The sequence below is a fragment of the Pseudoalteromonas sp. DSM 26666 genome (assembly GCF_900116475.1).
GTDB classification, from domain to species: domain Bacteria; phylum Pseudomonadota; class Gammaproteobacteria; order Enterobacterales; family Alteromonadaceae; genus Pseudoalteromonas; species Pseudoalteromonas tetraodonis.
Map to the genome: position 1 here is coordinate 819413 of NZ_FPAR01000001.1, position 57671 is coordinate 877083.

The following is a 57671-nucleotide window of genomic DNA, read 5'->3' on the forward strand; positions in this document are numbered from 1 at the left end:
AGAATGGTGGGTCATGATGGACTTGAACCATCGACCAATGGATTAAAAGTCCACTGCTCTACCAACTGAGCTAATGACCCGCTCTTTTTGTCACATTTCGAGTGGGGTTACCATTCGTTTGCTGCGGGCGCTTATAATACTTATTTATAAAATGAGTGCAACCGAAATTGTCTCTTTTTTTAAGTTTTTATGTCTAGTTGAGCAATTTTAGACCGCTTATGACAAAAAGCAGTCTAATCAAGCATCAACATTTATTTTGATAAACGATCTGTGGCTAATTTAGCAGCAGTTGTACTTGGGTACTGATTGATAAGCTCATTCAGTATTTTTTGTGCTTCTGCCTTCAAACCTTGCTCTTGTAAAAGTGTACCAAGCTTTAACATCGCATCTGGGCGTTTATTTGAATTTGGAAATTCGTTAACAACTACTTTAAAGTGCTCGGCTGCTTTTACACCGTCATTTTTAATCGTTAATAGTTGTCCCAGCCAATAATGTGCGTTTGAGGTGTACACTGAATTTGGATACGTTGTTAAGAACGCTTGAAATTCTGGAATAGCTTGGTCGTAGCGTTTATCTTTCATTATAAGCGCAACAGCACGTTCGTACGCTTCGTTTTCAGATAAATCGCTGCTGTAGCTCTGCTCATTACTAGGCTGTGTGTAGTCTGTTGTAGGCGCTGGAGCGGTCGGCTTTGCATACGCTTGGCTAACACGGTTCTCAATTTCTTGATAAAGCTCGCGTTGACGCTGGAGTACTTTTTCAAGCTTATAGCTTTGCTCTTCAGTTACTCCGCGTATTTGACTAACTTCATCTTGCAGTAAATTGAGCTGTTGCTGTAACTCTACTTGTAAAAAATTACGCTGTTGCATCATACTTTCAAGTGTTGCTAAACGCTTTTCAATGCTTGACTGTGAACTTGCAGCTTCTGAAACAGGAGCGGGAGCAGCCATTAACTGGGTGCTCCCGCTCAATATCATGGCTGCCAAAATAATTTTCGGCTTCATAATATCTCTTATCTTAGTAAACTAGTACCGCACGGCGGTTTTTAGCGAAAGCTGCTTCTGTGCGAGTCTTAACCATTGGCTTTTCTTCGCCGTAGCTAACTACTGACATTTGGCTTGCAGAAACACCTAAGCTTTGTAGGTATTTTTCAACTGCTTGTCCACGGTGCTCACCAAGTGCAATGTTGTACTCTGGCGTACCGCGCTCATCTGCGTGGCCTTCAATTAATACTTTAACAGAAGGATTTTTAACTAAAAACTCAGCGTGTGCACGAAGTAAGTCTGCATATTTGCTTTCTACTGTCGCTTTATCAAAGTCAAAGTAGATAATTTGCTCTTGACGAAGCGCTTCGTACTTTTGACGAAGTTGCTCTTCTGCTTGTTGCTCTGGCGTCATTGTGGCTACTTCAACTGTGTCCGTTGTTGTTTGCTCAACAGTTGCTTGGTTTGACTGGTTAGCTGCATTTTCGTCGATATCTGAAGATGAGCTACAAGCTGCTAGTGTCATTACTGGCACAGCAATTAGCAGGCCTTTAAGTATTTTGTTAAGTTGCATTGAGTAGATTCCTATTTTGAGTAAACCAGCAATTATTACTGTAAATATGGCGACCAAGCCGGTGCCTTTACTTGTCCATCAAGCACAGGTAAACGTGCTTTAAAACGGCCGTCCATCGATACTAGCGCAAGTACCTGTTTATTATTGTGGAGCGTGCTGTATATAATCATCGAGCCATTCGGCGCTATGCTCGGTGATTCGTCAAGGCGAGTTCGTGTTAAAACTTGAAACGCACCTGTAGCCAACTCTTTCTTAGCAAGATGATACTGTCCGTTAGTACGGTTTACCATCACTAATTCTTTTCCGTCTGGCGAAATAGAACCCGCTAGGTTCATGTCACCGTCAAAGGTTAATCTTTGCGTTCTGCCAGTTTTTAAATTTAACTTATAAATCTGAGCATTACCACCCCTTTCCGACGTAAATACTATATCTTCACCATTTGGGTACCACGAAGGTTCGGTATCTATACTACGATGGCGTGTTAATCGCGTCTCTTTACGTGTTAGTAAGTCTAATAAGTAAACCTCAGTTGCACCAGTTTTATCTTTTGACAGCACTAGCAGTAACTTTTTACCATCTGGCGAGAATTGCGGCGCGCCGTTAATTCCCTTGTAGCTGGTGATCAATTCGCGTTTACCCGTATAAATGTCTTGAATATAAATTTGGCTCTGGCGATTTTCAAAAGTTACATACGCTAACTTAGTACCGTCAGGTGACCAAACCGGTGACATTAATGGCTCTTTTGAACGCAATAATACTTGTTCATTAAAACCATCGTAATCAGCAACCACTAACTGATAAGGCTTTTCTTCGGTATCACGTACAATAACATAGGCTATTTTTGTTAAAAACGCGCCTTTTTCGCCAGTTAGCTTTTCATAAATAACATCACTAATGCGGTGCGAGTATCGACGAAATCCAGTTTCACCAATTACGCTTTGACGTGCTTCTAAAATATGGTCTTGGCTTTGAACAAGCTTACCGTTGCTCATCATTTGTGTTTCACCGCCAGTAATTTGGCCGCGAATAACATCAACAAGCTCATAACGTACTAAGTAACGTCCGTTGGTTTGCTGTTCTACTTCACCCACTAAAACCGCTTCAACGCCTTTATTAACCCAAGCGCCGTAATCAATATCGCCGTCTTTATGTGGTTGTTGAGGCATTTGTGAAACGCTAACTGGCTTAAATTTACCACTGCGCATTAAATCAGCAGCAATAACATCGCTAAGCTGCTCTGGAATAGGGCCAATACCTTGGTATTTAAAAGGCACAATCGCAATCGGTCTTGCACCGTCTATACCTTCAGTAATAACAATTTCAAGTGCCGCGTGTGCAACACCCTGAAACCCTAATATTAAAACTAAACAGGCTATTTTAATTTTGTTAAACATGTCATCCCTTAAAACTCTGGCGCGATGGTTATATTAATATTCTTTAATTGTTCGAATACGTCTTTATCTTTCGATACCGGTAATGTGTCGGCCATGCGAACCGCTCTTAAAGCAGCTTCACACACTAACTTATCACCACCTAACGACTTAACCTGCGTAACCAAGCCATTAAACCCAAGACGGAGATTAATGCGGCATTGCTGGTTTTTCATTTTTTCATCAATTAATAAGTTTTGCTGAATACGCGCCATAATTAATGCACGGTATTTATCAACTTCACTCACTACTTGCTGTTGACGTATTTTATTACGAGCAGCCTGCTCTTTGGCAAGTTGCTCTTGCAGTATTTGTTCTTGCAATGCTTGCTGACGTTTACGCTCGGCTTCTTCAGCACGTTTTTTACGCTCTTCTTCCGCTTTTTTAAGCGCGGCTTCTTCGGCTTTGCGTTTGTCGGCAGCCGCTTTAGCAGCATCTTCAGCTTCTTGCTTTTGCTTTTGCGCTTGTTTGGCTTTTGCTCGCTCACGCTGCTCTATTTCGCGGGCTTTTTTAGCTTGAGCTTCGGCTTCGGCTCTTTCTTTCTCTTTAGCTTTGCGCTGCTGCTCTAGCTTTTTAATGCGTCTTGCTTCAGATTCACTTTGCTTACGTGCGTCTGCTGCGCGGCGTTCTAAATCACGAATGCGTTTATCTTCAGCGCGCTTTTTATCTTCTTCTTTTTTGCGTAACTCAGCAATTTTTTGCTCAACCTGCTGTTGATCCACGGTCACAGCAGACACCGCATTTTCTGGCTCAGGAATGGCGGCATTAAGCGTCACTTCCATTACTTTAGGTTTAGGTGGATGAATGTTTGCTGATGCATACAAAAATCCCCCTAATGCTAAATGCAGTATTACTGATTTGATTAACGACGTATTCATATGACTACTTGGTCCCCTCAAAGGATTCGGTCATTAAGCCTACCGATGGTACACCTGCATTTTTCAAAAAATCCATGAGCAGTAACACTTCTTGATACGACACTTTACCTGAGCCTTTAATCATTACTGGGGTATCAGGGTTTTTCATTAGTTGTAGTTTAATTACAGCGGCTACATCTAATGCTTCCATTGGCTCTTCCGGATCAGTACCTATGCTTACATAGTATTTACCTTGCGAATCAATAGAGGCAATAATGGGCGGCGTATCTTTGGTATCAACCAAGTCTGACTCTTCCATTTTTGGTAGGTCTACTTTTACGCCATGGGTTATTAATGGCGCAGTGGCCATAAATATAATAAGCAACACCAACATTACATCAATGTATGGTACTACATTAATTTCTGCGACTGGGCGACGCTTTTTACGCTGGTACATTCGCTTGAGCCTCTATTTGGGTAGCTGCTTGACGGTGTAAAATATTGGCAAATTCTTCCATAAAGTTAATATAATGAGATTCTAACTTTTCAACTTTATTAGCAAATCGGTTATAGGCAATAACGGCAGGAATAGCCGCAAATAAACCCATTGCTGTTGCAATCAAAGCTTCTGCTATACCTGGTGCAACCATTTGTAAGGTTGCTTGTTTTACTTCACCTAAAGCAATAAAGGCATTCATAATACCCCATACTGTACCAAACAAACCTATGTAGGGGCTAATTGACCCAACGGTTGCTAAAAACGATAAGCTTGATTCTAGTTTTTCTATTTCACGAGAAAGCGCAACCCGCATTGAACGGTGCGTGCCTTCCATAACAATGCCTGCACTTTGAAAGGTATTTTTTTTGTGGCGTGCAAACTCTTTAAAACCTGAGGTGAATAACGCTTCAATACCCGTTGATTGACCACCGCGTGATGAAATTTCGTTATATAACTTACTTAGGTCAACACCAGACCAAAAACGTTGCTCAAATTTTTTGGCATTTGCTAAGGCGTCAGAGATGGCTTTTTTACGTTGAAAAATAATAGCCCACGACATAACCGACATAGCAACCAACGCTAGCATTACTAATTGCACAAGCAAACTGGCTTCTAGAATTAGATCTAAAAAATTAAGCCCTGATCCCACGTTAAACTCCTAAATAATTAAAAACATCAAATTGATTTATTTGAGTAAGGTAACTTTGTAACACATTAGCCACCATTAAAGTTCAGCTAGTGTATCTAGTGTATTTCCTGCTGACAACGATATTGCTGTGAATAGCCAACAAAAAACGTTAAAAAAATAGTTTTACTACTTAACTCTTGTTTTACTGTATAAATAAATAACAATAAAGCTATCTGTAAGCCCGCTTAATTTCACTAAAGAGTCACAAAAATACGCTGTTTATTCAAAATTAATGCATAAGCACTCATAAACACTACACGCTTACCTTAACGTAATAGTAAAACTAATACCGAACGTTTATATGTTAGTATACATAAACAAAGCATTTCATTAACTTATAGAATTAATGGTTAATTAACATGCAACATTAAGTAAAAACAGAAAACCCCTGCTATTAGTTTTTTTAATCTGAAAATATAAATTTTCTAGTTTGAACAAATTCTGCCGCTTCGGTATTATTCTCCCATACCGAGCTAGCGCATTAAATGAAAGCTATTTCATTGAATCCAGTTCTTCGTAATATGATTTATTTCGTATTACTTTTTTACTTCTTGGGGTATGACCTCAATAAGTAAAACGTAGTTCCCTAGATTACTTCCTTAAACTTGTTGTTTGCCCGCATTATTTGCGGGCTTTTTTTTGCCCGCAATTTGTCAAATCAGCTACACTCGGCCTCAGTAACGTTACAGCAGGCGCACAATAGCCTGATATGTCTTAACGCTCAGTGAATTATTGGCAAAGTAAAATACGTCTAAATTTAGCCTTTGCTCATACTAAAAAGCCACTGTCGTTAAAATGACAGTGGCTTTAGAAAGAGTCTAGTTATTCTGGTTATTTAATCTTTTTTAGGTAACAAGCCAAAATGGTGGTACGCATTATCAGAGACAATTCGCCCTCGCGGCGTACGCTGAATAAATCCTTGTTGAATTAAAAATGGTTCAATCACATCTTCTATGGTTTCTTTCTCTTCGCCTATTGCCGCGGCTAAGTTGTCAAGGCCAACAGGGCCACCCATAAACTTTTCGATGATGGCGAGTAAATATTTACGATCCATGTAATCAAAACCGCTTTTATCAACGTCAATCATGTCGAGGGCTTGTTGGGCCACCTCAGCATTAACCGTACCGTCTGACTTTACTTGGGTGTAATCGCGCACACGGCGCAATAAACGATTTGCAATACGTGGCGTACCGCGCGAACGTTTGGCTATTTCGGCCGCGCCATCGTCACACATTTCTAAACTAAGATAATGCGCTGAGCGCCCCACAATATGTGATAAGTCTTCCACAGAGTAAAACTCTAAGCGTTGAACAATACCAAAACGGTCACGCAGTGGAGAAGTTAATGATCCCGCACGGGTAGTTGCACCAATGAGTGTAAACGCGGGTAAATCAAGCTTAATAGAACGCGCTGCAGGGCCTTCACCTATCATAATATCGAGCTGGTAATCTTCCATTGCGGGGTAGAGTATTTCTTCAACTTGCGGGCTCAAACGGTGAATTTCATCAATAAACAGTACATCACCTTCTTCAAGGTTAGTGAGCAATGCGGCTAAATCGCCCGCTTTTTCAAGCACAGGCCCAGACGTGGTTTTAATATTTACGTTTAATTCGTTCGCCACAATATTAGCAAGCGTGGTTTTACCTAAGCCTGGTGGGCCAAATATCAATAAGTGATCCAACGCTTCGCTACGACTGCGCGCAGCTTCAATAAATATTTCCATTTGTTGCTTAACATGCGGCTGACCACGATAGTCGGCCAGTAACTTAGGCCTAATAGCACGGTCTATGGTGTCTTCGTTGGTTTTTTCAGCAGCATCTATTAAGCGATCAGCTTCGATCATAATTTACTCACAGCATTGATTTCAAAGATTCTTTAATTAGAACCTCAGTCGAAATATCGGGTTTGCTTACTGATTTTACTGCTTTTTGCGCTTGTGGCAATTTATAACCGAGCGCCACTAACGCCGAAACCGCATCATCGGCCGCATTATTGGCTATAGTTGCATCGCTCGCAGGCTCTATTACGGCGCTATCGCTAAATGGGGTAAATAAGTCATTACCCCAATTTTTTAATCTGTCTTTCATTTCGAGCACTAAGCGCTCTGCGGTCTTTTTGCCCACCCCTGGCAGTTTAACCAAGGCAGTGGCATCTTCATTATTTACACAACTTACAAACTGCTGCGCCGACATGCCCGACAAAATGGCTAAGCCTAATTTAGGCCCTACTCCATTGGCTTTTAACAGCTCTCTAAATAACGCACGTTCGGTTTTATTATTAAAGCCAAACAATAACTGTGCGTCTTCGCGTACTACAAAATGAGTGTACACAATGGCGTTGTCGCCTACTTTAGGCAAATCGTAAAAACAGGTCATTGGCATTTGTACTTCGTAGCCAACGCCGCTCACTTCTAATAGTATTTCTGGGGGCTGTTTTTCAACTAACACGCCGTTTAAGCGACCTATCATTGTTATTTCCTTAGACGTCCTCTAACGGTTTTGCTTGCGCTACCCGCTAGTTTTATTAAATTTTGTTCAGAGTGGGCATGGCAAATTGCAATTGCAAGCGCATCCGCCGCATCGGCTTGCGGCGTACCTGGCAGTTTAAGTATGTTTTTAACCATATGTTGAACTTGCGATTTATCTGCCCCACCGTTACCCACAACGGCTTGCTTTATTTGCCGTGCTGAGTATTCAAAAACCGGTAAGTCGGCCATAGAGGCACCGACAATCGCAGCACCACGGGCTTGACCTAGCTTTAAAGCAGAATCAGGGTTATGCGCCATAAATACTTTTTCTATAGCAAATGTTTCAGGCGAAAATTGCTCTATAAGTTGCGTAATGCCCTGGTAAATCATTTTAAGTCGGGTGGGAAAGTCATGATCGGCTAATTTAATACAGCCACTGCCTAAGTATGTAAACTTGGCACCTTGATGCGCAACCACACCGTAACCCGTTAAACGCGAGCCCGGATCGATCCCTAAAATTATGGCCAAACAGCACTCTCATTATTGTTATTTATTAATAGTGCTAATAATGCCAGAGCACTGTATAAATTACCAGTACAAAGCAAAAACAAAAATGCCTACTTAAAAAGTAGGCATTTAAACGCTATTTGGCTGGAAAGTTTACGCCAATGCGCGTACTAAGCCTTGGGTATTTTGTTTAAGCGTACGGGCAATCATAAAATAGCCTAATCCTGCTACAAACACGCCGCCAGCAACGGGGCCTATAATCCATATGTTAGGATGCAGCTTACCCGCTAAATCAAACATTTGCTGCTGCACTATTAACAGTGCTATATCACTGAAAAATGCAGCCACCAGTCCGGCTAAACCGCCCAGTAATAAAAACTCATACAAGGTGGCATTTTTGATTAATCGGCTTTTAGCACCTAACGTACGCAGTATCACAATTTCTTGCATCCGCTCACCTAAGCTCGCTTGCACCTGCGATATAAGTACCAACGCGCCACACAACACCACTATAGCCAGTACAAAACCAATAGCTAACGACACTTGCTCAATAGTCGATTGAATTTGTTTAACAAAGTTGTCTACATCAATCGCTGTAATAGTGGGATATGCCCGCAATAGCTGGCTAAAGTCGCGCTTTTGCTCAGGCTCAATACGTACTGATGAAATATAGGTGGCCGGAAAGCTGCTCAACACATCAGGGCTTAAAATAATGAAAAAGTTAGGTTTAAGCGTGGCCCAATTAACTTTACGTACACTGGTAATTTTAGCGTCGAACGACTGCGCACCAATTAAAAACGTGAGGGTATCGCCCATTTTCACATCAAGGCGCTTCATCATCGACTCTTCAAGTGAGGCCTCAGCTACTGCGTCATCGCCAAACCACTGGCCATCTATAATGTCATTTTGTGAGGGGACTTCGTTAAGCCAAGTTAAGTTAAGCTCGCGGCCAATGCCTGAGCGGGCTTCTTCGTCTTTTTTCTCGTTGTCTTGCAATGACACTTCACGTGCTACTGCTTCGCCATTTACTGCATTCACGCGGCCACGAATCGTTGGGTAAAACTCCGACACTTGAATGCCTTTTTGCGCTAAGTATTCATTTACCGGATCCAGCTCATTTTGCGTAATATTAACCAAAAAGGCATTAGGTGCATCGCTTGGTAACTGAGACTGCCAATCCGAAATAATGTCGTTTTTTAGCACAATTAAAAACAACAGTAATTTAATCGCTAGCGAAAAACTAACTAGCTGCACCGCATTAACGTTGGCGCGCTTTTGAATAGACGCAATAGCCAACGACCAGCTGTTACCTGGCTTTAAACCAAGCTTTCGGCCCCCGCCAAATATTAATTTAGAAATTAAAAACAACACTAAAATAAGCGCAAGCGTTGAGGCAAATAAAATAAGGGTAATTTTAATATTGTTACTAAATAACCACATTAATAAAAATACCGTTAAGGCGCTAAGCCCTAAATGGATTTTACTTACCGCAAGGCGGTCGCCTAAATTACGGCGAAGCACTCTAAGTGGTGGAATATCAAATAAATCTAACAATGGCTTAATAGAAAACATAACCGCACAAATAACCCCGGTGCTAATAGCCACTAACCACGGTTTAAACCCTGCCATAGGCAATTCGGTTCCCATGCTTTTTGCAAGGTAACCAGTTGCAACTTCTTGTAAGCCGTAACCAATAGCAAGGCCAACGACTACCGCCATGGTACACACCATTAATAAGTGCATAAGGTAAATTTTGCGGATCATGTCGCGGCTGCCACCTAAAGTTTTCATCATTGCGACTGGGTCATATTGGCGCTCACAATAGCGCTTAGCCGATACTGCAATAGCAACCGCGGCTAATATAATGCCCAGCAAACCTGCTAACAATAAAAAGCTTTCGGCTCTGTTTAAGCTATTTGAAATAGGAGACTGGCGGTCTTTTACACCATACCAATTTTGGTTTTCTTTGAGTTGCGGCTTTAACCAATCGTAAAAACTATTGATGTCGTTTTCATCACCTGCATATAACTGGCGGTAAAATACACGACTGCCTGGCTGTATTACTTCGGTTTTTGCCACATCATCTATGTTTATGAGCACCCTACGGCTACTAGAGAACACATTAAATGGCGCATCGGGTTCTTCTACAATCACCTTTTCAACATTAAATAACGCGGCACCTAATTCAACTTGGTCGCCTACGTTTATGTTTAAGCTATAAAAAACTGACTCACTTAACCATACGTTACCAGGACTTGGCGCACCGGGTGCAACCTCAGTTTGAGCATTCAAACCCGACTTAACTTTCAATTGGCCTTTAAGCGGGTAACTGTTTGATGCAGCCTTTACCGAGCTAAACTGCATTTGATCGTTTGCAAACAGCATAGTGTCAAAGTACACCATTTGTGCAGTTTGTAAGTTTTGTTGTTCTGCTTTGGTTATAAAGGCGGTATCTATGGCGTGATTGCTGGCAAGAACACGATCTGCTGCTATAAATGCACTGCTTTTTTGCGCAATACTTTGTGCAATTCGCTCAGTTACCATAGATAAAGTAAGCACGGTTAATACTGCCAGTGCAATGGCTGCGCTTATTACGGTTAGTTCACCACGGCGAAACTCACGAGAAAATAGTTTAAGCGCTAATTTAGCCCACATTTGCCATTTCCTCTGTTGAATTTTGTACCAGCTCCCCCGCCTCTATTTGAATAATGCGTTCACATTTTTGTGCTAAGGCTTCATCGTGAGTGACTAAAATGAGGGTTGTACCGTTTTGCTTATTTAAATCAAATAATAACGACTCAATCATATGGCCATTTTTGCTATCTAAGTTAGCTGATGGCTCATCGGCAAACAATATTTTTGGTGAACCAACAAATGCACGGGCAATCGCAACACGTTGTTGCTCACCACCAGATAACTGCGACGGGTAATGATCAACCCGATGGCTTAAGCCTACTTTTTCAAGCAAAGCGAGCGCTTGTTCTTTGGCGTCTTCTTTACCTGCAAGCTCTGCCGGTAGCATCACGTTTTCAAGTGCAGTTAAACTTTGTACCAACATAAAAGACTGAAACACAAAGCCAACTTTTGCAGCTCTGAGTGCGGCCCGCGCTTCTTCGTCTAATTCGTGCAGCGGCTCCCCATCTAACATTACTTCGCCGCTGCTTGCCGTATCAAGCCCTGCTAATAAACTTAATAAAGTGGATTTACCTGAGCCCGACGTGCCAACAACAGCAACAGACTCACCGTGCTTGACATTAAAGCTGATGTCGCTGAGGATGGACAACTCACCTTCAAGGGTAGATACAACTTTAGACAAACCATTTACTTGAATTATATTTAATTGAGAAAGCGCTGACATATGACTCATTCAATCCTACGTTTTGTATTTATTTTATTTTTAGTTATTAACCCGCTTACTGCGGCAGCTAACAACACGATTTTAATACTTGGTGACAGTTTAAGCGCAGCCTATGGCTTAAAACAAGAACAAGGCTGGGTGCAATTGTTACAAGATAAATACGATGCCGAGCAACGCAATATCAACTTAGTTAATGCCAGTATTAGTGGTGAAACCACTGGTGGCGCCCTGCGCAGACTTGATGCATTGCTTGAGCAATATCAACCAACTCATGTGCTCATAGAGCTTGGCGCTAATGACGGTCTACGCGGTTTTCCAGTTACTAAAATGCAAGACAACTTGACCGCTCTAATTGAAAAAAGCCAAGCAATAGATGCACAAACCGCGCTAATGGAAATTTATATTCCACCTAACTATGGCCCACGTTACAGTAAAATGTTCACCGATAGTTTTGCCAGTGTTAGCAAAGCCACAGGCTCGTATTTAATGCCGTTTTTTGTACTTAAAGTAGCAGGCAAAAGCGAGCTAATGCAAAACGATAACTTACACCCTAACAAAACTGCGCAACCAATACTACGAGATGAAATGTATAACACGATCAACCAGTGGTTAAATAAAGAGTAAGGCCGTGTAAAACTTCTGGCGCAAGCGCTTAATATTAAACGCTTGCGCAATAAACATCCAAACAAACAAATGCTTATTGATTTTTTTAAAAATACACGTACTATTGCAGTCGAAGTCGGTATGTGGCGCAGCTTGGTAGCGCACTGTCATGGGGTGGCAGGGGTCGAGAGTTCGAATCTCTCCATACCGACCATTTAAATCCCTTCAAAACTTAGTTTTATTCAATAAAAACCATTTTCCTTTCGTTCTACCTAATTTAATACAAAAAAATATCGTACATTTATCGCACCAACCAATTTATTGACTTTTTTCTGCTTTTTGATTTCCATGGTATTTAGATTATGTGGCATCACACCTCGTTTAAATACTTTTCAAATAATAAAAAGCACGTATCTACTTTTAATTTTGATGTATTGGCTTGAGTCTATTGACATGCAGCTGTGGGCAAGCACTCAATAATTATGATGTCTGAAGTCAAGATTTGGCCCTTTTGGCTCTCTCTAAAAAGAACTCAAACCCAACCAGTGCATTGGTAAACCACATCACCCAAATAGTCAGCAAAAACATCAGCCGCGAATTTTCAAACGTACGCGACCAACTAGGCCTATACAACAACCTAAAACCAGAAGAACGCCCAACTTATCACGAAATACGCGGCCTATCAGCACGCCTAATAAAAGCCCAAAGCTGGGACCCACAAACCCGCATGGGTCACTCAGACAGCAAATCAACCAAAATCCACACCGAATTCGGCAAACAGATTGAATGGGTGCAAGTGCCTAACTTAACCGTAAACCTAAGTTAAACCGCAAATGAGATGGATTGCTTGAAAATCATACTGACTTCACTTTACGTTAAGTTTCTTGTGCTATAAATAATCAAATGTAAAAAGGATTTACTTCATCTATATATCATTTGCTATTCCAGTTATGTACAATATGCAAAAAAGAAGGGATTTTACAGTGACTACTACTGTTTACGATATTGATGGAAGGCAGGTATCAAGCGACACTCGCTGGTCTGCAAATTTAGTACTTTCCGATGGGAAAAAATACGTTGCATATGTTGACGACTGTGAATTTGAAAAAATAGCGGATCTGACCAACAGTGTACTTGTACTTGCTGGGAATGGTGTGTTAATAGCTCAGTGGAAAAAATGGTGGTACACATCAAGAGATCCAAAATCACTTCCACCGACCGATATTAATGGTCAAAACGTTATTAGTCTGTTAATAATAGATAAACTAAAAGATGAAATAATCTTTGACGCAGGTAATAAAAAAGCAATGTTTTGTTATGAAACAGAAAGGGTTATTTCTGTTTTTAGTGGTTCAGGCGATATCCACGCAGCAAGCTGTTGGGACCTCAATCGCTGTGCTAAAAAAGCTATAGAAACTGCATCAAATGCAGATATATATACTAGTAACATTGTTAGATTTGTCGACTTTAATAGTGGCGAAACTAACCTAGAACATACAGAATTTAATTATCAATGCATCGTAGATGCAATCATGGAAAGGGGGTTCGTAGTGAATATATCTACATCACCTGCAGCTAACGAAGTTGGTGTACCGTTAAGCCAGGATAAAGTAAGTAAGGAAATTAAAGAAATGCTCGCATCAGGAAAAGCCGTTGCTTCAGCACCAGTGCCAGGTATCGGGAAGTTTCAATGGAACCAAGAACAAAAAGATAAGCTTGCGAAAGCAATTGAGAGAGTAAATGAACTAGAGAGTATGTGAAACTCAGCTTCTCACTTAATAAAAAGCCTACATCCGTAGGCTTTTTTTATAATTACCAATTAGATTTACTATCGTGTCTTGCGCTCGTAACATAGCTCTCAATATTACTTACTATCTCTTTTACCTTTTGCTCAGCAGCAGCGCTGCGTTCATCAGTAACATAAGATGTTGCATAGGTACTTTTATTATCCGTATTGGTGTGCTCAACTATTTTAGTGATCGCACGAAACTTACCCTCTTTGGTATCAATACGAATATTGTATTTAAAGCTATAACGAATAATCCCCATCATATCAGTACCATTGTCAGCAATGCCATTACCAATAATAGTGCCAGTTTTTGGATCTTCGTAATCCACTACCGACTCACCAGATACAAAATACTGTGAAAACCATTGACGAGTTTTATTGTATATTTCATCTTGGCTTTGGTTTGGAACGTTTACAACATCTGTTACTTCTACAGGTGTATATTGTGTTGTTTGACAGCCAGCAGCTACAGTTAATACGCTGGCCAATAAAGCATTTTTTAAATTATTAAACTTTTTTCTGCTCGTCTGTGAAAATAAATATCAAATTAAAACTGAAGTTTCTTATTTGAATAATCCAGTATATAGGTTAAAAATTTTTCAACATCATCAATTGCTTGAAATATATACTCCTCTTTAACCATCAAAAGATGTTTTTCAATAAAATAAACATGCTTTTCTCTTTCAATATGTTTTATGAAATTGTCTTTACCATCATCATCAAGATCAACATCTCCTGTACTGTGCATTATAGAATTTCTAATTCTTCTTAATGTTTGAATACTTGACCAACTGTCATTAACTGGATCAAATGAAAAATCACAAACCTTTGTTAGATAATTGAAATACAATTGAATTCCAGTTCCTTTTAAGTCTTTTAACCTAATTTTGCCTTTATGTCTGTCGTCAATACCCCGACAAAAAATTTTTAACGTTTTATCTAAAACAGCATAAAGTGACAATACTGTTGAGTATCGATGCATCCGGATATGAATAAAATCAATTTCCTTAGCTACCATCCACAAATCAGAACCATTATATTCACCAAATTGATTTGCTTCCCCATCCATAAGCTCATCTTCATCTCTGGCTTCTTCACATAGCTCGTCAAATTCAGTACTAAATATCTGCTCTATTTTTTGATAGTGCTTACGTAAATATTTTGTAGTTTCTTTAATTGAACTGATACTCACTGGTTTTAGTTCAGGAGAAAAAGCTATAGAAGGCTTAAAAGCAGGTTTAGAAGATTTCATAAATATCCCTTTTTAAATTATAGTTATATATCAATAAGATTTTTCTGGAACGCCCAATATTCTTAATATTTCATTTTTAACGCTTCGTAATTCATGGGCTGGCAATGAGTTTGGCGCCTTATTAAATATACTATACCCTTTTGCATACCGCTCTCTATAATTATCATAAGCATCTGAGGTATAGCTATTCATTAGGTGCATATTAGGCTCACTCTTCAAGCTATTAAAAAGCTTCAACAACTCTTCTTGGGCTAATTGGTCTTTTTCTTGCTCTTCATAATAAAGCAAACGGGTCAAATCTTGACTTCAGACATCACAATCCATTAATGATCATTTATCGCTCTTAACTATCTTCCAAACGATAACAAAATAGCACTTAAAAAATCCTTTGATAATTTCACAGACTAAAACTTTGCTTGCATACGACACGCCGACAAAGCGGGTACCGTATGTGTTAAGACTTCAGGCAAAGTTTATTTTGGTAGCCAGTGATACACATAAATAGGCGTTTGGTAAAAATCTTTAAACTTGATCACTTTAGTTGGTTTATATCATGGCAAAGCGAAGGTGTTACTCACAATGGTGCTGTTTTTAAGCACGTTTTGTTTTAACTTTTCTTCAAGCGCTGCCATACCATCAGGTAACATACCAGAGAAGACGCTGTACTAAAATCAGCACTTTTAAAGTTGTTACATTAAAGTGTAGGTTATTTAAACCCAAGCTATATTTAATAAGCATTACAACCAACATTCCCCAAACCTAAATAAATCAATGCACCTTTTTCAACCATGATGACTCGCTAAAATATAAGAAAAAACTATTAAAATGAGCATTTAAATAACATGATCTTTCGCTAGATTTGCTGTTCATTACTTGTTCGACTATTACTATATTATGGGAACTAAATTTACTTGCGGGATGCTTGATGGACCTTAAAAAAGTAAATAAAAAATCTAACTCACCAAGTTTAACTGTAAATATGGATGAAGCATTTTTAACTCAACTAGTTAATTGTTTACCCATGGGGGCAATGGTAGTTAATACTGATGCTCAGATCCTTTTTGCCAATAATCAACTATCTGAAATACTAGGCTATGAGGATTCAGAACTCATAGGGATGAACATAGATAGTTTACTTCCAGCTCAATTTAAAGCCAATCATACCCACTTGATGAGTCAGTTTTTTGCTAACCCTCGAAAACGCTTAATGGGTGAAGGCCGTGAGTTATTTGCGAGTCAAAAAAGTGGTAAGCAAATCCCAATTGAAATAGGTTTAAACCCAATACACGGACAACAAGAATTAGTTTTAGCTACATTGGTTGATATATCGCAAAGGCTGCGCGCAAATAATATGTTTCAACGATCTATTCAGGCTGCGCCACATGGTGTGTTAATAGTTGACCAAGCAGGCATTATACAAGCGGTAAATCAATCGTTATGCAAATCTTTTGGCTACAGTGAAATAGAACTACTCGATAAAAAAATGGAAATGCTGTTGCCCCAGCGCTACCAAGGACATCACTCAGCACTTCGTCATTCATTTCATCGTGAACCCAGTGTAAGAAGTATGGGAGTAGGCAGAGATTTAACCGCGTTACACAAAGACGGTAAAGAATTCCCGGTTGAAGTAGGCTTGAGTCCTTTTATAAACACCAATGATGAAGACATGGTATTTGTTTCGTTGTTAGATATAACAGAACGAAAACGAATGGAAACTGAGCTAAAAGAAAATAACACTAGCCTGAAAGAATTTACCTATGTGGCCTCTCATGATTTACGCTCTCCATTGCGGGGCATTTCAAACTTAATTGAATGGATAAAAGAAGATTTGGGCACTACCACGCCTGAAGTAGAATACAACTTAACGCGTATTGATGATCGTATTCATAAAATGGAGACGTTAATTGATAATTTATTGGCCTATGCAAGGGCGGGGAAAGCTACCCTAGATACTCAAGTAATCGATATTCATAAATTAATCTCTAACGTCACCGAACTGTTAGATTTACCTGCTGGAATGAAGCTTCATAAAGACATTCAATTAAATACCATCGTCACTGCATGGACGCCGCTTGAAACCGTTGTTCGCAATTTGTTAAGTAATGCCATTAAACATCACGACAGTGAAGAAGGAAGTATAAAAATTCGTTGTGTAGCAGAAAATACGCTTTGCCATATAACCGTTTCTGATGATGGCCCCGGTATACCACCAGAAGCTTACGAACGTATTTTTAGTTTATTTCAAACAACCTCTGACGATAAGTCAGGCTCAGGTATTGGGCTGTCTATTAGTCGGCGTTTGGCACAAGCTCATGGTGGGCGCATTTCCGTTAGCTCAAATGAACCGCAAAAAGGGTCTACATTTCATGTTTGGTGGCCGCGCTTTGCAAGGAAAGAGAATTTATGATCAAAAATCTATCTATACTGCTTGTTGAAGACGATGATGTTGCCGCGGAAGCCGTAACAAGAAGCCTAAAAAAAGTGGATCCTAAAATTAAAATAATTTGGAAACAAAATGGAAAGCTGGCGTTAGATGCGTTACGAGAAAAAGCACAACAAAAAGAAATATCAGAGCCCTACTTAGTATTGCTAGACCTAAATATGCCAGTAATGAATGGGTTTGAATTTTTAGAGCATATTCGTAAAGATAAAAAATTAAACGATACCGTTGTATTTATACTCACGACCTCCAATGAGGATAACGACCGCACTCGCGCGTACCATAACAACGTAGCAGGTTATATGGTGAAACATGCAATTGGCCCGCAGTTTGCCAAATTAGCGACACTTATGGATGCTTATATACATGCCGTTGAGCTTGAATAAGCCATCTTAGCAAGAGATATGGATATGATAACTTCAATAGATAATTTTGAAACCTGCGACAGTATTAACCTACTCATTGTTGATGACGATGCGGTTGATAGAGAACAAATACGTCGTATGATATCTCGCTCTAATATACAGGCGAAAATTTCAGAGGCATCCTCTATTGAAAGCTCGATGTCTTATCTTGAACATGGTGAGTTTGATTGTGTCATTGTTGATTACCGATTAGGTATCGGATCGGGGCTTACCCTGCTAAATAATATTAGAAAGACTGAAAATAACCACTGTGCTGTGATTATGATCACGGGCTTAGGAGATGAAAAAATAGCAGCAGAAGCTATGCGGCTAGGAGCAAGCGATTATTTACTTAAAAATCAATTAAAAAGCGATCAGTTGATACACTCTATATCTAGCTCCATTCAACGCGCAAACTTAGAAAAAAAACTTCATGACATGGCACACTACGATAGCCTAACAGGCTTAGCAAGCCGCCCTATTTTAATTGATCAACTCCAACAAGCCATTACATCTGAGCAAAAGCTCGCCGTTGCCTATTTAGATTTAGATAATTTTAAACCCATTAATGACAAATACGGTCACGAAACCGGTGACTTCGTTTTGAAAACTATTGCCCAAAGACTAAAAAGCACATTACGCAAAGAAGATACACTCGCGCGTATTGGCGGAGATGAGTTTATCTTTTTATTAAGGGGGGCTGCGCATACGATACAAGAATATGAGACTCTGTTACAAGAGGTGCTGATTGAGGTAAACGACCCAATAAAATTAGCAGAGTTTTCGTGCTCCGTTCAAATTTCAGTCAGCATCGGCGTTGCACTTCCCAGTGGTGATGGCTTAACTTGTGATGACATTTTACGCAGAGCCGATCAAACAATGTACCAAGCAAAAAGATCAGGAACAAACCGAATTCTGTTTTTTGATCCAGAAGAAGAAAGCCTAAGGCATGCAAAACATGATTTATTATTGGCTGCTGAAAAAGGCATTGCTCGCAAAGAGTTTATTTTACATTATCAACCAAAGGTCAATTTGATGGATCACCAGTTGATTGGCGTTGAAGCCTTAATACGCTGGAATCACCCTATTTTGGGTTTACTTTATCCTGGTCACTTTTCAGAGGCATTAGAGCATCCACACATTGGTATTTTAATTGGTGAATGGGTACTTGCTGAGGCCTTAAAACAGCATAAAATTTGGACAAGAAATCATCTTTCTATGAGTGTAAACATCTCTCCAGCTCATTTGCTTAGTGAGGGCTTTGTTGAAAACCTCAGAGAGTTACTCATCAGCACTAATAATATAAAACCAAAAACCCTCGAATTAGAAATTTTAGAGAGCACTACAATTGGAAACGTTGAACAGGCAGTCGACGTTCTCAATGGCTGTAGGAATTTAGGTGTAAGTATTGCGTTAGACGACTTTGGTACAGGTTACGCTTCGTTGAGTTATTTAAAAAAATTACCTTTAGATACATTAAAAATAGATCAAAGCTTTGTTAAAAAGCTCCTATCAGACCATGAAGACAAGTCCATCGTTACGTGTATCGTGGCGCTAAGTAAAGCATTTGGGTATAACCTAGTTGCAGAGGGGATAGAGTCACAAGAGCTCGAAAAAGTACTTATAGGCATGGGTTGCTATCATGGGCAAGGCTATTATATTGCCAAACCAATGTCTGCAGAGAAGATGAACTTATGGATAAAAAATATGACATCAACTAAGCACTGACCCTAAATAATATTCCTCTATTTGGGTTGCCAGTGATACACATAAATTGGTGTTTGGTAAAAATCTTTAAGCTTGATCACTCTAGTTGGTTTATATGATGGCAAAGCGAAGGTGTTACTCACAATAGTGATTTTATTATTAACTACGTCATGTTTTAACTTTTCTTCAAGCGCTACCATACCACCTGGAAACAAGTAACACACCAAAGTAGACGCAGAACTGAGATCGGCATTTTTAAAGTCTTTACGATAGAGGGTAAGGTTATCTAAACCTAAACTATATTTAAAAAGCATTGAAATTAACCAAGGAAACCACGATAACTCATAGCCAATAACCTGTTTATTAGGATGCTTTTTGGCAACCGGTATAACAAGCGTTCCCCAACCTGAACCTAAATCAATTAATGCGCCTTTTTCATCCATGCTTATTGCAGCAAGCATAGTTTGGCGCGCTTTGCTTGAGCTCATCATCGGTGAAATTCCCGTTTTTAGCGTGCCCCAAACAATAGATAAAGCGATTAGAAGGACTAAAAAGAAAAATGCGGTAGCAATAAAGTCCATACTAACTAACACCTAATAACGGTTGAATCATCATAATCTCACCTTATCGATTATTTGTTTCTATATAGTAAAACCATTACAAAGAGCACCGTTAGTATAAATTTATTTTATATTTAACACCTGTTTAAAATAAACCACAAAAAAAGCGCCATTTGGCGCTTTTTAAATTAGTAGTAAGGTATTAGTGCTTACGCCCTACGCCGTTGCGCACCATATCTTGGCCGCTTTGAAAAATCTCTTCGGTAATTTCACGGGCTAATAAAAGTTGTTGCTTGTCATCAAACACCGCGACAAAACGGCTGCCGTCGGCATTATTAGTTGCCATGCCCACGCCTGCTACGCCAGTTAAACCTAAACCGCCGTTTTCCACTTGCAGTAAAAAGCTTTCAAGTTCAGCGAGAGTGTCGATTGCGGTTAGTTTATTTTCCATTGTGGTTGCTCTATGTGTTGCTCGCCATAGCGAGTCTGTAAAAAATATGCAGTTATTTTACAGCACACAGTAAAAACTTAAACCACCTTATAGCAAAACAATAACAACGCGCTATAAAGCATCGGCATCATAAACTAAAAACCCCGCAAATGCGGGGTTTATGTATTAGCTTTGCTTCATTGTGCCTTGTTGTTCAAGGCGGGTATGCCAGCTGAATGCTTCTTCTAAAATATGAGGCGTATGGCCGCCACGTACACAAGCACGCTCGTAGTAATCAAGCATAGCGTTGCGATAATCGGGGTGTACACAGTGTTTAATTACTTCAACAGCCCGTTCGCGTGGCGCTAATCCACGTAAATCAGCAAGGCCTTGCTCGGTCACTAAAATATCAACATCGTGCTCGGTATGATCGACGTGGCTTACCATAGGTACCACGCTTGAAATAGCGCCGCCTTTAGCAATTGATTTAGTTACAAACACCGATACATGCGCATTACGTGCAAAGTCGCCTGAACCACCAATACCGTTCATCATTTTAGTACCACACACATGAGTTGAGTTAACGTTGCCATATATATCAAACTCAAGTGCCGTGTTAATTGCAATAATACCTAAACGACGCACAATTTCAGGGTGATTCGACATTTCTTGTGGGCGAAGTACTAGCTTATCGCGGTACTTTTCAAGGTTATTAAATACTTGTGCGTTACAACGCTCTGATAAAATAATTGAACAGCCAGAGGCAAAATTAAGTTTACCCGCATCAATTAAGTCAAAGGTAGAATCTTGTAGTACCTCTGAGTACATAGTGAGGTCTTTAAAATCTGAGTCTAGTAAACCCATCATGACTGCGTTGGCTATGTTACCAATACCCGCTTGTAATGGGCCTAAGTTTGCAGGCATGCGCTGTTGTGCTACTTCTTCTTTAAAAAAGTTAACTAAATGGCGTGCAATAGAGGCGGTATCGGCATCTGGGTCGGTTACTGTTGAAAATGAGTCACTTTGATTGGTAAATACAATACCCACAATTTTAGCCGGATCTATTGGAATAGCAGTACTACCGATACGGTCATCTACTTTCACTAGTGGCACGGGTGTACGCGTTGGACGGTACGATGGAATATATATGTCGTGCAGCCCTTCAAGCTCTGGCTGGTGTAACATATTAATTTCTACAATCACTTCTTTGGCAAAAATAGCAAAGCTTGCTGAGTTACCCACTGACGTTGTAGGTACTATGTGGCCTTCTTCTGTAATAGCTACGGCTTCAATGACCGCTACATCGGGCATAGTTAATTGATGATTACGTAATTGTTCAACAGTTTCTGATAAATGCTGGTCAATAAACATGACCTCACCGTTGTTAATTGCTTTACGTAATGTGCTGTCTACCTGAAATGGCATACGACGCGCTAACGCACCTGATTCAGTAAGTAGCTTATCTAAGTCGTTACCTAATGATGCCCCTGTCATTAAGTTAATTTTCATTGGACTTTTACTTACACGCTCGGCAAGTGCACGTGGTACAGCTTTCGCTTCACCAGCACGAGTAAAGCCACTCATGCCCACGGTCATGCCGTCTTTAATAAATAAACTGGCCTGCTCTGCAGACATCACTTTGTTGTGTAAGTCACTACGACGAATTCGTTCTAATTGCATTTGGAACCCCTTAAACCCCATTATTATTTGGGCGCTATTCTAAGTATTTCCTTATGCTTCGTAAGCTAGACCTAAGTCTCATTTACGCATAGTTGGTATAAAAACGTTGAAGAGCGCTTTAATTTTGTACACTTTATTACTTAACTTATTGCTGTTATTGGGGTTAGAATACCAAAAGATTTATTCAGTGATTTAACTAAACAAGCTTAAAAGAAAATATAATCAATTTAAATCAATTACTTATAAATTCAATCAGGAAAGCTTAGATTATAAATTGTATAAAAATAAAGCCGTACAGGCCAAATCTTACAAAATAATAAACTGGTCATTCATTGGGCAGTAACCTTGTAAGGAATAGAATCTACGATTTACGTATTAAGGAAAATACATGGATTTGTCTGACGAAGAAATTAACTTTTTATCTGGGTTGTTTGAACCTAGTCAAAGTACAGCATTAATTAATGAAACAAAACTAACAGTACAAACATTAATACCAGATGGTATTGCGCATTTACTTGGTCAGGCTAAATTAACCCTATTAGCAGAAGTAGCTCATTACCAACTGTGGTTTCCACTTCAATTTAAAACTGATGAATTAGGCCATTTCAGTACTGTGTTAGCAGCCCCAGAAGTGATTGATACTAAAGGCACTCAACGTAGCTGGCGATTAAGTGAATTAAATATTCAAAGCCAAGGTTTTTGCATTGAATCTATCTCAAGCACAGGAATATTTTTAAAACCCACATCAATAAACAGTGAACTTGATGAGTTGCAAAATATGCAATTTATTTTACCCAATGAAGCGGCTATATCATTAGACATAGAACCCGTTAGGCACAGTGAGTGTGGCATAGCAGCTAAAATAAAGCATATTCACCATGGTAAAGAGCAATTAAGAGCGTATTTATTTGAAGTGCATAAACGTGAATATTCAAGCTTATATCAACTTGAGCATAAGCAAGAACTGGGGCTATCAAACTAAAAAGCCACACTAATTAAGTGTGGCTTTACGGATTAAATAAACTTAATTTAGGTCATTTTTACTTTAATCGTTTTGCTATTTCAGCAACGCGCTCACCGTATAAACGAGCCGTTTCTAAATCGCCTGATGGAATAGCCGTTTCGTCAGCATCAGTAGGTGATTGTACTAATACGCCAACCGAACCGCCTAAGTTATTGATGTCTTGACGGGTTGATTCCAATTTATTGGCGGGTGGTAACCCTAGGCTTACCCAAATTCCACCATGCTGTGAAGCTAACGTTTGCATACTAATTAGGGTGACTTGTTTGTCGCCATTTAGGCTGCCGCTATTAGTAAAACCGCCAAACACTTTATCTTTCCAACCCATGGTAAACCACACTTTAGAGGTGGCATCGACAAACTTTTTAAACTGCCAAGGGTATGAGCCCATATAGGTAGGTGCACCAAAAATAATGGCGTCTGCATTGTTTAATGCATCCCAATCGGTGTCTTTAATATCACCATTTTCATCGATTGCAATAAGCTGAGCGTTTGCTCCATCAGCCACAAATTCCGCCACTTTTTTGGTATGGCCATATCCAGAAAAATAAATAACCGCTACTTTACTCATGAACCTTCCTTTTGTTGTGATTTAATAACACGCTTTAAATATAGTATGGCCGCTTAATCTAAAATCAACTAAGCAGCGTGTTTAATTAAATTAAAAGGTACTCACTGAAATTTCTAAATTACTCACCGCACAGCCATACTGCTCAGCACTAATACGGTGATAAGCCGACTCAGGCTTAGTTGATAGACTAATAATAAACGCATCTTGCTGACCAACAGCTGTTTGTTCTTGGCTCAAGCACATGGCTTGCGTTAAAGAGCGCAATTTGGCATCCGTTAAAATACTGCCGAAACGCTGAACCGGCAAAGGCGGTATTTTAATTGCTGGCAATGCTTGGCTAATACTGCGCTGACTTAAGGTAAAATCATTATTTTTAATATCAATCACACTGCCAGCAGGCCAGTACGAGTAACTGTAGGTTTTAGTTTCAGCCTGAGCCTGCCCTGTTGATTTAACCATCACCACACCATTTTTACCAATTACGGTCATTAAATTCCCTGATTCAGATTTAATAACCACTAAGGCGGTGGTTTCGTCTACACCAAAACCAAATGCGGGTTGAGCTTGATTTGCATTGAAGCTGTCGAGCAAAGTGACTAGTCTTAATGTACGGTTTCGCTCGCTAAAGTGTGTATCGAGTACACCGTAACTAAATGTGCCTAAACCCCCAAAGCGGTTGTAAGTTAAACTATCGCTGTTTGAGCGCTCACTGGGTGCATCAATGGCTTGCGCGCCTTCTTTCAATGCCGATAAACTTGTGCCATTAGTGATCATAACCACATTACCACCGTGCGCTTGCCCGCCACTTTGCACAGCGGTGCCTGCACTTGTACCTACAACAACAGGGCGAGACTGTAACGCTTTTGTCCATGGATATGGCTGATTATTTTCATCAAACAATACCTTGCGCGTTAAGCTTTGATCGCCGCCATTAAACATAACACCGGTACTATTTTTGATTAGCTGCACTAAAGCGTCTGTGCCGTTTTTACACAGCAAATATTCTGCTTGAGTGCGATCAGGGTAAATATGTTCACGTTGATATAGCCCCATTTCAGAGTGCCTAAGCGTGTTTAAATCATCACATTTATTGGTGGTTATTGCTTTAGCAAGCGCAGGAGTTAATGCAAGCCATTGTGAATTTATATTGGGAAAACGAAGTAATCCTTCGTAAAAATCAGCAGATTCATAAGGGTCTCTGCTTGAGGCGGTAATGGCTAGTATGCTCGGGTTAGTACTTTTTACTTTTAAACTGCCCGATATAAATTGCAAAATATCTGTCGCTGCGGATTCGCTATTAAGCGCGGTATTGACCTGCTCTTTTAGTCGCGTATTGTCGCCCTGCAGCTGCGCTACTTCAAGCATATCTATTACAAAATTGTATTCTTGATCCGTTAAACTATTGAGCTGTTTACTATCAATATCGCGCCATAACCATAACAGCTCTTTTTTTGACAATGTAGGTGATGATTTAGCCTGCATTGTTGCTAAATTTTTAATAGTTTTGTTTTTAGCTTGCGTATTTTTACTTGGCCATTGTTGCTTTATTTGACTAATTTTAGCGTGGGAGAGCGCAAATACATTATGTATTTTACCCGGAATTTGTGTGTTTTTTTCACAATTTTTAGGGCTTAAACTAGCACACGTTGTGAGTGCACCGCCGACTAATACTAACGTTTGTTCAGATTCTTTTGCGCTTAACTGCAGCGAAAAAGCAATAAAAAACGAAAAAAGAGCCGTTATTATGCGCGATTTAGCTAACCGTTTGTTTGGTAAATATATTCGTTCCATTATGTTATACTCATGTAAAAAATTATAAGAAATAACTTGCGAGAGCGTCTCTCACTTGCTATAAAAAAAAGGAACTATAAAACGCGAGTAAGCTAGCACCCCTTTGCTGGCTTTGTCAAAAACCTTTTGGAATGAGAATTATGTTTAAAAAAGCACGTTTGCTTACAACATATTTCTACTCACCACACTACCTTTCGGAGTGGTTTGACGAGTAGCCCACCACCTCACTTTTTCACAGTGAGGGGCTTAGCGTGTCATTTCACCACTGCCCTGTCTAAAAATATAACAATTAAAAGCCACAGATCTGTTTGTATGTTTTTGTGCGCTTAAAAGACAAAAGGTATTTAAGATGTTTCGTCAACTAACAATTGCGGCCACAGTAAGCGCATTACTGAACCCGATCACTTTTGCACATGCACAAGAAACCAACACCGACACCAACATTGAACGAGTAGAAGTAACAGGATCTCGCTTAAAAGGCGTTGATCTTGAAGGAACTATCCCATTAACCGTACTAGACCAAGATGCAATCAAACGCTCTGGCGCTAATACCATTCATGAATTACTCAAAGATTTATCTGTTTTTAAGGGCGGAAGCGGCACATTTTCAACCTCTGAAAGTGGCGGTACGTCTACCTCAACACCAGCGGGTCAATCAGCTGCGAGCTTAAGAGGCATGGGGCCATCAGCAACGCTGACATTAATAAATGGTCGCCGAGTTGCGCCTAGTTCATTTGCTGCAGGTACTGAAAACTTTGTAGATGTAAACTCTATTCCGCTAGCGGCCATTGAACGTATTGATATTTTAGCCACCGGTGCATCAGCCGTTTATGGTGCCGATGCTGTAGCGGGTGTTATTAACTACATTTTAAAAGATGATTTTGAAGGCGCTGAAATCAATACTTCGTTTGCCGATAGCTTTGATCAGCATGACGAAAGTAAAAAACAATTAAACTTAGTTTATGGTACAAAAATAGGCGAAAGTAATTTAACGGTATTTGCTGATATATATGACCGTAACGCTTTTAAAGCGACCGATCGTAATTACACGGCCTCACCCTCTTTAGTGAATGGTTACTCCTATTTACCTAAGCTGGAGAACTCACCTAATATTTATTATTTCAGCAGCCGAGATGGTAACGAACTTCCATCACCAAACTGCAAAACCGAATTAGTTACTACTGAATTTGATGAACAAATTTGTGCTTACTACCCTAATCAAGATGATTACCTAGAAACGCCATTTGAAAGCCTTTCAACCGGCTTTATGTTTAATAGTGAGCTTGGTGGTATGCAATGGCATACTGACTTTTTTTACAGTCAGACCAAGGCAAAAGCGTACTCATCGCCCTCACCTATTAACCAAATTAATGACAACGATGGCCCGTATGTTTTAGAAGACGCCTTATTTATTTACGATAATGCCGATGGTAGTAATGATTTATTAGATCAACTCTACATTGACCCATTTGATACCCAAAGTGGTCGAGAAGTGTATGGTTTTGCATTTGATGCGCGCTTTAATGCCCCAAGAACGGTGGAAGTAGAAACGAAAAACTTTCGCTTGGTAAGCAGTCTAAGTGGTGAAATTGGTGATTGGGGTTGGGAATCTGGGGTAACCTTTTCTCGCTCACGTTCAGAGCAAGAAGCGATTGCAGGGGTTTATAATCGTTACCAGTTCCATGGCGCTATCACCGGCGAGCTATGTTCAGACGGTACGCTGGCAAGTTTTGACGGTAGTGACTTAAACTGTGCATCGGGAGAACTGCTGCCTTTTTACAACCCTTTCCTTCAAGGCGACGCCGCTAATGATGCCGTTTTGGCAACAGCGCAAGCTCGCCCAACACGCAGCGGAGAAAGTACAGTTTACGGCTGGGATGCTAATTTTAATGGTGAGCTATTTACCTTTAATGACCTACCTGCCTATGCCTCATTTGGGGTAGAAGCACGCCGTGAAGAGCTAAGCGACATTCCTTCGCTTGATTCACAAGCTCAAGCAGATAAAGACTATCTTGTTGATGTATTTGGCTTTGGCTCTAGTTTATCAGAAGCCGATCGCACTCAATATGCAGCGTTTGCTGAATTAAGTATTTCACTCACAGAGCAAATAGAGCTGCAAGCAGCGGGTCGATACGATCATTACGATGATTTTGGTGGCACCTTTAATCCTAAAATAGGTTTGAGCTATCGCCCAACTGATTCGTTGGTTGTTCGTGGTTCATGGTCAACCTCGTTTAGAGCACCATCATTAACGCAGGCTGGCGTTAAATTAAGAACCACACAATCTACTTTTGACTGTGGTGCAAACCAAGCTGTAGCCGATTTATACTGTATGGGTGATGGCACCCAAGTGAGTGTTAATTCGTTAGAGTTAGGTAACCCAAATCTAAATGCAGAAGAATCTGAGGCTATTAGTGTTGGTTTTGCATGGAGTCCCTCGGCTAATACTAATTTAACCATTGATTATTGGCAGTTTGATCATGAAGAAGTAATCGATACCAACATGACCGCTGTGTTAGATCGCGCCATAACCGATGCGTCACTTCGTCACTGTGGCATTGTACCACCGGGCGAGCAAGGCATATCGTACGATGAAGCATTATGTGATGTCACCGACAACAGTAGTTTAAACATAGAGCAAGACGGCGCTAATTTAACTGAGATTTTAAGCAATTATATAGGTGAATTTAACCCACGTGATGACGAGCTATTTTTACCGCTGTTTCGCGATCATGCAATCCCACTTGAAAACACTGGTACACAAACATTAGCTGGCATAGACTTTAAGTTTGACCATAGGTTTGTATTACCAAGCGGCGATTTAACCTTTGCCTTTGATGGCACTCATTACCTTGAGTTTGAACGTAATAAACCGGGGTCTGACTCGTTAGAGAAGCTGGTGGGAACTTATCGTTATCCTGAAAATATTGCGCGTATGTCAATAGATTGGGAAGCGAAAAATTACTACCTTAACTTAGGTGCAAACTACACCAGCAGTTACGAAGATGATATAGAAGGCCTGCGTAGCCGTGAAATTGATGAGCTAGATTCACTTGGCGTATTAGACTCAAAAGGTGAGCATCAGGTTGATGACTGGCTCGTTTGGGATTTATCAGCGGGTTACTATGTTAATAAATCGCTGACTTTGCGCGCGCGCATCAATAATATTTTTGATAAAGAGCCACCCACACTTTATGGTTCAAGCCGTGGCTTTGATTCAATCAACCATAATGCCCTAGGTGCTAATTACAAATTAAGTATTAGCTACCGTTTTTAACCGCTTAGCCGCAAAGCAAACGCTTTGCGGCATTCCTTTTATTACAGGTCATGGCTACAGTGACACTGCCTATTAAGTGCTAAAGTACGTTTAAGCGTTTATTTACGCATCAACACAATGACCTTTTATTAAAGTGAAATTATGAAACAAAAACAATTTTCTATGCCCGATGCAAGCATCATTTTGCTTTGTGTGGCTGTGATTGCCTATATGGCCACGGTATTTATTACCCCTGGGGTATTTAATGCAGAGCCTGACAGCCATACTGTGCAGCTTTCACAATATCAAGCCGTTAACGACCAACAATCACCACCTGTTTTTGCACAAGGTGGCGAGATTGGTTTAGCTAATGTATTGTTTGAAGGCCTCGTGTCGGGTGATAAATATGGTGCAGCGATTGGCGTAATGGCGTTTATTTTGATCACTGGCGGTGCCTTTGGCATTATTATGAAAACCGGTGCGATTAATAACGGTATTATGGCACTTATTAATAAGACCCAGCGGGTTGAATGGCTGTTTATTCCCTTACTGTTTTTACTATTTTCGTTAGGCGGCGCGGTATTTGGTATGGGCGAAGAGGCTATTGCTTTTTGTATTGTGCTGCTCCCTATTATGCAACAACTTGGCTACGACGCTAAAGTCACTGTACTTACAACTTATGTGGCCACGCAAATAGGCTTTGCCACCTCATGGATGAACCCTTTTAGCATTGCTATAGCGCAATCGATAGCTGAAATCCCAGTGTTTTCAGGTGCGGGCTTTCGTATGTTAGCATGGGCTTGTTTTACCCTTGTAGGCCTTGTGTTTACTATGCGCTATGCAAAACGGATAAAAACACAACCCCAAAAAACGGGTGATCAGCCAACGATTAAACTTAGCCTAGCCGATGCACTCACATTATTAGTGTTTGTATTGGGCATAGCTTGGGTTGTATGGGGGGTGATGGCGCGCCAATATTATATTCCTGAGCTTGCTGCACAGTTTTTTTGCATTGGCCTTATCAGTGCAATAATTGCCATCGTGTTTAAAAAGCTAACCGCGAATGAGTGCGCGGATGCGTTTAAACACGGTGCACAAGAATTATTGCCAGCGGCGTTATTGGTCGCATTGGCTAAAGGCATTGTATTACTATTAGGGGGTAGTGATTTAACCACTCCCTCAACCCTCAACACCCTGCTTTATTACTGTGCAAGCAGCATAGCTAGTGTGCCAGATTACATTGCAGCTTGGGGAATGCTGGTGTTTCAAAGTGTATTTAACTTTTTTGTTTCATCGGGTTCAGGGCAAGCTGCCATCACTATGCCACTGATGTCTCCTCTTGGCGATTTGCTCAATGTATCAAGGCAAATTGTGGTATTGGCCTTTCAATTAGGCGATGGATTAACCAACATTTTAATTCCCACCTCAGCTAGTTTAATTGGTTGTTTAGGGGTCGTGAAATTAGATTGGGGAGAATGGGCTGCGTTTATTTGGCGCTTTGCCCTAGCACTTTTTGTATTAGCAAGCGGCTTTATATTTCTTGCTTACTTTATTAATTATCAATAAAAAGAATTTGTTATGTTAACTTTAATTCAAGGTGCAACCGTTTATGCACCCACCTTCCTAGGCACACAAGATGTTTTAATTGGCGGTGGTAAAATCATTGCTATTGACGAAAATATAACCCTCGACAGCAGTGTACTCGTCAAACGGATTGCCGGTAAAAATAAGCTGGTTGCGCCGGGGTTTGTTGATTCGTTAGTGCATATTACCGGTGGCGGTGGCGAGGCTGGATTTGCCAGCCGCACCCCTGAAATGAACCTAACCGATGCAACCTTATCGGGCACCACCACGGTGGTGGCCGCACTGGGTACCGATTCAAGCTCACGTACGCTGACCAATTTGGTTGCCAAAGCAAAAGGCCTTAAAGAGCAAGGGCTGAATGTATTTTGCCATACCGGTTCGTATCATTTACCCGCGAAAACACTCACCCACTCAATTACTGACGACATCATGTATATAGAGGAGTTTATAGGTGTTGGCGAAGTGGCGATTTCTGATCATCGCAGTAGCCAACCTACGGTACAGCAATTAGCGGAATTGGCAGCAGAGGCCAAAGTAGCCGGTATGCTCAGTGGTAAAAAAGGCACTGTAAGTATTCATGTCGGCCCTGTTGATAGTCACTTGAGTATTTTGCATCAGGTGGCTGAGCAAAGTGATATTAAGCTTAAACAGTTTTATCCTACGCATATGAACCGCAATAAAGCACTTCTTGATGCCGGTATTCACTTTTGTGATCAGGGCGGTACTATCGACTTTACCACCAGCACAACCGACTATGATTTAGCCCATGGTGAATATGCAGCAGCCCATGCCCTTGCCTACTGCTTAGAACAAGGCGTAGCACCAAATCAACTCACTATGAGCTCAGATGGCCATGCCAGTTTACCTATTTTTGATAAAGACTTTAATTTATTAGGGCTTGAGGTGGGCAAAGAGGCATCTTTATTAACCTCGTTTCAGCAAGCAGTCAAAGAATATAACGTCCCTATTGAGCACGCTTTAATGAGCATAACCAGTAATCCTGCCGATATTTTAGGAGTTGATAAAGGCCGTCTAAAAGCAGCTAGCGACGCGGATGTTGTCCTTCTCGATAAAGAGACCCTAACCCCTGAGTATGTATGGGCTAACGGCACATTAATGGTGCAAAACACCCATGCAGTTATAAAAGGAGTGTTTGAATAAGCTAGTACAGCTAAAATGCTGCTGAGATATTTCAGCAGCATTTAACACCAAAGAGTTTATTACCCTAGTTTAAACAAATATCAATCCAACAAGGTCACTAGAACCTAGTTGTTAAATTCAGCTACTTTTCGCCGTAGCTAAGTTTTTTGTCGTAAAAAGCAGACCATTTTGATTTATATATTCAGCATAAACCTGAGCACTCATAGGTTTAGAAAAGTAATAGCCTTGAAACTCTTTACATCCCATTTCGGACATTATTAGGACCTGTTCTTCGGTTTCTACTCCCTCGGCTACACACTTAATATTAAGTTCATCACACATCACATGCACGGCTTTAACTAAGCTTTTTTGGCGTGTAGAGCTTGTAACCTTACTTATTAAAGAGCGATCCAATTTAAGTTTATCAATGGGATAATCAGCAAGTCGTGCAATATTCGAGTATCCAACACCAAAATCATCCACTGTAATAGTGAACCCCCAATCTTGCAGAGTTTGCATAAGTTTTAGAGAGTGAACTTGGTTAGCCTCAAGTGACGTTTCAGTAAGCTCTAATTCTATTTGATTCGGTTTTACATTAAAATCCGCCAAATATTTTACCAACTTTGACATAAAATCAGCTTGGCTAAAATCGAGTAAAGATATGTTTATTGCTACGGGTAAAAGTGGCAAACCAACTTTACTCCATTGGGCAATTTGAGCGCAGACTTTTTGAATAATTAAGTCCGTTAATCGGCTAATCATTCTATACTCTTCTGCAATAGGAATAAATACAGCGGGCGATACACTGCCAAGTACAGAGCTATGCCAACGAGCTAATGCTTCAAGCCCTATACATTCACCTTTTGCATTCACTTTAGGTTGATAATGTACTGACAGATCATTTTGTTGCAAAGCTTCATCAAGTAACATGGAAATTTCATACTTTTCCATAAAGGCCTGTGATTGTTTTTGATTGTAACCATTAAATGGCGAGTTATAGTCTGCGAGTTTGAGCGCCTCACACGCATTACTAAGAACAATCGCACTATTTTCACCATGCTCAGGACACTTAGCAAAACCAAATAAAAATGATTGTTGGTAATTAGTACCAAACACATCATAAGCTTGATCTAAGGTGCTTTTAATTTGTATTAATAACTTGTTTTGCTGTTCACTTGAGCTTGAACCAATAATAAAGCCAAGTTTGCCACCTTCTATAGACGCACAAAGCAAAGGCCCCTCTGACATTGCTTTTAAGCGCTTATAAGCAGTAATTAGCAATGATTGCGAGTCAGCTTTGTTAAGTTTTAAATTTAAATATTCACTATTTGCGCTTTGTGTAACGACAATATAAAACCCTTTTTGGTATTTAGACGTTAACCTATCGCATTGCATTTCAAACCACTCTCGATTAGGCAATTTCGTTTGCGAGTCTCTAAACCTTAGACGTTTGTTCTCTTGCTCCATCATAGACAAGTTTTGTTTAATTAACTGCTCTTGCGTGCAATCATAAAAGTCATACACTCGGTAATTTGTACTCATTGCTATTTGCTGATAATTACTCTTATAGTAGCGACTCTTATATTCTATGATTTGATTTTTTATATTTAACTCTTTGCTATTAAGTGCAGGGAATAACCCATCAATTCTTACAGCCTTTTCTTTCAAGCTGTTTTTTAATCCAAACATTTCAATAGCATGTTGATTTAAATCTGTAATTACTAAATTTTCGTCGACAATAATTTTAGCTTTATTAGATTCAGTAAATAAGGTGCGATAAAGCTCGTTTTTATCTTTAAGGAAGCTATTAGCATTTAACATGGTTTTGTTTAAACGTTTGGCAGCAACAATTGTTCGCGCAGTGGCAAGTGGGATACAAATATTAAAAAATAAAAATATCAGGCCTGTAATATATAAGTCAGCTTCTGGTAATTGGCTTGCTATTCCTGAATAGCCGGATAAATCAACATTATTAATAATCATGTAAAAAGGTATGATGTTTAAAATACCGTAGGCCAAAGCCGTTCTGTAACCGAGTAGCATAAGAGCAATGATGGGACATGAATACATAAACATAGAACCCACCTTGGCAAGCTCTAAGTCAGTTAAAAATAAATTCATTGATAAACTACCGGCAACGATAGTTAATAGAAGTGCATTTGCACTAAATGTGTAAAATCGCTTACTTGCTAATAAAAGACTAAAAGCAATGGTGAAAAAACTAATAGTAATAACTGCAATGTAAATTAGGTTAAATTCAATTGCACGGGTGTATGTATAACAAACGACCAAAAAACAGAGCAAAGTAACGAGCGTTAAAATTATCCGCAGTGCACTCACCCGCCAGTGTGCGACTTCATCATGGGCAGTATGATGATCGTTAAGTAAGAAGTACTTATTGAGAAAGTGCATAATAAAAATCAGTTAAGACATATCGCCTCATTAAACATTGATAAGTTGTTAAGATCAATTAAATAAGCTCAAATATCAATCCAATTGAAGTAGCTTATAAAATAAACCTAATACAAAAAGCTAAACAATATGCCCGCTTTCAACTATAGGCGTAACCCAATATTTTAACGGCGTGTACTTACAAACAGGGCTTAACGCCGTTTTTACTATGGCAAGTTCAGGTAATAATATATGCACCTCAAACTGATAAAAGCTGCGATGCCCTTCTACTTGCTCGGCAATGTCAAATTCACTGTGCTCCTTGCTGTAGCCTTCAATGTTTTTTAAGTTAAAGCCGGTAATGCAGTCTATGCCAATTAATATATCAACCACGTCATCTTTTATGTTTGTGGGTACATTTAGGGTAAAAAGTAACTGTTCAGCCATGTTTTTTCTCCAACCAACCATAAAAGATAGGTAATAAATAAAGTGTTGTAATTGTTGAGGTAATTAACCCGCCAATAACCACAATTGCCAATGGTTTTTGAATCTCAGCGCCGGGGCCGGTGGCAAATACCAGTGGCAGTAAACCAAACATGGCGGTTGTGGCTGTCATTAACACTGGGCGAAGGCGTCTGCTTGCGCCATCTAAAATGCGCTGCGTTACATTGGCAGAAAACATTTTCATTTGCTCAAAGTAGCTGATCATCACAATACCATTGAGTACCGCTACGCCAAGTAAAGCAACAAAACCAACCGATGCAGGCACCGAGAGGTATTCATTACTAATAAATAGGGCAATCACTCCCCCCATTAATGCAAACGGAATATTAGCAATTATCAGCGTTGATTTAGATAAGGATTTAAACGTGGTAAATAAAATAATGAAAATCAGTATTAATGCCACCGGAATAAGCACCAGCAAGTTTTGTGTTGCACGTTGCTGGCTTTCAAATTCGCCACCAAACGACAAGGTAAAACCACTGGGTAACTTTATGCTGCTATTAATTTTAGCTTCCAGTTCATTTACATAACTAACCACATCGCGGTTATCCACATTAACGCTTACAGAAGCAAAGCGCTTTGCTTTTTCTCGCTCTATTAACAATGGCCCCGTTTTAAAGCTAATATTAGCCACCTCTTCAAGTGGTAGTAGGCTGTTATCGGGCATTAAAATTAGCTTTTGCTTTAATGCACTCATTGACGATAACTCAAAGTGTGTTGCGCTTTCGTCTTTTTGTGCATTAAACACAATAGGGATCACGCGGTTTCCTTCTTGCAGTGCCGATACCTGTAGGCCTTCTAATTGCGACTTTAAATAATCGCTTAATCCTTCGGTGGTTAAACCAAACTGACTAGCAACCTCAGGAATAAGTTTAATATTTACATATTTCCCCCCTTCAATAAGCGCCATTTGCACATCACTTGCGCCGTCAATATTAGTGGCAAGTGCCGTGATTTTTTCAGCTAATGAGGCAAGTGTCGCAATGTCATTACCGAATACTTTAATCGAAATATCACCGGTGCCACCGGTGAGCATTTCTGATACCCGCATTTGTATTGGCTGAGTAAAGCCAATATTTACTCCTGGAAATTGCGCAAGTGTTTGTCGAATATCCTCGATTAGCCGCGCTTTGGAGTCAAAACGCCACGTATCTTTTGGCGCTAATTCCATAAATACATCGGTTTCGTTTAACCCCATAGGATCAAGCCCGAGTTCATCGGAGCCGGTACGGGCAACAATTTGTACGATTTCTGGGGTGTTTTTTAGCAGTGTGGCTTCAATTTGTTTATCGATATCCAGCGAGGCTTGCAAGGAAATACTCGGCGATTTTTCCAGTTGCACAATAATGTCGCCTTCATCTAAAACGGGCATAAAGCTTTTACCAAGCCCCTGAAATAACACCCCACTGAGCACTAAAACAGCGACCGATATAACACTAATAGCCACCGGCTTTTTAATTGCTTGGGCAAGTGTTTTAGTATAAAAACCTTGTAATAGCGTGACCATTTTAGGCTGGGTTACGGGTTCATTTTTTAATAACAATGAGGCTAAAATTGGAATAACCGTTAACGACAACAACAGCGCACTTAGCATGGCAAACACGATAGTGAGCGCCACTGGGGTAAATAACTTGCCCTCTAACCCTGTTAACATTAATAGCGGTGAAAACACGATAATAATAATAATTGTGCCTGAGAACACTGGCGCCGCGACTTCTTTACAGGCGCGATAAATAACATGCAGCCGAGGGAGGTGCTGATTGTTAGCCAACCGATTCACTATGTTTTCAACAATAACTACCGATGAGTCCACCAGCATACCAATGGCAATCACTAAGCCGCCTAAACTCATTAAATTAGCCGATAAATCAAACTGCTTCATCATTATAAATGTCAGCAATGCCGACATAGGTAAAGACAAAGACACCACCAATGAAGAGCGAATATCACCTAAAAACAAGGCAAGTAGCACTATCACTAAAATAATCGCTTGGCCTAATGCGCTGGTAATGGTGCTAATTGCGGTATTTATTAAGTTAGAACGGTCGTAAAACACATTAATTTTTGTGCCTTGCGGTAATGACGCTTCAATAGTGCGAAGTTTATCTTTTACATCTGCAACAACTTGCGCTGTATTACTATTTTTAAGCGCAATTATAAGCCCTTGTACCGCCTCTTCACTGTTTTTAGTGACTGCGCCATAACGGGTTAAACTGCCAACATGTACCGTGGCAATATCACTTAACCGAATAACCTTATTTTGAGTGGACTTAATCACGGTATTTTCAATGGCGGTTATATCGGTGTATTTGCCCTCAGTGCGCAGAATTAAGGTGTCGTTGCCTTTTTCTAAGCGCCCTATGCCACCGTTTTGATTCGTTTGCGTGATTGCCAACTTCATTTCATCAAAGCTGACTTGATGCTGTTGCATCAATAAAGTATTGGGAAGTATTTCATAGGTTTTTGAAAAGCCGCCAAGGCTATTTACATCAGCAACGCCGGTTACAGTGCGCAGTAATGGACGAATTTGCCAATCTAAAAGCTCTCTTTTTTCAATCAACGATAAGTGAGTACTTTCTATAGTAAACATGAACACCTCGCTCAAAGGCGTGCTCATTGGCGCCATGCCGCCACTAATATTACTGGGCAAGGTGGGCAAAATATTTAATAAACGCTCATTCACTTGCTGACGGGCCCAATAAATGTCGGTGCCCTCTTCAAAGTCAATGGTAATATCGGTAATAGAATACTTAGTGGTAGAGCGCAGCATTTGCTGTGACGGAATACCCAGTAATTCGGTTTCAATCACCCGTGTTACTTGCGATTCTATTTCAAGGGCGTTCATGCCGGGTAATTTGTAAACTATTTTAACTTGGGTGGGCGATATTTCTGGAAAAGCATCCACCGGAATACTTAACCAAGATTTAGCACCAATGGCCATAGCAACAATAACAAAAATACTAACAAACAAACGCTGAGTAAGTGAAAACTTAATAAGCTGGTTTAACATTTACTCTCTCCCTAAGTGAAGCAACATACCCTGTAGCGCACTTACCGAGCTTATTAGTACCTGCTGATCATCTAGGTTTTTATTGGCAGTAAATACATAGTCTTTGCCTTGTGTACCCTTGAGCTCAATCGGCAGTAACTCAAGGTTATCGCCAGACTTTAAAGCAATGTAATTAACATCTTCAAATTCAAACACCGCTGACTTTGCTATTTTAAAGCCCGTTAATTTATTTACCGGTGTGACTTTGATAGTTTGCCCCAGTGTAAGCTGGCACTCATTTGAGCTTGGCGACGCCCACACTATTTGATGGTATTTATCTGCAATACTGTCATAGCTCTCAATATTTAAGCTGCAACTTTGTGACAGCTTGAAATGCGCTAACGTGTTGGAAAAACTAAGAGGGACTTTAATCTTAACGCGAATACTACTTGCATCGATAATATCAAACGCGGTGTCACCCATCATACGGTTTCCCGACTCATTAGTGAGTTTTAAAATGCCCGTTTTTGGACTCACTAAGGTCACGTTTTCATTATCATCAATGTTTAAAAATGCCATTTGATGTTGCATATGTTCAAAATTTAGCTTGGCTTCAAAATAGCTTTTTGTGATTTCAACCCATTCAGTACTTCTTATTATTTTGTTTTTTAAGTGTTGTTGGTTTATGTCGTAATGGCTTTTAGCAATAGCGAGCATGTCTTTTGCTGATTGATAGGCATCTAAAAAATGGTGTACATCACTGCCCTCAACGCTTGCAATAGTGGCGCCCTTTTCAACCATGCTGCCGTTAGGGTATAAGTAACGAACCTGCTGTACATCAAACGCAAACAGCACCGTATAATTGACCCCAGGTTTGAAATTGACTTCACCAATTAAACTTTGCCCGTTAATAAACTCTGTTTTTTGAATCGGCGCAAATTCAACATCAAAACCACTGAGTGACGAAAGCCTTACAGGTGCTAAATTTTGCGAAGCAAACACAGGATTAAATGTTAATAAAGTCACCGTAAAGAAGAAAAATAACGTATATTGAATACGCAAAAAATGACGCATTTTTTTTGTAAAATTTAACAGCATTTCGTTTGTTCACATTTGATTAATTTTATAGAATCAACCATGACTTTTTTAGACGGTTAAATCATCAGGCAAACGCCTTAACGTACCCAAAAATAGCGAAAATTACGCTATGGTACATTTGTCCATTGTATTTATAAGGCATTGATAATAGAGGTTTTAATGAGAGACAAGTTAATAGCAGCCACCTTGTTAATAATAATGGTGCTAAACTTTTTTGATGTACTAACGGATATACATTTAGGCGTGCCGCAGTGGCATATTTTTTCTGAGGGCTTAATCGTTGTCATTTCTGCAGCCTGTGCTATTTACTTAATTAGCGATATTCGTGCGCGTACTGCCAATATTAATGCGCTGAAACAAGAATTAGTGCATTCAAAAAAAGAACTTAAAAACATATCACAGGCAATGATGGATGCGCGTCATGAATACAGTGGTGTTATTCAAACCCAATTTTCACAATGGACATTGACTCGCAGTGAGCAAGAAGTCGCGATGTTATTACTTAAAGGCTTAAGCTTTAAAGAAATAAGCGCACTAAGAAACACAAAAGAAAAAACCGTTCGCCAACAAGCGTCCGACATTTACAGCAAAGCCGATGTAGAAGGCCGACATGAATTTGCTGCATGGTTTTTAGAAGATTTTATGCAACAAAACCATTATCAACCAAAAAGTACGGCCATAAATTAAACAACGTACGTTAGCGCACTGACAATAAATATCGCAGTGCTTATTGTTAAACTCTTACAAACAAAAAGTAGCTCTTTAGCACGATTTAAACATCAAGCTAATTGCTATTATTAAGGGAAGATAACAATGAAGCTACATCAACCACAAACGCATGTTAGTCATACACCACTGAAACACAAAAAAAGCTGGAAGGATCAAGTGGCTACTGCAAAATTTGCTTGGGGTTTACTCACTGAAAATGAACTCTTAAAAATTAATGGTCATCATCATAAGCTCGCGGCTTTAATTCAACAGCGGTATCAGATTTCTAGCGAAAAAGCGCAAAAACAGGTGCAGTACTTTTTTGATAACTATTAATTTAATAATTATTAATCATTACAACGTGTTAAACATCTTGCTTAGCAAGCCTATATATTTTTTATAATACCTCTAAATGAAGTAGCTAGAGGTATTATTCATACATTTCCCCTGCTATTTAACCCACACTTATAACGTGTATGTAAGTTTTGCTATCGTTTATGTTTTTTCCAATTTAATAACAACGTTTAGCGCATGCGCTTTTTGATCTAATGGCGCGCGTATGAGGCCATCGCATAACGCGAGTAATTTGCCATCTAGTTCACCACTAATAACTTTTTTAGCAGCCCCCCCACTTTGATGAACGGTTATTGCATACTGGGTATTTTCAACATTAACCTTGGCCTCAAAATCGCTCCAATCACTTGGAATACACGGATTAACAATCAAAATGCTGCCTTCTCGGTAAATTCCTAAAATCCCCTCCATGGCGGCTCTGTACATCCAAGATGCGGCACCGGTATACCATGTCCACCCGCCTCGCCCACAATGAGGAGCAACAGAATACACATCGGCTGCAAGCACGTAGGGCTCAACTTTGTATTTGTATGCTTTTTCTTTATTAGATGAATAATTAATTGGGTTGAGCATACAAAACAAATCGTGCGCTTTATTGCCATACCCTAGTTGGGTATGTGCCAATATTAACCACATTGCAGCATGGCTATATTGGCCCCCGTTTTCACGAAGCCCCGCAGGGTAGCTTTTAATGTAGCCAGGGTCTGGTTGGCTATTTATAAATGGCGGTGTAAATAATAAAACCAGCGGCTCTTTATCCAAGGTTAAATGCTTATCAACCGCGGCCATCGCGGTTTTGCTACGCTTACTATTCGCCGCTTTTGATAGCACCGCCCATGACTGCGCAATAGAATCAATTTTGCATTCTTTGTTTGGTTTTGCCCCAATCCAGCTACCATCGTCAAAACTAGCTCGTCGATACCATTGCCCATCCCAGGCGTATGCTTCAATATTGTGTTTTAAAGTATCTACATAATCTTCTAAATTAGCTGCACGCTGCATATTGGTGATTACAGGGGATGATTCATTAGCGGTTGAACTTTGCGACGTTGTCGGTTCATCCGCTCGCGCTTTTAATAAAGGTAAAAATAGCTCAATGGTACTTATCAAGAACCAGCCTAACCACACGCTTTCGCCTTTGCCTTTTGCCCCCACTCGGTTCATGCCATCATTCCAATCGCCAGTGCCAATAAGCGGTAAACCATGCTCACCTGTTTGCGCTATCCCGTGCTCGATTGAGCGCATACAATGCTCAAATAAACTTGCTGCGCTATCAGATGTTTTTGCTTGAAAATACGTTTCATGTTGTTCATCCGTTAGTATTGGGCCATCTATAAATGCAACTTTTTCATCTAAAATACTGTTATCGCCACTGGTTAATACATATTTTGCGGTTGTATACGCAAGCCATATTTTATCGTCACTAATACGCGTGCGCACACCTTGCCCAGAATGCGGTAACCACCAATGTTGTACATCACCTTGAATGAACTGACGCCCTGCTGCACGGATAATATGCGCCCGACTCAGTGCGGGCGATGCAAAGGTAAGTGCCAGTGAATCTTGTAATTGATCGCGAAATCCATACGCGCCACTTGATTGGTAAAAAGCAGAACGCGCCCACATCCTACAGGCAATTGTTTGATATAACAGCCAGCCATTAAGCATGATATCCATTGCTCTATCGGGTGTTTTAACTTGCACAGCGTGTAACGTTTTATGCCAGTGTGAGGTGACTTCATCAAATACGCTATTTAAGTCTATTTTGCGATATCGACTGATCAATTCGCTTGCTTCTTGAGCTGATGCGCATTGACCAATAAAAGCAACAATTTCTTTTGACTCTCCAGGTGCTAATTCAATCACGCACTGCTGCGCTGTACAGGGGTCGTGACCCGCCCCTAACTTTTTAGATAGCGGCGTATTACACAGAAGTGCCGCAGGCGAACTCATGTTGCCATTACACCCTAAAAACTCAGTACGATCGCTTGTCCACTGGGTTTGCATAGCGTTTAAATCGGTAAAGGCCACGCGATTGCCAAACGCTGTATTCCACCGATTTTGTATAAAAATAGCGTTCGTTTTGGCATCAAGCTCACAGGTGATCGATGCCGCAGACTCACTTCGGTTAATACCCAGCACCCATTCGGTATAATGTGTAATACGTAAACGTCGTCGCGACGATGATTTATTGTGCAAGGTTAAGCGCGAAATTTTTATTGGATCATCCAGCGGCACATACTGTAATAATGATAAGGACAGTTTATCGGCTTGGTGTTCAAACCGACTATAACCAAACCCATGGTGAGTAATAAAAGCGTCTTGATTAGTAGCATGATGCTTTAAAGGCGATGCTGTCGCGGTAAATAACTCAAAGGTGTCTTCATCACGAATGTATATGGCTTCTCCTGAAGGGTTTGACACAGGATCGTTACTCCACGGGGTTAATTTGTTTTCGCGACTGTTTTCAGACCAAGTATACCCACCCCCTTCAGCTGCTACATGAAAACCAAACTGAGCATTAGCAATCACATTTATCCACGGCGCAGGGGTCGATAACCCTGATTTTAAAATAATGGTATATTGGCGACCATCATCCGAAAAACCACCAATCCCATTAAAAAATTCCAAACTATTTTTTAATAATGTCAGTAATACTTCCCCCGATACATTAGTGCTTGAAGAGGCGAGTTTTAACCCTGGATGAGCTTGCCTATTCCATACATGAGGCTTGGGAATAAAAGCCAATTGTTCGGCGATTGTTCCTCGATGCGCAATCAGCACCACTCTGGCAATTGATTTTAATAACTCAGCGGCCTGCACTGTAATTAAATCCGCACGTAAAATATGGACCGTGCCTTGTACTGATTGAGTATCAAAGCCTGCGTTAAAATTATCACTGGGCTGAATACTTCGTACTGCGGTTTCTAATACTGTTTGTAGTTCTTGTCTGTAGGAACCTACATGTTCGTTAATAATTACAATATCAACATGAAGGCATTTCATCCGCCAGTATTCTTGAGCACGCAGTAATTGTTTAACCTGCGGGATATCTTGCACATCATCAATATGCATCAATACAATTGGTAAATCACCGGAAACGGAATAAGTCCAGAGCATTGATTGACTCTCGACCCCTCGCTGAATAACAGCCTCGGGCGCTCTAAAACGTAAATCTGCATATAAAATCGGTGCCGATAAATGCTGAAAATCTGCCGCCTCCGATGCACTAATAGCAAAATGCCTCAGTTGAACTTGCGCTTGAGTCCAGGCTAACGTTTTTGCACGTTCATATGCATTTCGATCATGATGACGGTCAATTAAATCAATTAACTGCGCTTTAGAAGAAGCGACCATCGTCCAAAATGCAACGCGAACAACGTCTCCACTTTTAACATGTACGCGACAACGCAGTGAAAAAATAGGATCAAGCACAGTGCCCACTGAATTAGACAACGCTTTACTGGCGTATTCATACTCATTTATAGCGCTGTTTTTTGCTGTTTGCCGTGCGCCATGATGTGTAAGTACCGTGGCGTCGGCCAATGTATTACCTCGACCAATAAATAGTGCTCTGTCGGTTTCATATTGCACTGGCTCACACACTTCGCCCTCAACAACAGCAAAGTGTGCCACCCAAATTTCAGGTTCGTGTTCTTCGCGTGTACGTCGGGTGGCAATTAACGCATTGTATTGTTCTAGATATTCGGTTTGTACAAACATTTTGTTAAATGCCGGGTGTGCATTATCTGCTTTAGCGCTACTTAGTACTAATTCAAAATAGGAGGTTAACTCTATATCACGTTCATTATGGCCATTATTATTTAATGATACACGCCGCACTTCGCTGTCATCTTCACCAGAGACTAAAATGTCGGTGATGGTGGTAAAAGATGCATCATGATGTATAAATTGTGCGTGGTCTTCTGCAAATTCTGCACTAGTATGATGCCCTTCACAGCCAAGCGGTTGAGCGCCATTCGTCCATAACTTACCGCTGTTAATATCTTTTAAAAAAATAAAACTGCCGTAATTATTACAGGTAACATCCTCTTGCCAGCGCGTAATGGCAGTATCGCGCCAATGACTATACCCTGCACCAGTTGGCGTTAACATCACACTATAATGGCCATTAGATAAAATATGCGTCATAGGCGGCCCCTGTTCAGCAGTATTTAAATACCGCACTTTGGGCGTGTTTGAGTTAAGGAATGAAGACGATACGTTTACCTTTTCAGCGCGCGGATGACTGGTTGATACATCCCTTGGCACCCGCTCTTGCAATAATAACTCACAGGCTTTGATCATTGGCTCTTGATGAAAACGCTGTCTAAATTGGCTGTTATTTAAGGTATTAGCGATAGACACTATGGTCATGCCTTGATGATGAGCCATATAGCTTTTAACTAGCGCGAATGTGCTTTCTAACGGCAGCCTTGAAGGGGTAAAATCTAGCGCTTCATAAAAACCAAAACGCGCACAGGCGCCCATCTCATTTAAACGCTTAAAATTATCAACTGCCGCTTGTGGATTGACCATGGCAGCTAACCCGGTTGCATAAGGTGCAATCACGGTGTTATCTGCCAAGCCCCGTTTTAAACCCAGTCCTGGTACGCCAAAATTTGAATATTGATAGGTAAATTCAATATCTCGTGCGTTATACCCCGACTCAGAGATACCCCACGGAATGCCTAACTTATCTGCATACTCTTGCTGGCATTTTACAATTAATTGGTTTGTTTGCGCTAATAAACTCCCCGCTGGTGCACGCATAATTAACGAAGGCATTAAATACTCAAACATAGAGCCAGACCACGAAATAAGCGCGGAGCCTCTGCCCATCGGCGTGGATGTACGCCCCAGTCTAAACCAGTGTTTGGTGGCAATATCGCCTTTGGCAATAGCGAATAAACTCGCTAAACGTGCTTCTGAGGCTAATAAATCATAACAGCTGGTTTCTAGTGAGTTTTCAGTTAACGAAAAACCAATCGCTAGTAGCTTTCGCTGCGGGTCAACCAAAAAGCTAAAGTCCATGGCCATGGCCATTGTTCTGGCTGCATTACTGAGGGTTGTTATTCGTGTATTAAGCTCATTCGTTTGTTGCTCACAAAGTGCATTATCAATTTGTTGCTGCATCAGTAGATTACTTAAAGCGTTAAGCCAATAAAATAAATCTATGGGTGCTTCAGCTGCAGCTTTGTGATGTTTTTCCTGTTTAATTTGCCCTGATAACTCAACGGCTAAATGAGTGGCTTGATGAGTTAAGGTGATTAATGATGGTAACTCTGACTCGAGGGTTTGCGCGCTCACTATGGCGTTTTCTATATCATCAATCAATGTCATTAACTGCGTTTTAAGATCAGGGTCTGCTAATACGCTAACCTGCGAAGCCTGCGGCTCTGTTGGCATTATTAGTTTATTAGAGATAAGTGCTTGGCGTGCCAGTTGAATATTATCGAGTAATCCAGCACGTATATAGTCACTTGCAGGCGTTACTTTTAGTTCATCGCAACTATTGGCCAAGGTGATTAAGTGCCCAGCCAAATTACCACTGTCTACTGATGAAACATACTCTGGTAAAAGCGGCATTAATGTTTGCGTATCGTACCAATTAAACAAATGGCCTTTGTGTTTAATCAGTTTATGCAGTGTGATAAAGGTCGCTTCTAGTCGCTCGATTGTCTCTACTCGCCCTGCCCAGCCAAAATCACGCGCGGCAATACACGATAATAAATAAAGCCCAATATTGGTCGGCGAGGTTCTATGAGCAATAACCGCTTTTGGTTGTTCTTGAAAGTTATCGGGCGGCAGCATGTTGTCAGAGATGCTCACGAAGGTTTCAAAATAACGCCATGTTCGTCGCGCGGTATGGCGCAATAGGGTTTCATTTTCGCTTAATTTTTTAATGTGTATTAACGCTGGAGCTCGACTTACCCAATAAGCAATTGCAGGCGCCAAAAACCATGTAATAGCAAAAGGCAGCGCTATAACCCAAATTGCAGGATTAAGTATCAGTACTCCACTCAAAATTACCGTTACCATTAATAGGCTGGGCAACATGGTGCGATAAAACCCCCAAAATCCTAGCCGTGACTCACTGCTGCAATGTGCAGCGGTGGTCCATTCAAGGCAATTTTTGTGAGTGATTAATAAGCGCGATAAGCTACGCATAATTGCATCAATGGTTCGCCAACTCTGATCGGCTAAAAATACTATAGATAAAAGTGTTTGGTTTAATGCCAGTTGTAAATCTTCTAGCCATCGGCGTAAATGGCTTTGCGGATCAATACCTGAATGATGGGGAATGATTGAAAATAAACAAAAAATAAACGATGGAATTGCAATACTGCTAAGTAATAACATGGTACTTATCATAGCTAAAGGGAATGGCAGCAGCCAACATAATCCAAATGCGAGTATCGTTGCGGGTGCGATGAGTGAGCGACGTAGGTTATCAACAAGTTTTAATCGTCCTAAATAATTAACCGCTCTTTTATCGGAAAATTTACTAAAAATCCAAGGCAATAATTGCCAATCGCCACGTATCCACCGGTGCTGACGTTTTTGCGCTTCATCGTAACGGGCAGGAAACTCCTCAACAACTTCAACATCAGAAACCAACCCTGCTCGCGCAAAAATGCCCTCAAATAAATCATGGCTAAGCATGGTATTTTCAGCCACACGGTTACCCTGTGTGGCATTAAAGGTATCGACATCATAAATGCCTTTACCGGTAAATGATCCCTCGCCAAATAAATCTTGATACACATCGGATACTGCCGCCGTATATGGGTCAATGCCACCGGGGGCTGAAAATGTACGCTGATAAATAGACCCTTCGCTACCAATTGAGAGTGAAGGAGTCACCCGTGGCTGTAAAATACCGTAACCGGCCACTACACGTTGCTTATTGCTATCAAACCGAGGACGGTTTAATGGGTGAGCCATTTTACCAATTAGCCTTAATGCACTTTCGCGAGGTAATCGGGTATCCCCATCGAGTGTGATCACATAGCGCACTCCTTCGGGGACATTTGGCTGTACGCCATTAACCGCAATATAACTGGTATCGGTTGCCCCGCGTAATAAGCGGTTTAGCTCTTGAAGCTTGCCACGTTTTCGCTCCCACCCCATCCATGTATTTTCTTGCGCATTAAATAAACGCTTGCGATGTAACAGTAAAAACCGCGCACTGTTTTCTCCCTTGGTGTATTGCTCATTTAACGCCTTTATTTTATTGCTTACTAAGGTGAGTAAAACCTCATCGCTAGCTAGGCTTTGTTGCTCGGCATCTAAGCCATCGGTGAGTAATGCAAAACTCACATCACCCTCAATACCGCTTAAATAATGCACTTCTAAGCGCTCTATTTGTTCAAGTAATTGCGCTTTGTTGGTTAGCAAGGTGGGGATCACTATTAATGTACGCAGTGAGCTTGGCACACCCGATTTAAGCGCTAACGCAGGTAGTGTCATTGAGCCAAATTGCCACGTGACTAAGCGATTAACAATGGTAGTGGCGGCCTCGGTTGCCGGAATAAACCCAATGACAAACCATAAAATCAATTGTGTTGTGCTAAGCGTTAAAAATTCAGCATATAAAAATACGCTAGAGAGGATTACCAGTGCAAGCCCTGCCACTGATGCGATATAACCGGTTACTCCTAATCGAAGATGTAGGCGGCGCATAAACAAGCGTATGGTTGGCTTATAGTCTATTGATTTTTCAAAGCTTAGCCGGCCTTCTCCGATTAAATAGTTACCGGGCTCTTGTATACGCGTACGCTCTATTTGTTGCTCTTCGCCTAAACAATCGCTAGGGGTAGCTGCACTTTGTTTAGCCATTTCAATGACTCGTTTAGCAATTTCAACTTCATCATAGTTGCATCCACGTGCAAGTTGTTCAACGGCACTTCGATAAAGGCTGCGCGTAGCAAAATCCATGGCACTAAATAGCGTATTTTGATTCAACTGTTGATCAACTAAACTCACCGCTTCAAATAAATCCGCCCAATCAATATCAGAGATCAAACGCATACTGGTGATCACATTGCGTATACTGACGTTAGAAGCACCTTGGCGCTGCTGTTCAAGCTTAACAATTTTGTCTATTGTTAGCTGCTGCTTTGACAAACGCAGTGTTAACCATTCAAGTGCAGGGGTTGTTTTGGGGTCTTGATCTCGTAACCGTTTTGCAAGTTGTGATGCAAATACTAATGAGAGGGGTTGGGTTGAGCGGTTTTGTATTTCGGCTTGAAACGTTGCTTGTGTACTTTGCGTCTCTAATAATGTTTGTGTTAGCCGATCAGCTTCTTCTCGTTGCGCTCTACCGAATGAAATTTGATCGGCTAATCTACGCAGGTTTTCAATTAAAACAATCCGCAGGGTGATTGCCACAGCCCATAATTCACCAATGGTTAATGGTTGCACCTTTTGATAGGCACGAATAAAGCGGATCAGACTCTCTTGTTCAACTAAGCTATCGGTATGGGCTACATAAGCCCAAGCTAAACCAAACACACGTGGGTAGCCCTTAAATGGGCCGTTCAATAGTTTAGGAAGTTGGCGGTAGTAATGCGCGGGTAAGTCGTCGCGAACTTCGCGTATTTGCTGCTCTACAAGGTGGTAATTATCCAATAACCATTCTGCAGCAGGCACGACAACACTGCCTCGTGCTATCTCTGCGGCGCTATCTTGATACGCATTTAATAAAGCAGTCGCGTTTTCATCAACCCGTTTTCGCAAACACATGACCCTAGGAGCATGCTTGGCAACTTGCTGTGCTTTTGCCAAACTGGTTGCGTGTTTTTCAAGACGCTCCACCCCAAATAATTCTTCTCGAACTGGATCTGTGCTGCTCCAAAGAGGGTCACACTTTTTACGCCTAAATATTAAATCCAATATAGATTGCATAATACTCTTACCCTGAGTGCATTTATGATATTTTTATAAAAACAATGTGTTACGCCAAAACAATCGGCTCATATAAACAGTCTTGCTTGATGAGTGATTAGCAGCGTAAATCGAGGAGTAAGATGCTAGCTTACGTATTCCATCCTATCGGTTTGAGTGACAAACAGTCTGTTCGATAGCATACATAGTCATGCAAATTAAGGAGAGTGATGCCAAGACGGCGAAAGGCCTAAACTAAAGTTAGGCCTTTAAATAAATTAGAATTTAAAAAAGGAGAGTTAGGGGTTTTTCATATAAGGCAGTAAACGGTCGGTCTCTGTTTTTACTACTTCATAGCATTCGCAGCTTAGCTCTTCTAGCCTTTTCCTATTAAGTACCGTGATATGACCTCGCTGATAATGAATTACGCCTAGTTTTTGTAATTTTCCTGCTGCTTCGGTTACCCCTTCGCGACGCACACCTAACATGTTAGCAATAAGTTCTTGGGTCATGGTTAGGTGATTATCAGGTAAGCGATCTAAAGAGAGTAACAGCCAACGACAAAGCTGCTGATCAATTGAATGATGGCGATTACATACTGCTGTTTGCGCCATTTGAGTGATCAGTGATTGAGTATAACGCAGCATAAGATCGAGTAATTTACCATGGCGGTTAAATTCTTCAGTTAATCGACACCCTTTAAGACGATAAGCACTGCCAGCACTTTGTACGATGGCTCGACTAGAAGTACTCCCGCCTCCCATAAATAATGCAATGCCGATAACACCTTCATTACCCACTACGGATATCTCTGCTGAGGAGCCGTTTTCCATCACGTACAACAAAGATACAATTGCATCGATAGGAAAATACACATGGGCGAGCTTATTTCCAGGCTCGTATAACACCTTGCCCAAAGGTAACGGGACTATTTCTATGTATGGAAAGATCCTCTCTTGCACATCTTGTGGCAAGGCAGCCAATAAATGATTTTTTAAATACGTGTCGGTTGTATGGGGTAGCTCATGCATGATCTTATATTCCTTGAGATTAAAACGCATCTCCTTTAAGGGCAAACTGTGTTGTTATGTAAAATAACCGTTATACAGCTCACTTAAATTATGTTTAAAACGAGTAACAAAATAGTTGCTGTATTATCTTCGCTTTATGATTGCAGCATAAAACTATTTACTGCTTTTCTCGGTTTAATAAAACGAGTCAATTAAGCAGTGCTTTTATAACCATTATTGCCCTCCTTTAACGCTGCTCGCTTTTTAACCACATTGCAAGCTTTTTATATTTAATAAGTAGCTAGTCGTTGGCTATCCATTAGGATTTGATTTTTTTAGTGCTAAAAAACTGGCGACAATATCAAATAGCTCTTCATCAATACTCGATTGACGTAAGCGATTATAGGTTTGACTTAATTTTTCTTTTAATTCTTCTATGTTGGTTTGTGCCCGTTGCATTGCGGCTAACCGGCTACTGTTTTCGCTTGCTAATGATTCAGCGCAGGCGCGGTACAAACTTACAAATAGATACTCTCTAATTAGGCAACGAAACGTGTATTGGTGATTAGGTAAAGTTTGCGGTAAGTTATTTGTTGGCCAGTGCACGTTAGCTAAATTTGTTTGCCAACTTTGCTGTATGGGTAACAGCTGTTCGCACACAGGCTGATAAAGTGCGCCCTTTTGTGGGTGATAATGGCACACATAAACATGCCCCAATTCGCCCTGTTCGCGTAATGCATCTATTTGCATCAATATTTGCCCCACCAGCACACTAACAGTATCAATGGTATTTGGTAAGCTAAAGTTACTTTTCACATTAAGCTTTGCCTGAATTAACCGCGCTTGAACACGCTCGCCTACAGTAAAGAGTATTTTTTCACCGTGAATCGTTTTGAGCTTTTTAACTACAAACTCACTCATCATATCGTTAAATTGGCCAACCAATCCTTGATCTGAACCAAACACAATAACACCCGTTAATAAACCTGGGGCTTTCTTGTCGGTCATATTATTTGGCTGTTTTAACAAACACGCTGTTAAACCCAGTTGAACCGTACGGTAATAATCATCTAATGCGGCAACGGCATTTTCATACTGACTAATATTTGATGACGCCATGGTTTTCATGCTGCGAACAACCCCACCTAAGTCATCCGCATTGGCTATTTTATGGCGAAGACTAACCATGTTATCACTCATAATGGTTACCCATCCTCATGTGAAGATTTAGTAGCGCTGAAATCACTCAGCACCTCTTTGGCAAGGCTTACTATTAAGGCCAGATCAGTGTCTTTTATAGACTCAGTACTGCTTAGGCGAGCAGCCACCTCATGGGGTAAATCCACGACCGCGTTCGCGACTAACATTTGCGCTTTGGCCATCTGCACTAAAGAAATAGCATCAAATAAATTATTTTTTAATGCCAGTAAAATGGCAACTTGCGCAAGCATGCTCACATGAGTAAATTCACTTTGTATTAAACAGGCTCGAATGCGTAACCCATGTTCAATAATTTTTTGCGTATCATCATCAAGACGAGCGCCAAAACGCGCAAAGTTCTCCAGCTCTTCAAACTGGGCATAAGCAAGTTTTAGCTCGCCCGCCACACTTTGGTATACTTTTTTTTGTGCTTTGGCCCCTACACGAGAGACTGACTTAGAAACATCAATGGCGGGCAATACCCCTAGTTCAAATAACGTGGGCGATAAATATATTTGCCCATCCGTAATCGATATTAAGTTAGTTGGGATATAGGCGGAAATATCCTGCTCTTGAGTTTCTATTATGGGCAAAGCCGTTAATGACCCCCCTCCTAAAGAGGCACACAAATGTGTAGAGCGCTCTAATAAACGTGAATGTATGTAAAAAATATCACCCGGAAAAGCTTCTCGCCCGGGGGGGCGCCCTAATAATAAAGACAGCTCTCGGTAAGCTCGGGCATGATGAGTTAAATCATCATAAACAATTAATACATCTCGTCCTTGATTCATAAAATACTCAGCCACACTCGTAGCTGCATATGGTGCAATATAAGCCAGGCCTGGCGGTGCATTGCCTTGGGTAACCATGACGATGGTATACGCTAACGCATCGTGCTTTTTGAGCTGAGCAATCACTTTGGCAACCCCCGACGCTCGTTGACCGATTGCACAATAAACGCAAATAACATTTTGGCCTTTTTGATTCAAAATAGTATCGAGTGCAATCGCTGTTTTACCGGTTTGTCGGTCTCCTAAAATAAGCTCTCTTTGGCCCAAGCCAATAGGAATAAGTGCATCAATTACTTTAATCCCTGTTTGCAATGGCATGGTTACCGGCGCACGCTCCATAATCGCTGCAGATGGATGCTCTATTGGGTAACGCTGCTCAGCAGCTAAACTTTCTTTACCATCTAAAACCTCACCAAGAGGATTAATAATACGACCAATTAAGCTCTCACCTACTGGTACATCAACCACACGCATTGCACGATTAACTTCATCACCGGCTTTTAAGTGCCAGTAATCGCCTAATAGCACGGCATCAACACTATGCTCGTCAATGTTAAAAGCAATACCTACAATCCCTTTGGGAAACAGTAATACTTCTTCAAAACCAACATTAGGTAGGCCTGAAATTTTTGCAACGCCGGTTGCAATACTCACAATGGTGCCAATTTCATTAATTTGCAGTGCTTGAGAGGATGAGTGGCGCACATGTTTTAGTGCAGCAAAAGCCTCATCAAACGAGCCATTTAGCCAATTATGTATGGGGTTCATTTGATTTTTTCTCAGAGGCAGAAACATCAGCGTTATTTGATGGCTTATGATGACTCGTCGTTTGAGATAAGCCTTGCTCGATATTTTTAACCATCGCATTAAGATACTCTTCTATGCTCCATGCAATTTTATAACCCTGAGCGGCCAGCTCAATACCGCACAGTAACTCAGAGTCATCCACGTATTGTATGACAAGAGAGTTATTATTAAAGCGCGCTTTCAGTGCTTTAGTTAATCGTGATTTTTGCTCTGCTGGCAGTACAAAAGCAGTTTTAATCACCATTGGCTGCTCTAAAGCAGTGAAAGTATCGAATAGAGGTTCATCTGATGATATTAAATGCTCAATAAACAAACGCGTTATTTGTGTTTCCAATGTGTCATTGGCTATTTCAGCCAGTACCTTACGAGCAATAGCAAATACTTCATGTTGAGTGCGCAAAACAAGTGTTTGCTTTAAGTTAGCTTGTTCATTTTTAAGCGCGTTAGTTTGCCTATCACGCTGCGCTTTAACTTGCGCTTGCATTTTAGTTAACAGCTCAGTGCGCTGCGTGTTTATCTCTTGCGTTAACTGCGCTAAACGCTCTGTGCGTTGTTGCTCAAACAGCGTGTTTTTATTAACGTAATCATCAAAAATGTCTTCTGCTTGTTGTTTTTTATTACTGGCATCATTGAGCTCTTTAGCAATATGCTGCTCTCTGGCATCAAGCGCGTTGAGGATCGGTTGATATAAAAAGCGTTTTAGTAATGCAATGAGAATCAAAAAGTTGATAACTTGTGCGGTCACCGTGAACCAGTCAATTAACATCGCTTATTGCCCAGCGACTTGAGTAATTGCAAAACTCCAAAACGGATTGGCAAACAGTAAAATCATCGCGACCACAAAACAGTAAATTGCGGTTGACTCAATCATAGCTAACCCGACAAATAAGGTACGCGTTATTGTTGGCGATGCGTCAGGTTGCTGTGCCAGTGCAGAAAGAGCAACCGCAACGGCTTTACCTTCACCAAGAGAAGGACCTAAAACCCCAAGGGCAATGGTTAAGCCCGCTGTTACAATAGAAACAACGGCAATTAAAGTTAAACTATCCATATTACAATCCTCATTATTTGATAAATAAACACCGCTTTTAAACATCATGTTTTGGGTGGCGGTTGTGCTTTAGCAGGCTGTTTACGTATTGCCGCACTAATGTAAACACTGGCTAAAATAAAAAAGATATAGGCTTGAACTATGCCCATCAGTAACCCTAAGGCGGTCATAACAATGGGAAATAACAAAGGCGTAACGCTAAGTAAAATAGCAACGATCATCGCGCCACTCATCATATTGCCAAATAAACGAACGGCTAATGCCAAAGTGCGCGACACCTCACTAATAATATTAAAGGGCAGCATAATGAATGTTGGTTTGATATAACTACGAAAGTATTTACGTATTCCGCGTTGCCGGATCCCAAAAAACGGCACCGATACAAAAACAAACAAGGCTAAAGCAACCGTACTTGATAAAGACCCTGTTGGTGGCTCAAACCCAGGAATAATGGTGCATAATGCAGACATCGCAATAAATAAAAATAAGGTACCTAAAAAGCCGATATATTTACGCGCATCTTTTAACCCCACCTCTTCTATTTGTTTTATGATTGCGAGCACCACTATTTCTACTATATTTTGCCAATGAGCGCGCTGCATCCCCATAGATAGTTTTCGGGTGATGATTACCGAGCCCATAACTAAAATCAGCATCACCGCCCATGTAAACACAAGCGTTGCATTGAGCTTAATAAAGCCCATTTGCCAATAAATGATTTGATCCGGACTAAGGCGCATAGCGAATATTATTTTTAGCCGGTTGGCTAGACTGTAAATGCACTATAAAACCCGTTGCAATGATTCGAATAGCAATAAAGCCCAGCAGCAGTGCACTTAATCTAAGCCAGCTACTATCTAACATTAAGTAAATACCTAAAACAACGGTGCTTGATCTGATTGCAAAGCTACATGCAAAAAGTAACACGGGGTATTTACTTGTCGGTAATTTGACTAAGGTCCACCATAATCCACTAAAAAAAACGATGCCTAATAATGCGCCACTTAAAAGCGCCGTTAATAATTCAAACAAGACACTGCTTAAATAAATCATGCTGTTAGCTATCCTTATGGTCATGAATATGTTTATTTTCTTTATCTAACCAGCGCCAAGCATTAAAGCAGCCTAAGCATAAGCCAACCACGAGTAGAATAAGTGTCCAGTAATGTTCACTGGGGTAGCGTTCATCAATCCAAAGCCCAATTGCAATGCCTACCATAGTAGGCAAAACCACCGACCAACCAATTAATCCCATCATGCCCAAACCAGACCACACGGTTTTAGACACATAATCTTGGACACTGATTTTACGTAAGGCAACTTTTCTGATCTGCCGAGTGAACGTTGATGTAGGGCGATTATTTTTGGTACTTTTTTTGTTGTTCACGCGAGCGCCTTATCTTTGATTAAACGTGGTTAATCCGCGAATGAATCGGCTTTCCATTTTTGCCAAAACCCTGCTTAATATTTTTTCTTGTTCGTTTTGCTGTAAAAACTGTTTATTAACAGCACGTCGTAGCTGATGTAAATCCAAACCAGTCACAGCATTTCGAACTGAAATAAACACACGGTTGCCTGTTTTAACCAACATGCCTTCATCAATTGCAATGTATATACGCTGCGTATCATTAAGCTCACACTCTAATATGCTCGCCGATAACGCCATCACACAATCAAGCCGGTTGGCTAATATGCCAAAGGCACCGTAGCGGGTCATGGCGACAATATGTTTAACCTCAGCGTGCTGCGCAAAAACTTTGTATGGCAACAATATTTTTAATGACATACTTGATGAGAACATTTTAATCACCTCTAGTTTTAGTGTTTTACCTTTTTAAGTGCTTCATCAATCTTGCCAATCATGTAAAGCGCACTCTCGGGATACTCTTTAAATTCATCGTTTAAAATACGCTCACAGCCATCTAGAGCATCGTCAAGAGAAACTGACTTACCAGGTACACCTGTAAATTGCTCTGTTGTAAAAAAAGGCTGGGTTAAAAAGCGTTCAAGTTTACGAGCACGATCAACTATATTGTGATCGCCCACAGACAGCTGCTCTATTCCGAGCATAGCTATAATGTCTTTAAGTTCAGCGTATTGTGCTAAGGTCTGCCGTATTTTTTGCGCTATGCCATAATGCTTTTTGCCAATGGTACTTACCGCCGCCATTTTAGAGCTCGACTGCAAAGGCTCGATTGCGGGGAACAGCCCTTCACTTGCACGTTGGCGCGATAACACAATAGATGCGGATAAATGAGAAAAAGTATGGACGGCAGCCGGATCAGTAAAGTCATCTGCGGGGACATACACAGCCTGAATTGAGGTAATAGCCCCACTCCCCGTATTTGCTATTCGCTCTTCGAGTTGCGACAGCTCTGTCCCCATTGTGGGTTGATACCCTAATCGAGCTGGCATCTGCCCTAATAGTCCTGAAACTTCCATCCCTGCTTGAATAAACCTAAATATGTTATCCATAAGCAATAACACATCGCGATGCTCATCATCACGAAAATACTCCGCCATGGTTAACGCCGCATGCCCTACTCGAAATCGGGCTCCGGGCGGCTCATTCATTTGGCCAAATACCATAATCATGTTTTGTAACACCCCAGCCTCTTTCATTTCACGGTAGAGCTCTTCGCCTTCACGGCAACGCTCGCCAATCCCACAAAATAGGCTTACACCATTATACTGACCGACCATATTGTGTATCATTTCAGTCAGCAGTACGGTTTTACCAACGCCAGCACCACCAAATAAGCCCGCTTTTCCGCCACGCTCTAAAGGCATTAAAACATCAATAATTTTAATACCCGTTTCAAATATTTCTGTTTTAGTTGAACGCTCAGCTAAAGCGGGAGGTAAGTTATGCACACTGCGCCATTGGGTGTCATCTGGCAAAGCCGCGCCACCATCAATAGGGTTACCAAATACATCAAACATCCGCGATAAGGTTTTTTTTCCTACGGGTGTTGTGAGTGTTTTTCCCGTATTTAATACCGACATGCCACGGGCTAAGCCTTGTGTGGGTGTCAGTGCAATACCGCGTACTCGCCAAGCGGTTAATTGCGAGAATACCTCAACGGCAATTTCATTCTCTTTACCACAGCGCAAAAGAGTACGAATTGCTGGCAGGTGATATTCAAAATGAATATCAATCACGCTGCCACGCACAGACACAATTTTACCGGTGCCCTGTTCAAGGTGATTAGCAAGCTCTGTACTACTTTGCTCGGTGTGTTTTACAGAAGAGCCTGTCATTGCGTCGATCTCCATATACATAAAAACAGATTACGTTTGCTAATTTACCGTATTGCTAATCGGTACTGAGTTCCGCCTTAATACGCAGGTATTCATCATGGTCAATATCGCCTTGTGCATAGCGTTCTTTAACTATCTCTAACGCGGTTTTATGCTGTTGTAAAACAGCGCGTTTATTTGAGCGATAGCTATATCCCCAATGGCCAATAGTTGAGATAAGTAGAAAAAAGATCCCAAACCATAAAAACCAACCCCAACCAAAGTACCAATCATTCCAATAACCATGTGACATCATAAATAACCTCTTGGATGAAACGCAGCACGATAAAAATCAACGTACTATAGTGTATAGATAAATAATGTAGGCTCTTAAAAATACGGCGTCTGTTCGCTAGCGAACGTTTGTGAGGTTTTTTAAAAAATAGCGATGACTAATGACGAGCAACTCGCCTTTTTATGCCGGTAATACAGCAGATTGAAGATTTTAGAAAAGAGTAATTTATTTTGTAACTCAACGGATTAACTTGCGCACTATTTTAGTCAGCGTTAAGCTGCTTCTTTAATAGAACAATTATATTTAAACGCACATTTAGAGTTATTAAATATATTCAGAGCAAAGGCTTACTATGAATAACAGTACCTACCCTATTGGCAACCCTGGTGAAAAGTGGAATAACAATCATAAACTCCAATGGCTTGAAGCCCAGAAAATTAAACGTAGCTATAACGATGAAGTATTAACGCTAATTAATGAGCTAAAAGATACGCTTATTGTAGAGCAATATGGTGAACTTAATTATGCTCAAAACAGTTACCCTTTGTTTGCATTAAAAACCCAACACTTTGATAAAAATAAACACACAGTGCTAATCACTGGTGGCGTACATGGCTACGAAACCAGCGGAGTACACGGTGCGTTAAGGTTTGCAAAAACATTGGCAACTCAATACGCAGAGAAATTTAATCTGGTGATTACTCCCTGCATTAGCCCATGGGGTTATGAAACAATAAACCGCTGGAACCCAGA

At 40.6% G+C, this 57671-nt stretch carries 48 protein-coding genes and 2 tRNA genes (1 of these 50 cut by a window edge); 14 read left to right on the forward strand and 36 right to left on the reverse strand.

The window, feature by feature from the left end:
* Nucleotides 1-4: 4 nt before the first annotated feature.
* The 12 genes from BM380_RS03650 to BM380_RS03705 form a co-directional block, all read right to left on the reverse strand.
* Nucleotides 5-80: transfer RNA gene (locus tag BM380_RS03650), tRNA-Lys, on the reverse strand.
* 171 nt (nucleotides 81-251) lie between these two features.
* Nucleotides 252-1004 (reverse strand): tol-pal system protein YbgF, encoded by a 753-nt coding sequence (ybgF, locus tag BM380_RS03655; protein WP_016899823.1) that lies wholly within the window; start codon nucleotides 1002-1004, stop codon nucleotides 252-254.
* A gap of 13 nt (nucleotides 1005-1017) precedes the next feature.
* The gene (gene pal, locus BM380_RS03660) at nucleotides 1018-1557 is read right to left on the reverse strand and encodes a peptidoglycan-associated lipoprotein Pal (protein ID WP_013464641.1); all 540 of its coding nucleotides are present in this window, start codon (nucleotides 1555-1557) and stop codon (nucleotides 1018-1020) included.
* 35 nt (nucleotides 1558-1592) lie between these two features.
* Nucleotides 1593-2951: a Tol-Pal system beta propeller repeat protein TolB gene (gene tolB / locus BM380_RS03665; RefSeq protein ID WP_013464640.1), complete on the reverse strand. Its 1359-nt coding sequence runs from the start codon at nucleotides 2949-2951 to the stop codon at nucleotides 1593-1595.
* 8 nt (nucleotides 2952-2959) lie between these two features.
* Nucleotides 2960-3865, reverse strand: coding sequence for a cell envelope integrity protein TolA (tolA, locus tag BM380_RS03670; RefSeq protein ID WP_024601153.1), 906 nt, complete (start codon nucleotides 3863-3865; stop codon nucleotides 2960-2962).
* Nucleotides 3866-3869: 4 nt separating this feature from the next.
* The gene (tolR, locus tag BM380_RS03675) at nucleotides 3870-4301 is read right to left on the reverse strand and encodes a protein TolR (protein WP_016899822.1); all 432 of its coding nucleotides are present in this window, start codon (nucleotides 4299-4301) and stop codon (nucleotides 3870-3872) included.
* Nucleotides 4288-4992 carry a protein TolQ gene (gene tolQ, locus BM380_RS03680; RefSeq protein ID WP_016899821.1) on the reverse strand — a complete coding sequence of 235 codons (705 nt, stop codon included), beginning with the start codon at nucleotides 4990-4992 and terminating at the stop codon, nucleotides 4288-4290. The genes tolR and tolQ overlap by 14 nt, the downstream gene beginning before the upstream one ends.
* 874 nt (nucleotides 4993-5866) lie before the next feature.
* Complete coding sequence (ruvB, locus tag BM380_RS03685; protein WP_013464636.1) at nucleotides 5867-6874, reverse strand: Holliday junction branch migration DNA helicase RuvB; 1008 nt, start codon at nucleotides 6872-6874, stop codon at nucleotides 5867-5869.
* A 7-nt stretch (nucleotides 6875-6881) separates the two neighbouring features.
* Complete coding sequence (ruvA, locus tag BM380_RS03690; RefSeq protein ID WP_090492974.1) at nucleotides 6882-7499, reverse strand: Holliday junction branch migration protein RuvA; 618 nt, start codon at nucleotides 7497-7499, stop codon at nucleotides 6882-6884.
* A 2-nt stretch (nucleotides 7500-7501) separates the two neighbouring features.
* Complete coding sequence (gene ruvC / locus BM380_RS03695; protein ID WP_008114131.1) at nucleotides 7502-8026, reverse strand: crossover junction endodeoxyribonuclease RuvC; 525 nt, start codon at nucleotides 8024-8026, stop codon at nucleotides 7502-7504.
* Nucleotides 8027-8158: 132 nt separating this feature from the next.
* Nucleotides 8159-10660 (reverse strand): ABC transporter permease, encoded by a 2502-nt coding sequence (locus tag BM380_RS03700; RefSeq protein WP_090492976.1) that lies wholly within the window; start codon nucleotides 10658-10660, stop codon nucleotides 8159-8161.
* A complete protein-coding gene (locus BM380_RS03705) occupies nucleotides 10650-11363 on the reverse strand; it encodes an ABC transporter ATP-binding protein (protein ID WP_008114127.1) in 714 nt (237 codons plus the stop codon). The genes BM380_RS03700 and BM380_RS03705 overlap by 11 nt, the downstream gene beginning before the upstream one ends.
* Here BM380_RS03705 and BM380_RS03710 point away from each other — a divergent pair, their 5' ends adjacent.
* The 4 genes from BM380_RS03710 (at nucleotide 11364) to BM380_RS03725 (ending at nucleotide 13726) form a co-directional block, all read left to right on the forward strand.
* Nucleotides 11364-11987 (forward strand): arylesterase, encoded by a 624-nt coding sequence (locus BM380_RS03710; RefSeq protein ID WP_033102626.1) that lies wholly within the window; start codon nucleotides 11364-11366, stop codon nucleotides 11985-11987.
* A 116-nt stretch (nucleotides 11988-12103) separates the two neighbouring features.
* A tRNA-Pro gene (locus tag BM380_RS03715) sits at nucleotides 12104-12180 on the forward strand.
* 288 nt (nucleotides 12181-12468) lie between these two features.
* Nucleotides 12469-12792, forward strand: coding sequence for a site-specific integrase (locus tag BM380_RS03720; protein ID WP_090492977.1), 324 nt, complete (start codon nucleotides 12469-12471; stop codon nucleotides 12790-12792).
* Nucleotides 12793-12949: 157 nt separating this feature from the next.
* Complete coding sequence (locus BM380_RS03725) at nucleotides 12950-13726, forward strand: hypothetical protein (protein ID WP_139232423.1); 777 nt, start codon at nucleotides 12950-12952, stop codon at nucleotides 13724-13726.
* A gap of 52 nt (nucleotides 13727-13778) precedes the next feature.
* Here the strand turns inward: BM380_RS03725 and BM380_RS03730 are convergent, their stop codons facing one another.
* Genes BM380_RS03730 through BM380_RS03740 form a run of 3 tightly spaced genes read right to left on the reverse strand, consistent with a single transcriptional unit; the run spans nucleotide 13779 to nucleotide 15304 of the window.
* A complete protein-coding gene (locus BM380_RS03730; protein WP_090492981.1) occupies nucleotides 13779-14243 on the reverse strand; it encodes a DUF4468 domain-containing protein in 465 nt (154 codons plus the stop codon).
* A 59-nt stretch (nucleotides 14244-14302) separates the two neighbouring features.
* The gene (locus tag BM380_RS03735) at nucleotides 14303-15007 is read right to left on the reverse strand and encodes a hypothetical protein (protein ID WP_090492983.1); all 705 of its coding nucleotides are present in this window, start codon (nucleotides 15005-15007) and stop codon (nucleotides 14303-14305) included.
* Nucleotides 15008-15037: 30 nt separating this feature from the next.
* Nucleotides 15038-15304: a hypothetical protein gene (locus BM380_RS03740; RefSeq protein ID WP_090492985.1), complete on the reverse strand. Its 267-nt coding sequence runs from the start codon at nucleotides 15302-15304 to the stop codon at nucleotides 15038-15040.
* A gap of 628 nt (nucleotides 15305-15932) precedes the next feature.
* Here BM380_RS03740 and BM380_RS03750 point away from each other — a divergent pair.
* The 3 genes from BM380_RS03750 to BM380_RS03760 are packed head-to-tail and all read left to right on the forward strand — an operon-like array spanning nucleotide 15933 to nucleotide 19579.
* Nucleotides 15933-17414: a PAS domain-containing sensor histidine kinase gene (locus tag BM380_RS03750; RefSeq protein ID WP_090492987.1), complete on the forward strand. Its 1482-nt coding sequence runs from the start codon at nucleotides 15933-15935 to the stop codon at nucleotides 17412-17414.
* Nucleotides 17411-17833, forward strand: coding sequence for a response regulator (locus BM380_RS03755; RefSeq protein WP_058154424.1), 423 nt, complete (start codon nucleotides 17411-17413; stop codon nucleotides 17831-17833). Before BM380_RS03750 ends, BM380_RS03755 begins: the two co-directional genes overlap by 4 nt.
* 24 nt (nucleotides 17834-17857) lie before the next feature.
* The gene (locus BM380_RS03760; RefSeq protein WP_254772046.1) at nucleotides 17858-19579 is read left to right on the forward strand and encodes a GGDEF domain-containing response regulator; all 1722 of its coding nucleotides are present in this window, start codon (nucleotides 17858-17860) and stop codon (nucleotides 19577-19579) included.
* Between the two features lie 17 nt (nucleotides 19580-19596).
* Here the strand turns inward: BM380_RS03760 and BM380_RS03765 are convergent, their stop codons facing one another.
* The 3 genes from BM380_RS03765 to BM380_RS03775 form a co-directional block, all read right to left on the reverse strand.
* Nucleotides 19597-20139, reverse strand: coding sequence for a class I SAM-dependent methyltransferase (locus BM380_RS03765; RefSeq protein ID WP_090492991.1), 543 nt, complete (start codon nucleotides 20137-20139; stop codon nucleotides 19597-19599).
* Nucleotides 20140-20320: 181 nt separating this feature from the next.
* On the reverse strand, nucleotides 20321-20569 hold the full coding sequence (locus BM380_RS03770; protein ID WP_008114111.1) for a hypothetical protein: 249 nt from the start codon (nucleotides 20567-20569) through the stop codon (nucleotides 20321-20323).
* Nucleotides 20570-20734: 165 nt separating this feature from the next.
* A complete protein-coding gene (locus tag BM380_RS03775) occupies nucleotides 20735-22228 on the reverse strand; it encodes an acetyl-CoA hydrolase/transferase family protein (protein WP_090492993.1) in 1494 nt (497 codons plus the stop codon).
* A gap of 388 nt (nucleotides 22229-22616) precedes the next feature.
* Between BM380_RS03775 and BM380_RS03780 the strand changes: the two genes are divergently transcribed.
* Nucleotides 22617-23210 carry a hypothetical protein gene (locus BM380_RS03780; RefSeq protein ID WP_090492995.1) on the forward strand — a complete coding sequence of 198 codons (594 nt, stop codon included), beginning with the start codon at nucleotides 22617-22619 and terminating at the stop codon, nucleotides 23208-23210.
* A gap of 58 nt (nucleotides 23211-23268) precedes the next feature.
* Here BM380_RS03780 and BM380_RS03785 read toward each other — a convergent pair whose 3' ends face one another.
* Nucleotides 23269-23820, reverse strand: coding sequence for a flavodoxin family protein (locus tag BM380_RS03785; RefSeq protein ID WP_024601163.1), 552 nt, complete (start codon nucleotides 23818-23820; stop codon nucleotides 23269-23271).
* A gap of 90 nt (nucleotides 23821-23910) precedes the next feature.
* Nucleotides 23911-25611, reverse strand: coding sequence for a cyanophycinase (locus BM380_RS03790; protein ID WP_090492997.1), 1701 nt, complete (start codon nucleotides 25609-25611; stop codon nucleotides 23911-23913).
* 349 nt (nucleotides 25612-25960) lie between these two features.
* Between BM380_RS03790 and BM380_RS03795 the strand changes: the two genes are divergently transcribed.
* From BM380_RS03795 to iadA, 3 genes are all read left to right on the forward strand, one after another.
* A complete protein-coding gene (locus BM380_RS03795; protein WP_090492999.1) occupies nucleotides 25961-28888 on the forward strand; it encodes a TonB-dependent receptor domain-containing protein in 2928 nt (975 codons plus the stop codon).
* Between the two features lie 141 nt (nucleotides 28889-29029).
* Nucleotides 29030-30433 (forward strand): putative basic amino acid antiporter YfcC, encoded by a 1404-nt coding sequence (yfcC, locus tag BM380_RS03800; RefSeq protein ID WP_033102655.1) that lies wholly within the window; start codon nucleotides 29030-29032, stop codon nucleotides 30431-30433.
* Nucleotides 30434-30445: 12 nt separating this feature from the next.
* Complete coding sequence (iadA, locus tag BM380_RS03805) at nucleotides 30446-31612, forward strand: beta-aspartyl-peptidase (protein ID WP_090493001.1); 1167 nt, start codon at nucleotides 30446-30448, stop codon at nucleotides 31610-31612.
* A 117-nt stretch (nucleotides 31613-31729) separates the two neighbouring features.
* Here iadA and BM380_RS03810 read toward each other — a convergent pair whose 3' ends face one another.
* The 4 genes from BM380_RS03810 to BM380_RS03825 form a co-directional block, all read right to left on the reverse strand.
* Entirely contained in the window at nucleotides 31730-34003 is a 2274-nt protein-coding gene (locus BM380_RS03810) for an EAL domain-containing protein (protein WP_016899758.1), read from the reverse strand.
* 120 nt (nucleotides 34004-34123) lie between these two features.
* Nucleotides 34124-34429 (reverse strand): DUF3240 family protein, encoded by a 306-nt coding sequence (locus BM380_RS03815; RefSeq protein ID WP_013464618.1) that lies wholly within the window; start codon nucleotides 34427-34429, stop codon nucleotides 34124-34126.
* The gene (locus tag BM380_RS03820) at nucleotides 34422-37496 is read right to left on the reverse strand and encodes an efflux RND transporter permease subunit (protein WP_090493002.1); all 3075 of its coding nucleotides are present in this window, start codon (nucleotides 37494-37496) and stop codon (nucleotides 34422-34424) included. The genes BM380_RS03815 and BM380_RS03820 overlap by 8 nt, the downstream gene beginning before the upstream one ends.
* A complete protein-coding gene (locus BM380_RS03825; RefSeq protein ID WP_254772047.1) occupies nucleotides 37497-38549 on the reverse strand; it encodes a hypothetical protein in 1053 nt (350 codons plus the stop codon).
* Between the two features lie 183 nt (nucleotides 38550-38732).
* Between BM380_RS03825 and BM380_RS03830 the strand changes: the two genes are divergently transcribed.
* Both BM380_RS03830 and BM380_RS03835 read left to right on the forward strand, forming a co-directional pair.
* Entirely contained in the window at nucleotides 38733-39260 is a 528-nt protein-coding gene (locus tag BM380_RS03830; protein WP_028835803.1) for a helix-turn-helix transcriptional regulator, read from the forward strand.
* A gap of 126 nt (nucleotides 39261-39386) precedes the next feature.
* A complete protein-coding gene (locus BM380_RS03835) occupies nucleotides 39387-39617 on the forward strand; it encodes a CsbD family protein (RefSeq protein ID WP_235420432.1) in 231 nt (76 codons plus the stop codon).
* A gap of 159 nt (nucleotides 39618-39776) precedes the next feature.
* Here BM380_RS03835 and BM380_RS03840 read toward each other — a convergent pair whose 3' ends face one another.
* The 12 genes from BM380_RS03840 to BM380_RS03895 form a co-directional block, all read right to left on the reverse strand.
* Nucleotides 39777-48545 carry a glycoside hydrolase family 94 protein gene (locus BM380_RS03840; protein ID WP_090493006.1) on the reverse strand — a complete coding sequence of 2923 codons (8769 nt, stop codon included), beginning with the start codon at nucleotides 48543-48545 and terminating at the stop codon, nucleotides 39777-39779.
* Between the two features lie 278 nt (nucleotides 48546-48823).
* Nucleotides 48824-49555: a Crp/Fnr family transcriptional regulator gene (locus tag BM380_RS03845; RefSeq protein WP_028835806.1), complete on the reverse strand. Its 732-nt coding sequence runs from the start codon at nucleotides 49553-49555 to the stop codon at nucleotides 48824-48826.
* A gap of 291 nt (nucleotides 49556-49846) precedes the next feature.
* Entirely contained in the window at nucleotides 49847-50734 is an 888-nt protein-coding gene (locus tag BM380_RS03850) for a F0F1 ATP synthase subunit gamma (RefSeq protein ID WP_090493008.1), read from the reverse strand.
* Nucleotides 50735-50739: 5 nt separating this feature from the next.
* Nucleotides 50740-52293, reverse strand: coding sequence for an alternate F1F0 ATPase, F1 subunit alpha (locus BM380_RS03855; RefSeq protein ID WP_090493009.1), 1554 nt, complete (start codon nucleotides 52291-52293; stop codon nucleotides 50740-50742).
* The gene (locus BM380_RS03860; RefSeq protein ID WP_090493011.1) at nucleotides 52277-53098 is read right to left on the reverse strand and encodes a F0F1 ATP synthase subunit delta; all 822 of its coding nucleotides are present in this window, start codon (nucleotides 53096-53098) and stop codon (nucleotides 52277-52279) included. The genes BM380_RS03855 and BM380_RS03860 overlap by 17 nt, the downstream gene beginning before the upstream one ends.
* Nucleotides 53099-53101: 3 nt before the next feature.
* Nucleotides 53102-53383: a F0F1 ATP synthase subunit C gene (locus BM380_RS03865; protein ID WP_033102680.1), complete on the reverse strand. Its 282-nt coding sequence runs from the start codon at nucleotides 53381-53383 to the stop codon at nucleotides 53102-53104.
* Between the two features lie 44 nt (nucleotides 53384-53427).
* A complete protein-coding gene (locus BM380_RS03870; protein ID WP_090493013.1) occupies nucleotides 53428-54123 on the reverse strand; it encodes a F0F1 ATP synthase subunit A in 696 nt (231 codons plus the stop codon).
* Nucleotides 54113-54436, reverse strand: coding sequence for an ATP synthase subunit I (locus BM380_RS03875; RefSeq protein WP_051686703.1), 324 nt, complete (start codon nucleotides 54434-54436; stop codon nucleotides 54113-54115). The genes BM380_RS03870 and BM380_RS03875 overlap by 11 nt, the downstream gene beginning before the upstream one ends.
* A 4-nt stretch (nucleotides 54437-54440) precedes the next feature.
* Nucleotides 54441-54770 (reverse strand): AtpZ/AtpI family protein, encoded by a 330-nt coding sequence (locus BM380_RS03880; protein ID WP_028835813.1) that lies wholly within the window; start codon nucleotides 54768-54770, stop codon nucleotides 54441-54443.
* 9 nt (nucleotides 54771-54779) lie between these two features.
* Nucleotides 54780-55184, reverse strand: a complete 405-nt coding sequence (locus BM380_RS03885; protein WP_090493015.1) for a F0F1 ATP synthase subunit epsilon — start codon at nucleotides 55182-55184, stop codon at nucleotides 54780-54782.
* A gap of 17 nt (nucleotides 55185-55201) precedes the next feature.
* Nucleotides 55202-56644, reverse strand: coding sequence for a F0F1 ATP synthase subunit beta (atpD, locus tag BM380_RS03890; RefSeq protein ID WP_090493016.1), 1443 nt, complete (start codon nucleotides 56642-56644; stop codon nucleotides 55202-55204).
* A gap of 55 nt (nucleotides 56645-56699) precedes the next feature.
* Nucleotides 56700-56939, reverse strand: coding sequence for an SHOCT domain-containing protein (locus BM380_RS03895; protein ID WP_235420433.1), 240 nt, complete (start codon nucleotides 56937-56939; stop codon nucleotides 56700-56702).
* 331 nt (nucleotides 56940-57270) lie between these two features.
* Here BM380_RS03895 and BM380_RS03900 point away from each other — a divergent pair, with 331 nt between their 5' ends.
* Nucleotides 57271-57671 carry the start of a M14 family metallopeptidase gene (locus BM380_RS03900; protein WP_090493018.1) on the forward strand. It continues 514 nt past the right edge of the window, so only the first 401 of its 915 coding nucleotides appear in the window; it begins with the start codon at nucleotides 57271-57273; the stop codon falls past the right edge of the window.

Excerpts from the sequence above, each read along its gene's own strand:
- BM380_RS03710 (WP_033102626.1), top strand. The coding sequence starts at position 11,364 with ATGACTCATTCAATCCTACGTTTTGTATTTATTTTATTTTTAGTTATT.
- BM380_RS03760 (WP_254772046.1), top strand. The coding sequence starts at position 17,858 with ATGATAACTTCAATAGATAATTTTGAAACCTGCGACAGTATTAACCTA.
- BM380_RS03850 (WP_090493008.1), bottom strand. The coding sequence starts at position 50,734 with ATGAGTGATAACATGGTTAGTCTTCGCCATAAAATAGCCAATGCGGAT.
- BM380_RS03700 (WP_090492976.1), bottom strand. The coding sequence starts at position 10,660 with ATGTGGGCTAAATTAGCGCTTAAACTATTTTCTCGTGAGTTTCGCCGT.
- ruvA (WP_090492974.1), bottom strand. The coding sequence starts at position 7,499 with ATGATAGGTCGCTTAAACGGCGTGTTAGTTGAAAAACAGCCCCCAGAA.
- BM380_RS03755 (WP_058154424.1), top strand. The coding sequence starts at position 17,411 with ATGATCAAAAATCTATCTATACTGCTTGTTGAAGACGATGATGTTGCC.
- BM380_RS03825 (WP_254772047.1), bottom strand. The coding sequence starts at position 38,549 with ATGCGTCATTTTTTGCGTATTCAATATACGTTATTTTTCTTCTTTACG.
- BM380_RS03855 (WP_090493009.1), bottom strand. The coding sequence starts at position 52,293 with ATGAACCCCATACATAATTGGCTAAATGGCTCGTTTGATGAGGCTTTT.
- iadA (WP_090493001.1), top strand. The coding sequence starts at position 30,446 with ATGTTAACTTTAATTCAAGGTGCAACCGTTTATGCACCCACCTTCCTA.
- BM380_RS03885 (WP_090493015.1), bottom strand. The coding sequence starts at position 55,184 with ATGTTCTCATCAAGTATGTCATTAAAAATATTGTTGCCATACAAAGTT.
- BM380_RS03705 (WP_008114127.1), bottom strand. The coding sequence starts at position 11,363 with ATGTCAGCGCTTTCTCAATTAAATATAATTCAAGTAAATGGTTTGTCT.
- tolB (WP_013464640.1), bottom strand. The coding sequence starts at position 2,951 with ATGTTTAACAAAATTAAAATAGCCTGTTTAGTTTTAATATTAGGGTTT.
- BM380_RS03835 (WP_235420432.1), top strand. The coding sequence starts at position 39,387 with ATGAAGCTACATCAACCACAAACGCATGTTAGTCATACACCACTGAAA.
- BM380_RS03865 (WP_033102680.1), bottom strand. The coding sequence starts at position 53,383 with ATGGATAGTTTAACTTTAATTGCCGTTGTTTCTATTGTAACAGCGGGC.
- BM380_RS03815 (WP_013464618.1), bottom strand. The coding sequence starts at position 34,429 with ATGGCTGAACAGTTACTTTTTACCCTAAATGTACCCACAAACATAAAA.
- BM380_RS03750 (WP_090492987.1), top strand. The coding sequence starts at position 15,933 with ATGGACCTTAAAAAAGTAAATAAAAAATCTAACTCACCAAGTTTAACT.
- BM380_RS03845 (WP_028835806.1), bottom strand. The coding sequence starts at position 49,555 with ATGCATGAGCTACCCCATACAACCGACACGTATTTAAAAAATCATTTA.
- pal (WP_013464641.1), bottom strand. The coding sequence starts at position 1,557 with ATGCAACTTAACAAAATACTTAAAGGCCTGCTAATTGCTGTGCCAGTA.
- atpD (WP_090493016.1), bottom strand. The coding sequence starts at position 56,644 with ATGACAGGCTCTTCTGTAAAACACACCGAGCAAAGTAGTACAGAGCTT.
- BM380_RS03810 (WP_016899758.1), bottom strand. The coding sequence starts at position 34,003 with ATGCACTTTCTCAATAAGTACTTCTTACTTAACGATCATCATACTGCC.
- ybgF (WP_016899823.1), bottom strand. The coding sequence starts at position 1,004 with ATGAAGCCGAAAATTATTTTGGCAGCCATGATATTGAGCGGGAGCACC.
- BM380_RS03765 (WP_090492991.1), bottom strand. The coding sequence starts at position 20,139 with ATGGACTTTATTGCTACCGCATTTTTCTTTTTAGTCCTTCTAATCGCT.
- BM380_RS03795 (WP_090492999.1), top strand. The coding sequence starts at position 25,961 with ATGTTTCGTCAACTAACAATTGCGGCCACAGTAAGCGCATTACTGAAC.
- BM380_RS03870 (WP_090493013.1), bottom strand. The coding sequence starts at position 54,123 with ATGCGCCTTAGTCCGGATCAAATCATTTATTGGCAAATGGGCTTTATT.
- BM380_RS03770 (WP_008114111.1), bottom strand. The coding sequence starts at position 20,569 with ATGGAAAATAAACTAACCGCAATCGACACTCTCGCTGAACTTGAAAGC.
- BM380_RS03790 (WP_090492997.1), bottom strand. The coding sequence starts at position 25,611 with ATGGAACGAATATATTTACCAAACAAACGGTTAGCTAAATCGCGCATA.
- BM380_RS03785 (WP_024601163.1), bottom strand. The coding sequence starts at position 23,820 with ATGAGTAAAGTAGCGGTTATTTATTTTTCTGGATATGGCCATACCAAA.
- BM380_RS03840 (WP_090493006.1), bottom strand. The coding sequence starts at position 48,545 with ATGCAATCTATATTGGATTTAATATTTAGGCGTAAAAAGTGTGACCCT.
- BM380_RS03775 (WP_090492993.1), bottom strand. The coding sequence starts at position 22,228 with ATGCAATTAGAACGAATTCGTCGTAGTGACTTACACAACAAAGTGATG.
- BM380_RS03860 (WP_090493011.1), bottom strand. The coding sequence starts at position 53,098 with ATGTTAATTGACTGGTTCACGGTGACCGCACAAGTTATCAACTTTTTG.
- yfcC (WP_033102655.1), top strand. The coding sequence starts at position 29,030 with ATGAAACAAAAACAATTTTCTATGCCCGATGCAAGCATCATTTTGCTT.
- BM380_RS03830 (WP_028835803.1), top strand. The coding sequence starts at position 38,733 with ATGAGAGACAAGTTAATAGCAGCCACCTTGTTAATAATAATGGTGCTA.
- BM380_RS03735 (WP_090492983.1), bottom strand. The coding sequence starts at position 15,007 with ATGAAATCTTCTAAACCTGCTTTTAAGCCTTCTATAGCTTTTTCTCCT.
- BM380_RS03780 (WP_090492995.1), top strand. The coding sequence starts at position 22,617 with ATGGATTTGTCTGACGAAGAAATTAACTTTTTATCTGGGTTGTTTGAA.
- tolA (WP_024601153.1), bottom strand. The coding sequence starts at position 3,865 with ATGAATACGTCGTTAATCAAATCAGTAATACTGCATTTAGCATTAGGG.
- BM380_RS03895 (WP_235420433.1), bottom strand. The coding sequence starts at position 56,939 with ATGATGTCACATGGTTATTGGAATGATTGGTACTTTGGTTGGGGTTGG.
- ruvB (WP_013464636.1), bottom strand. The coding sequence starts at position 6,874 with ATGATCGAAGCTGATCGCTTAATAGATGCTGCTGAAAAAACCAACGAA.
- tolR (WP_016899822.1), bottom strand. The coding sequence starts at position 4,301 with ATGTACCAGCGTAAAAAGCGTCGCCCAGTCGCAGAAATTAATGTAGTA.
- BM380_RS03875 (WP_051686703.1), bottom strand. The coding sequence starts at position 54,436 with ATGATTTATTTAAGCAGTGTCTTGTTTGAATTATTAACGGCGCTTTTA.
- BM380_RS03820 (WP_090493002.1), bottom strand. The coding sequence starts at position 37,496 with ATGTTAAACCAGCTTATTAAGTTTTCACTTACTCAGCGTTTGTTTGTT.